Source organism: Sorangium sp. So ce590 (assembly GCF_051521365.1).
Taxonomy (GTDB): Bacteria; Myxococcota_A; Polyangia; order Polyangiales; family Polyangiaceae; genus Sorangium.
Window position 1 is genome coordinate 6,579,671 of the sequence record NZ_CP150346.1, and the last position, 57,671, is coordinate 6,637,341.

The window sequence follows — 57,671 nt, forward strand, 5'->3', positions numbered from 1 at the left end:
CCTCGAAGCTCGTAGCGCGCTCGTAGGGGGAGATCTTGCTGGCTCGCTCCGCGCCCAAGAAGCAGCGCCCATGCTGCTGCATCTCCGCATGAGCTCGCGCTTCTTGTCGCTCGATCTCGGCGGCCACCTCTTGGAGAAAGCCCTCCGCGCTGTCCTGCTCGATAGCCGGTGGCAGCGAGAGCGGAAGCGTCACTTCATCGGGCCACAGAGGGTTTTCCGGGTCGAGGTACACAGAGGGGCGTGCCGCGCGCAGCACGCCGCGACCGAGCTCGCCCACATCGACCTTGGCGCCCGGCCACTCACGCGCATGTCGGACGAGGCCAGCAGCCACGGGATTCGCCAGGACGTAGGCGATCTTCTCCGCCATCGCTGCGCGCGTCAGCAGCCGGACCACGCTCGGGGCCTCGTGGTCCCACACCGGTCCTTCCCATGTGCGGAGCACCTTCGTGCCGAGCGCGACGATGCGATGGAAGAACTGCAGGAAGCGCGGCAAGACGCCCGTCACGTCGGTCACGATCAAGTGAAGATGCGTTGACATCGCGCAGAGGGCGTGGACCTGGAGGCCGTAACGGCGCGCGGCGACCACGAGGGCATAAATCAGGAGCTGGGTGATGGCGGCGTCGGGGCGTAAGAGCAGGTGCCGACGCAGGACGCGACGGGTGATCATATACGTGGCGCCGTGAGCGATCTCGCGGGGGTGGCTCATGGCCGGCGCACACAACAAATGTCGTGCCGGGGTTGTGGTGAATTATCTCAAGGAGTTGCCACCCTTCCTGGGGGTGGCGGCCGCGTTCCGTGGGTGGCGGCCGCCAGCTGGGGTCGTCCGCCCCCCGGTTGCTACTGGGTCAGGTCTTCGGGTCTCGGTCGATCTGGCGCGGTCTGGCGCAACCCGGGTCGGTCTCGCGCAACCCGGTCGCGTCTGGGTCCAACCCGGGTCGGTCTCGCGCAACCCGGTCGCGTCTGGGTCCAACCCGGGTCGGGTCTGAACCCGGGTCGGTCTCGCGCAACCCGGTCGCGTCTGGGTCCAACCCGGGTCGGGTCTGAACCCGGGTCGGGTCTGTTCGGGTCTGTTTGCTCACTCCCGACTGGAGCCGTTACCATGCTGGACGCATGTCGCAGCAACCGCCGCCCGAGCCGCCGCCCCCCCCACCCAAGCAACCGTTCTCCCTCGCGGACGCCGGCATCGCCGCCCTCGTCGCCACCGGCTACGGCATTCCGGTGCCCTCGGCGCTGCTCTTCGGCGCGGCCACCGTCGCGCCGTTCGACGGAGCGCTCTTCATCGCCGTGGCGCTCTGCCTGGCGGGGTGGCTCGGTCTGACCGTATGGACGTACCGCGCGATCCGGCGCCGCGGGCGCGCCCCCTTCCAGGTCGCGTCCGAGGTGCTCGCGCTCCTCATCCTGCCCGCATGGGGCATGGCGTACAGCCACGAGGCGAACGACACGTGCGCTGTCCAGGCCTGCGACGCCGGCACCACGGCGTTCCGGCCGCTCGCCGAGCCCGAAGTCTACGGCCTGCTCGCGCTGCACGTCCTCACCGCCCTCGCGTACGTCGTGTCACGGCGCCGGCCAGAAGCGCTCCTCGGCCCCGCCGAGCTCCTCGTCCACGCAGCCTTGCTCCTCGCGATCGCCCTCCACGCCCTCCTGGCCGTCCACTTCGGCCTCTGGGCCCTCGGCGGCCTGCTCGTGCCGCCGCTGCTCCTGCCCTGCGTCGCGCCGGTGCTCACGGTCGCCTTCTATTCCGTCGAGCTGCGCGCGCGCCTCGTGCGGCGGGGCGTCGAGACCGCCGCGCCCACCCCGCTCGCCGCCGCGCCCGCCCCGCTCGCCGCTGCGGAGGCCGCCTATCGCGCGGGGCCGCCCCAGCCCCAGGCCCCGCTCCCGCCGCCGCCCGCGATCCACCGGCCGACGCTCTGGCGCGCCCTCGCGGTTTCCCCGCTGCTCCTCGGGATTCACGCCGTCGTTCACGCGGCCTGGCTGGGACATCCGGCGGCCGCGCTCCAGGTCTTCACCCGCACCTGCGGATATACCCTGTCGCAGCTCCCGATCGTCACGCTCCCCGGCGACTGCCATTACCTGTGCACCGTCGCGACGCGCGGCCACGCCTGGCTGGTGCGCCCGCTCCGGCTCGGTCGGCGCGGCGGCACGCCGATCCTCGTCAATCGCCAGCTCGCGATCGCGAACGCCTTCGAGGAGCTCCTGCACGAGCGCTGGCCGCGCTTCGGCCGCGCGGCGCGCCGCCTCTACGATCGGCTCGGGCTGCCCGTGAGCCGGTACATCGGCGCCGCCTGGGCCGCCGATCTCGTCTATCTCGCGATGAAGCCCCTGGAGTGGGCGTTCTACCTGGCGCTCCTGCTGCTCGACCCGCGCGCCCCCGAAGCGCGGATCGACCGCATGTACCGGTGATCACCGGGCCGCTGCTACCAGGTCACGACCGACCCTCTGTGCCGCCTCGACGATGCCGGCGACTGGAGTCGCGCACCGGTTCGGCGGCGAGCTCAACGCCGTCGAGCTCGTGCTTCCCTCGAGCCTCACCTGCGTCGACCTGCTGAACGGCGCCGGGTGCGCCGCGACCGACGCCGACTGGCTCTGCCTCCTCGACGCGTTCGAGGGGCACGTGCCGCTCGGAGGAGAGCGCACCGTCGAGCGGTCTGCGGCGCTCAGCGCCGACGGGCAGCGGGTGGTCACCGCCTCGGACGAGATGGCGCGGGTGTGGGCCCTCTCTGCCCACGCTCGTCGGCAGGCCCTTCGCGCCGCCACCACCGACTGCATCGTCCATGCATTGCGCCGAACCTACCTCGACGAGAGCGACGAAGACGCCCGGCCGGGCGACGAGCCCTGCGAGCGCGCGCACGGCCGGACGCCGTTCACCCCGGACGCCGCAGCGCCGTGAACGACGCCCGCCCTGCTGCAGCGCGGGTCAGGCACGGCGCAGCCGTCCGCGATAGGGACACTTCCCACGACGTCTTCGACCGGTGCATGCCGCCCTGTCACGGCGTGCTGGCAGGATCCGCGGGATCGCTGCACGCATCCTCCTCGTCGCCGTCGAGGAAGCCGTCGGCGTCGCGGTCGATCGCGATGCGATCCCCTGAGCCCGGCGGCGCGCAGGTATAGGTCAGGCGGGCGGCGGCGCCCGTGACGCGCGCCCGGAGCGCGGCGCCGGATACGGTCGGGCTCGCTTGACGATCGGCCATGAGCTCGTCCGCGCCAACATAGAGATAGCTGACCGCTCGACCGGCGATCTGCCCCTTCACCACGAGATCGCACTCGCCGGCGTCGGCGCGCGACATCAGCAGATGAATGCGCGGCCCGGCCACCGCGGCGTTGGTTTGGGTCAGCGTGACCTGCTGGCCGACGATCGGCGCCAGGTTGCTGTCGAAGGCCAGCACGAAGGCCTCGAGGTTGCGCCGGATCACCTCCCCCCCCGGCGGGTCCGGGATCCCCCCGGGCGGAAACTGCGTCGAGAACCCGAGCGCGTGGAGGAATCGAAAGATGGTGTCCACGCTCCCGTCATGGATGAAGCCGAAGCCGCGGATCTGATCTCCGGTGAAGCCGTTGTCGCCGGGGATGAACCCGAACGCCGCCGGGAAGCCGAACTTCCCCACCTTCTGGTAGGCATTGCGGAGCTGAGGCACCTTGAAGAGCTGCGTCTCCAGGGCGAAATTGGACAGCCCCGCCGTGCCGAAGAGCCCGGCCTCCGCGTCGAGCACATGGCACCCGATGCACGCCTTGCCGTTGATATCCAGCGTGGACTGAAACGCCTCGAAGCCGCTCTGCTGCTCGGCGGTCAGCGAGTTGTCCAGCGCGCGGATGGGGTTCGGCGGATACGTGATTTGCAGGACGAAGTCCGTGAACGCCTCCATGTCCGCGTCGGGGATGGGAGCGTGCCGCCCGAGGAGCTCGGTGAAGCCGCCCTGGAACTTCTCGAACGCCGCGCGCTCATCGAAGCTGCCGCTGTCCGGCTGCGCGGAGGGCGCGTCGTTGCCGCCCGTGCGGTCCCCGCGCCAGTGCATCGGGCCATGGTTCGCCATCCCTCGCAGGCTCTGGGTGGTCATCGGGCCCTTCATGGGGTGGAACGTCGGATGGGTGATGGGCTCGCCGGTGATCAGGTTGACGAGCGGATCATCAGCGAACGGCCCCGGGTGGTCGACCACGGGAGCGTCCGGGTTGCCCAGATCCCAGGCCAGGCTGTCGAGGTCGCCGAACACATGGCAGCTCGCGCAGGAAGAGTCGCCATGGCTCGACGAGAACGACGCGTCGTAGAGGAACGGGCGACCGCGGACGACGCTCTCCGGCTCGGGGTTGAACATCCAGACCTTGTTGACCTCGGCCCGCCGAGCCGTGCTGACGATGGAAATGCCATTGTCGAAGCGGGTCAGGACATACAGCTGCTGGCGGGGCTCGTCGAGCACGAGCCCCGTGGGGCCCCCGCCGGTCACGGGGATCTGGTACCTCGCGGTCGGCGCGGTCATGCTCTCGAGCGCCGCGGTCCGATAGACGCCCACCTTGCTCGAGCCGAGCGCGGCGACGTAGAGCGTCTCGCCGTTGCTGGAGACCGCCATCCCCGTGGGGCTCGCGAGGCTCGCGGCGTTCTCCTGGTTCGGGATGGCCGCGCAGCACGCGGCGTAGTCGATATGGGGATTGAGGTGTCGCGGGGTCACGCCGTTCGCGCCGATGACGGTGATCCGGCTCTCGTGGAGGTGACCTCGCACGGTCTGCCCTGCAAAGGTGCCCGGACCCTCGAAGCGGTCCAGGTTGTTCGCGTCGGTGTTGGAGACGTAGATGGCCCCGTTCACAGGGTTGACCGCCATGTTGTAGAGGACGGTGCCGACGCCCGTGAAGGACCCCGAGGGCCCCGGGCGGAGCGCGGGCCGCGTCGCCATGGCGTCGATGACGAAGACGTCCTTGTCGGGGAGCGACAGCTTCACGGCGTCATCCCAGGTGCGCCCTGCCGTGTCCACCCAGTGAGCGCCGCTCCACTTGACGATGATGCCGACCTCCGGCGCGGGCTGCTGCTCGAAATTCGTGCTCGGCGGCGAGAGGCCGCCCGGGCCGAAGCCGTCGGGGACCATCGTCTCGAAGACGCTGGTGGTGCGGTTGCCCGAGTGGAAGCCGGCCGCATAAACGTGGCTGCCGTCCGGGCTCACAGCGAGCGCGCGGGGGGTATCCGCGAACAGCGTGATGACGGCGAGCGGGTCGCCGCCCAGGGAGCGCCCGAGATCTCCGGCGTCGAACACCCAGACGTCGGCGCGGCCGACGCCCGGCGTGGTGAGCTGCGGATCGAACGGGACGTTCTGGCCGCGGTGGGCCGCGGTGATGAACGCGCGTCGTCGCCCGGGCCCTGCGAACACGATGTCGCGCGGCTCGTCGCCGACCAGCAGCGTGCGGTCCACGTGGCCGCTCGCTCCCTTGCGACCGAGCCGCACGACGCTGACGCTGTCGGAGAGGTGATTGACGACCCACACCTCGTCGTTGGTGCGCGCGGCCAGCGCGACGGGCTCGAGCCCCACAGGCACGGAGGTCAGGTGGACCAGACGGCCCTGGTGGACGCTGTACACTTCGAGGCGGTTGTCGGGTGTGTTCACGGCGAACAGCCGCCGACCGTCCGGGGAGAGCGCGAGCGGCCGGACCTGCCCGCTCTCGAAGAGAGTGAATGAAGGCGCCGTGGCGTCCGCGCGCGCGCTCACGACGAGGAGCGCCGCCACAACGCATACGGGCACGAGCATGAACACCGCACGTCGACGGGAATAACGAATTGGCATGCCACCCCCCATGGCGTCCGAAAGACCGACTCCGTTCCGGAAGGACGGAGGTCCGCTCACCCGCCGGGACGCCCGGGAAAGCCCCTCGACGGACGCGGCGCGGTTGCTCGGTCGACCCGTGCAACGCGGCACAAAGACGGATGGACGCAAGTTTCAGAGCTATCATGGAAAGGCTGGGATGGCCAGATGGCGGGAAGCATCTTGCCGAGTCCACGACATGCGCCCAGGGCGTGCCCGACGCCGAGCGGCGCGAAGAGCTCAGTCGATCTTCGTCGTACGATAAGCCACGACAGCGCCTCGATACGAAACGCCGGTGCGTACGTCGACGAGGGGACGTCCGGCGTGTCCTTGTGCGATCTCGCAGATGCCCTGTCAGGCAGGAGGCGCCCTGCGACGGCCGCCGCCCGCGCGGCTCGCCCGGGTGCTCGCCCCGAAGCTGCGCTTCATGGATCTTTGCAACCAGCATGAACAACCGCCTTGTCGGCGCGAAACCCGATAGGCTGCGATGCGTGGACTCGACGACACACAACGGCGCGGAGCGACCTCCGTCGGTCCCGCCTGCAGCCAGGTACGACCCCGAGCACGGGACGTTCGAGCTCGTGGAGACCGACGCCGACGGCCTCCCTTCCGGCGAGCGCCGCGTGTACCGCGCGAGCGACGGCTCGTTGCTCTCGCGCTGCTGCTATGCGGGCGGGGTGAAGGACGGGCCGTTCGCGATGTTCCACCCGAACGGTCAACCCGCGCAGCGCGGGCGCTACCGGGACGGCCAGCTCGACGGCGAGGTCGTGGTGTACGGCAGCGACGCCCCGAGCGAGCTCAAGCTGCGGCCGTGCTGTGTGCCGCCCGGCGCGTGGGAGCTGCGAACGCACTATCGGCAGGGGCGCCTCGTGCGCCAGGTCTTTCACGATCGCGCCGGGTACCCGATCTCCGCGGACGGCTCCCGCTGGCCCGACAGACCCGCCGGCGTCGCCGAGGAGGCGGACTACGATCAGGACTCGCAACGCTGGCTGGTCCGCGAGGAGGACGAAGCGTCGGCCGCGCTCCTCCATCGCTATTTCACGCCTGAGGGCGAGCCCTCTCAGGAGATCGAAATTCGCGCAGGAGCGCGCTATCGCGAGCGCCGGTACGGCGCGCTGGGCCGCCCTTCCGAGGAGCGGCACCTCGATCCCGAGGGGCGCTTCCACGGCCCGTCCGTCCGCTGGTTTCCCGATCCGGACACGAGCCCTTACCTCGATCCGCGCGTGCGCGAGGAGCGCGGTCAGTACGCGCACGGTCACCCCGTCGGGGCGTTCACGGGGCTCGACGCGGGCGGGGCGCCGGTCGTCCTACGCGAGCTCGGCGCGGCCCTCGACGAGGCCAGCCTCGTCGCGTCGCCCGCGCTCGCCGAAGACCTCGCGGCGTGGGACGCCGAGCGCGCCTGGGCCCTCGCGCGAGAGCTCTTGCAGGGCGGCCGCGCGCGCGAAGCCTGCTGCGCCGCAGCCCGCGCGGCGGTCCGCGGGGGCGAGCGCGAGAGGCTCGCCGCGTTCCTGCGCGCCGCGACGCTGCGGCCAAGACCCGAGGTCGCGGAGCGACGCGGGCGAGCGCTGCTCGAGACGCCCGAAGCGACCGCGCTCGGCGCCCTGGACGAGCTGCTCCTCGGCGCCGAGCCGAGCGCTGCCTACCGCACGCTCGCCGCCGCCTTGCCGTGCTCGCGGCGCGTCGCGCTCGCGCTCGTCGAGGCGGCGCTGCTGCTCGAGCCCGAGCGCCGCTCGACCTGCATCACGCGCGCGCTCCTGCGGCTCCAGGTCGGCGACACGCGCGGGGTGCTCGAGGATGCCGCCTGCGTCGAGCCCGAGGCCCCCGCCATGGCCGAGCACCTCAGGACCTTCGTGCGGCTGCTGTTCCCGGAGTTTGCTTTCTGGCCGGCGCGCCAGGTCATCGATCCGTTGCCGGCCGACGCATCGGCCACGGTCGAGCTCGACCAGCCGCTCGAGCAGGTTCGGCAGAAGATCCAGCTCTACGCCACCCGCTTGCTGCGCCTGCGCGAGGCCGTGCAGCGCAGCCTGCCGGGGACGGAGCCCTGTCCGTGGCTCCCGCCCGACCTGTCGCACGTGCTGCCGGGCGGGCCGGTCGAGCTCGCGCGGACGGCGGCGACCTTGACCGAGGAGACCGAGAACGGCGTGGAGACCGTCGAGCTCACCGTGGACGAGACGCTCGACCCAGGAGCGCTGCCGGTCTCTCTCCTGATGCGAAGGGCCCGAGCCGAGTGGGCCGCCCTCTGCTGGCTTTGCTGGTCGGCCGGCCTCGACCGCGTCGCGTTGCCGGAGCGCATCGCGCCCCGGCCCGACTTCACGGCGGCGGTCAACATGTCGCTCACCCGTTGCTTCCGCGCGCGCGATCAGCTGCAGACCGGCGGGCTCGTCAGCCGGGCGCGCGGCGTGCCGGGCTTCGTCTGGGAAGGGCACGCCATCGACCGGCTCGACCCCACGCTCGCGGTGATCGCGGCCGACGAATACTTCGAGATGCGCTGCCTCTTCGTGTGGCTCCTGTTTCCGGCGAACATCTCCCCGTTCCAGAGCGACATCCGCGCCGTCTGAGCCGATTCAGGGCGGCAGAGCGGAGCGCGCCGGTGAAGAGAACGATCGGAGTGGACGTGCATGCCACCAGCGCGACGTTCGGCGAGCGCGGCGAGGGGCGCGGGCGCGTCGTGCTACGATCCCCCTCGTGCCGAAGGAGAAGGCCAGGCCGGGCGAGACGCTCATCGCGCGCAACAAGCGCGCGGGCTTCGATTACGACCTCGGCGACCGGTTCGAGGCGGGGATCGTCCTCAAGGGGAGCGAGGTGAAGATGCTTCGCGCCGGCAAGGCCGACTTGACCGACTCGTTCTGCACGGTCTCTCGGGGCGAGGTGTTCTTGCAAGGTGTGAGCATCGCCGCGATGGCCAGCGCCGCCTTCGGCCACTTGCCGAAGGGCGCGCGCAAGCTCCTCCTCCATCGGCGCGAGATCGAGCGCATCGACCATTCGATCGCCCGCGAGGGGATGACCGCTGTCGCTACCCGGCTCTACTTCAAGAGCGGTCTGGCCAAGGTCGAGATCGCGCTGGCGAGGGGGAAGAAGATCTACGACAAGCGCGAGGCCATCAAGACGCAAGATGCCGAGCGCGAGACGCGAGCCATGGTGGTGCACGGACAACGACGGTACGGACGCGCGTGACGCAGGGTCCGCGCCGCGGTCGAGCGGCGGTCGCGGGCGGCGGCCTCCTGCTTCTGGCGTGTGATGGACGCCGCCCCGACCTGGGCCGCGACCCCGACCTGGATCGGGTCGCGGCTGGTTGCGGCTGGTTGCAGCTGGTTGCGCTGAAGCACACGCGCAGGCCAGCGCGCGCCCCGTCGTCCTGACGGGGCGGCGTGCGCCACCGCGGCGACGTGGCGCTCGAAGCTGCCCACGACCGCGCGAGGGCCGCCTGCGACAGGCGCCGACCGCGAGGTGCGCGGGGAACGGCGGTGTTGCACCCGGTTGCACCCGGTTGCACTCAGGCCGGCCCGTCGGCGTGGGACCTCCACGAGCAGGGCGGCCACGAGACAGTGCGCCGGACGAGGCCAGGGGCGAGCGGCGCGTCCCGGTATCCCTGCGGCGTCGCGCCCGCCGAAGGCGACGGGAGGCGGCCGCCCCTGCGCCCCTGCGCTCTCGCAGCGCGCTCGGCGCACCGCGGGGAAACAGCCGATCTCTCGCCTGGCACGGCCCTTGCGAAACGGCTTTGCGTCGCGACGACACGATGAACAGGGGCGCTGAAGAGCGCTCGATGCCGTCGCGCTGACCATCAAACTCTTTTTCTTCTCTACGAGGAGCAAACTATGTTGATCCGTAATATGTGTGCGGTCGTTGTGGCTTCGCTGTTCGGGTTCGGGTGCGCCGTCGACGCGGGAGACACGGGCGACCTTGACGAGGATCGCGAGGAGCTCGCCGGCGCCGGCGACGAGGAGGCCGTCGCGAGCGACGCCGAGGCGCTCGCCGTCGGCGCGCCGCGGCGGCATGCGAGCTTCAGCCGTCATTACGGCGGGAACATCGTGGAAGAGGACCATTACCCGGAGTTCGGCGGGATGTGCTCCCCGGGGTACGAGAGGGTGAGGGTCGACGTGAGCTGGAACGGGAACGGAGCCTGCGAGTTCGCCGGCTGGGTCAACCCGGGCAATCCGACCGATTGCCGCGCGAAGCTCCATGTGCACACGAACGCGTTCTGGGGCGGCGGAGAGTGCATGGCCACGAGCTTCGAGGCGCGCAGCAACCTCTACACCTGCGGCGACAGGCTCCGGAATTATTGCGGCGGAGCCGGCCCTCAGCCGAACGGTGCAGCCCCGGTGTGCTTCTGCGACAACTCTTGCACCGTGTACGGGGACTGCTGCCCCGACTACCATCTGGTGTGCAATTGAACCACGCACGTCACCCGCGCACGTGAACGCGCTCCCATGCGCAGGTGAACGCTGCCCTTCCTCACGCATCCTGCCCGTTCACGGAGGTGGGTTGCCACCCGATCTCCCCGACGAGACGGCGTGTCAGCTCCTGGCGCTTCGATGCCGGCGACGGAACGTCAACAGCGCAAGGCCCACGGCGACGGCCGCGGCGTAGGAGCTCCTCGGCTTCGCATGGCCGACGACACAGGCGCATCCGCCGGATTCAGATGCGGGAGCTGGGTCCGCGCCGGGGTCGGCGCCGCCGGCGGTGCCGCCTGGGGCGCTGCCGCCCGCGGCGCCGACCCCGGCGCTCCCGCCGTCACCCGCGGAGCCACCGCTCCCCGCTGCGGGTCCGGCGCCGCCGGCGTTCTGAGCCCCCCCGGCGCCGCCGCCCGAGCCGCCCGCGCCGCCCGAGCCGCCCGCGCCGCCCGCGCCACCGCTGCCGCCAGAGCCCGAACAGTCGGTCTCTGGATCGACACCACCGGCCTCGTCGAGACCGAAGAACGCGAGGATGGCGTCGTGCTCGTACGCCATGGAATGCGCGCCGTCTTTCCCTGACCAGGCCTCGAACACCGTGGTACCACACTCGTTGCTCCAGAACTTGCGCTCATAGGTGGTCCCGTTCGCGGTGGTCGTGCTGTCGGTCGAGGTCGGGGTCTCGCTCAGCTCCAGGACGTTCGTCCATTCCTTGATCGCCTCGCCCTGGTTGTTGTAGTTGATCGTCGCGTCTGCCGTGCCGTGGAAGATCTGAAGGCGCGGTCGATGTCCCGTATAGCCAGGATACATGGCACGAACCTGGTCTCCCCATTGCTGGGCCGTCTTGCTCGTTCTGCCCCCCGCGCAGTTGCCGCTCCACTGGTTGCTCGGGTCGAAGCCGTCCGCCCAGCACCCAGCTGGCACCCCCGCCCTCGCCGCGCCAGCCCTGAAGATGTCCGGGTACACCGCCAGCATGGCTTGCGTCATCATCGCTCCGGATGAGCCACCCATCACGTAGACGCGCTCCGGGTCGCCGTCGTACTTCTCGAGCGTGTACTTCACCATCTGAGCGACGGCCTGCGTGTCGCCGCCACCGTCGTGGGTCAGGGATTTCATCGTGCCCACATCCCAGCAGTTGCGGCCCGTGGCCTCCGGAAGGATGATGATGAAGCCGTTCTTGTCGGCCCCCGCGCGGATCCCCGAGATGTTGCTGAAGAACCCGCTCACCGGCGTGCTACAAGAGTGGCAGGCCACCACGATGGGTGGATTCTCCGCCAGCTGGTCCGGGACGTAGATGTGCATGTTGACGTAGTCCGGTACGCCGCTCGCTCCCCACGTTGCCCGGTTCACCGGCACCACGGACGCCGCGTGCGCTGGCTCGGCCGCGAGCAGCCCCAGAGAGATCGACGCGAGCACGAGAACGTGATTCTGAAATCGACGCATGTCCGAACACCTCTTGAGCTGGCGTCGCCGACGATGGCGCGCTTGGCACGTTGATCCTAATCGACACAAGAACTTCGGCGCAAGCCGCTTCGAGTTCTTCCATTCCGGAAAAATTGAACCAAGCGCTCCCGCGCCGCAGAACGTCACCGCGTTGCAGACGGCCGTGAGCCCGCGGCCGCGCGGCGCTCCGCCGGCCAGGAGCGTGGCTATCTCCGGAACCGCTCCGCGTCGATCCCATACCGCTTCAGCCAGCGCTGGATCTGCATCCGCGCCTTGCCCATCTCGCTCGCCACGGCGGAGATATTCCCTCTGTGCACGCCGAGCAACCGGACGAGCTCCTCCCGCCGCGCGGCATCCCCTGCGTCCCCCCCTTCCAGCGCGCGTTGCACCGCAGGGGAAAGATGCTCCAGCCCCACCTGCCCCTCCTCCCCCGCGAGCACGACCGCTGTCTCGAGGCACTTCTCCAGCTCTCGCACGTTCCCCGGCCAATCATGACGGAGCATCGCCCTCGCCGCGCGCGGGTGGATCCGGACCCGCGCGGCGCGCTCCGGCGGGAGGCGGGCGAGGAGCGCGCCGATGAGCAGGCCGAGGTCCTCGCGGCGCGCGCGGAGCGGGGGAAGCTCGACCTTGTGGCCGGCGAGGCGGTTCCAGAGATCGCCACGAAACGCGCCGTCTTCGACCATCCGCTCGAGGGATCGGTGGGTCGCCGCGATCACCCGGAGATCGACCGCGACCGAGCGTGTGCCGCCGATCGGGCGGACCTCGCGCTCCTGCAGGGTCCGGAGCAAGGCCGCCTGCGCCGGCGCCGGCAGATCGCCGATCTCGTCGAGGAACAGCGTACCCCGGTCGGCGCTGCGGACGAGGCCGAGGCGATCCTCCGTCGAGCCCGAGAAAGCTCCCCTCTTGTGGCCAAAGAGCTCGGCCTCCACGAGATCTTTCGGGAGCGCGCCGCAATTGACGGCAACGAAATCGCCGGTCCGCCGCGAGAGCGCGTGGAGGGCGCGCGCCATCACCTCCTTGCCGGTGCCGGTCTCGCCTTCGAGGATCACCGAGACCGTCGAGCGCGCGATGGGGATGAGCCTCGCGAACATGCGATGGAGCTGAGGGAGCACGGTCGCGAGGCCCGGGGCCTCCGGACGCAAGGCAGCCCAGTCGAGCACGGGAGGATCGTTCGGATCGCAGGCAATGGCTTCCCGGTAGATGAAAAAACTCTGCCCGAGCTCGATCCGATCGCCGTCCTCGAGCTCGGCTCGAGTCGTTCGAACACCGTCGATCAGCGTGCCGTTCTTGGATCCGAGGTCGTCGAGGACCCAGCGCTGGAGCAGCTTGCCGAGGCGCGCGTGGGTCGAGGACATGTGGCGATCGTCGGTGCGAACCGTGAGCCGGCGAGCGCCGACCACCGCCTCGACCTCGCGGGCGGCCCCGCGGCCAAGGATGAGCTCGTCGAGCTTCGCGAGCGAGAACCGCATGGGAGGGGCGAGCGGGCGGTGCGCCTCGAGGACGAGGAACAGGTGGGGGCGGTGATGGACGTCGCCGATCTCCTTGGGCTCCTCGGTGGAGGAGAGCGTTCTGTTCTCCGGACCGTCGATCATCGCATTTTCTGCATACACCATCTCCGGACGGGCGTCGCCGAGGCGCAGCCGGGCACTGGACGCAACAGGGGGTGCAACCCTGCAACCTGCGCCTCGCAGACCGAGAGCCCGGAGGGGCGTTCGACGGGGGCGGGCATGGGTCTTGTAAGGGTGCTGGGCATGAGCTTTCGACGCACCCTTGCCGCGCTCGCCCTCGTGCCCGCCTTCGTCACCATGGGGTGTACGGCCGGAAACATGATGGAAGACGAAGTTACCGCCTCGACGCGGCAGGCCCTGAGGGGCCCGGCTTTCGAGATGCCACAGAATGGGCTCGACCCCAGAGCGCTCCCCCGGAACGCCTCGCTGCTGGAGGCGCTGAGATACCACAAGCTCGATACCCAGGGGCTCGACGCGATCCTGTCGGCGAACCCTCACATGGCCGAGCGATTCATCGACGCAGCCGCTGGCAACGCGAACGAGCTCATGGAGGTGATCGTGTCGTGCGCGCTCGGTCCCGATGAGCAAGTGAAGGCCACGATCCACGCCGAGACATTCATCTGGCGGGGCAAGCTCGGCCTTTGCGGCAAGGAGTCCCCGCTGGGTAGCTGGGGGGATCTACCCACGAAAGAGTGCCTCGAGGTGGTCTCGAGCTGTGTCCTTGCGCGGCTGAACGCCCTGGATAGGCAGGTCCCCATCTCGATCCGCGGCCAGGATGCGAGCCTCTTCGTGCTCCGGGACAAGGTTCGGGTGGAGCGCGAGCTCCGCGACCGGGCGCCGATCGCGAGCTTCGAGGCATGCACGCCCTACCACACCGAAGGCGAGAACAGGCGCGACTGCGGCTGGCAGGCGGCCTACGTGGGCAGGTGCGAGCCCAAGGCCTCGGTGACATTGCAGCGCGAGCGCTGGTCCGTGGTTCAGCCCATGGTGCGCGTGTGCAGAGGCATTCACGGTTGCAATCATGATCAACCGGACGTCGCGAGCTCCCGGGATCTGCCTGGTTATGCGGGCTTCGTGGCAGACTTCGCCGAGGAAGAGGAGATCTCGTTCCCTTGCCCGCCTGGCGACCTGTTCAGCGTCATGCTCGCGTCGCCGGACCCCAAGGAGCAGTTGCCGCCGGAGCTCGACGTGGTCCCCTCTCCCGGCACCCCTGCCAAATATCCCGCCAGGGAGGAGGACGTCTTCACGTATCGCGAGGGCTCGTTCTTCGGCGACATCTTCAATGGGCCGAAGAATAGATACGCATGCTACAGCGACATCTGGAGCGCCGGGAAGGCACACCTCGCCGACCGACTCTGCGGAGGCCCCAGTGACGAGGATTGTCTCCTGCAGGAGCCCTTGCCTTGTCGAGCCGCGCCAAGCAGCGACGAGCGCACGGCGCCTGCTTACACGCAGCTCTGCTTCGGTGAAAGCAAGGCCCCCAGCTCGGCGTACCTCGACTGCGAAGGGGAGCAACGTGTCCGTCGTCCGTGGCAGCACGGGATCACCGTCTTTCTCAGCGACCCTTGCGCCCTCTCCAGCGACATCAAGGGCTGCTTGCTGGCGAACAAGTGTATCCACAGCGAATGCACCACGGGGGCCGCACTCGACGATGGATGCAGCCCCGTCGTGACGAGCATCTGCGCCGCGGATGCCTACTGCTGCAACGCCGCCTGGGACAGCATTTGCGTCACCGAGGTAAAGACCGTGGCGAAGAGCGCGCAGTGCGTCGAAGGCACCTGCGGCCACACGCTCTCCACCGCGGGCGATGAGCTCACCCCCGGCTGCGACGTGCCGTCCCTCTCCTCGCCCGGTTGCGTGGCCAGGATCTGCAAGACGGATCCCTACTGCTGCAGCATCGCCTGGGACAGCATTTGCGTTGACGAATTTCAGCGCGAGTGCGCGCTCACCGAGTGTTCCCACGACGAATGCACGACCGGCGCAGCGCTCTTCGGCGACTGTAGCTCGCTCGCGATGAGCATCTGCAGCGTGGATCCCTTCTGCTGCACCACCGCCTGGGACAGCGTCTGCGTCAGGGAAGTCCAGACCGTGGGCGGCCAAGCCTGCGACTGAGCCACGAGCAAAGCTCCGCTCACCGCGCCGGCGCCTCGACAAGCCGCCGCATCTCCGCCACCGCGGGCACCGTCTCATCCGCCACCGACCACGCGTCCAGCACCTGCTGCGCGAGCTCCCGCGCCCGGTCGCCTTCCCCCCGCCGCGCCGCGCGGCGCGCGGCGCGCACCACCGCGAGGCTCGCCCCGTTGAGCTCCGAGGAGCGATCGGCGAGCGCCGCCTCCAGCCGCGCGACGAGCTCGCTCTCCCCCGTGCGCTCGAACGTCTCCACCATCGGCTCGGCGAGCACCTCGACGAACGGCCCCGGCGTCCTGAGCAGAGGCCGGAACGCTCGCGCCGCGCCCGCAAAATCTCGCTTCGCATAGCGCTCGGCGCCCTCGGTGAAGGCGTCCGCGTCCGGGAGGGCGCTGTACGACAGGCGCTGTCGGAGCTCCCGGAATCGGGTGAAGCAGCGGCGGGATACCGCGGGCGAGGCGTGCGCGCAGATTGCAGGGAGCCGGAGCGGGACGTCGAGGTATGCGCCGTCGAGCGGCGGAGGCTCGGGATCGAGGAATCGCTCCACGAGGAGATCGGCGATCTCCTGCGCGCGGCCGAGGACGAGCGCGATCTGCAGCGCGCGCCAGGCAATCTCGAGGCGCTGCACGCGCAGCCATCCGGCGTCGTCCGCCGCGACGACCATGGCGCGTCTGGCACGCTCGAGCGCGGCGCCGAATCGCGCCTCGCTCGCCTCGAACCGCACGAGGAGCAGGTCGCTCGCCACGCGGTGGACGGGATACCCCCCCGTCGCGAGCGCGACCGCGATGCCCCGCGCCTCCTCGTGCGCGCCGGAGGCGAGCAGCTTGTCCGCGAGGGTGCCGGCCACGGACGTGTCGAGCGGCGAGAGGACATAGGCGCGCCGGGCAGCCGCGAGCGCAATGGCCCTGTCGCCCGGGCGCTTCGCCTGAAACAGCCAGCCATAGCTGTTCCAGGGCACCCAGGCCTGCATCGCGCGCAGCGTCGCCCCTGCGCTCGTGGTGCCATACGTCACCGAGAGGAGCTGGAGCCAGGGCGCGCAGCCCTCACCGATCGGGTTCCTCGGCTCCGCCTGGACCGCGAGCAGGGCCATCTCCGCGGCCCGCTTCGGGTCGGGCGACTGAAGGAGGCACGAGAGGGTCGTGGCGAGCGTCGAGCGCCCGAGCGGCGTGGCCTCGCGCGCGAAGCGGCCCTCGAGCTCGGCGATCGTGGCCGGATCGTCCTTGCGCAGGGCGACGTGCTCGACGCGGCCACGCGCGGCGAGCTCGCCCGAGGAGGCAGGCTCGCCGCGCGGAGGCAGCTCCACCTCCGGCAGCGGAAGGCCGAGCGTGTAGGCGCAATGGCGGCCCTCGGCGCGCCCCAGCTCCGCGAGATCGGCGCTCCTCGCCGCGACGCGGGAGCACTCGTCCGGGAGCCCACCCGCGTTGTTGCTCATGGCCGCGGCGAGGTCGAACAGCACGAGGGCGCCGCCGATGTCGCGCGCGCGCGAGAACTCCGCCATGGTGGGATCGAGAGAAGGCGCCACCGGGAGCGCTCCCCGCTCGGCGAGAGGATTCATCGCGTCCCGCACGGCTTCGTAGAGGGCACGCCCGGCGCCCACGGAGCGGTCGATCTCGGCCCCGTCGGGGCCGCGGAGGGTGACCGTGATCCGGAAGCCGGAGCCCTCCCGGACGACCTCGCCGTCGACGTAGGCGGCCGCTCGCCTGTGCGCTTCCTCGACCGCTCTGGCGCGTGCTCCGGGCGCGGCGTAGGGATCCTCGGGGAACCGGTCCACGGGCTGCGCCGGGAGCGCCAGGAGCTCGGCGGGGATGAGCGTCCGCCCGGAGGCCCCCCCCAGCGCGAAGCGCGCTCGTTCGCAGAAGAGGGACGCCGCTGCAGCGCCCAACCACCCCGCAGGCGCGTCGACGCCCGACGCATCGAAGGGCGGGCACGCCAGCACCGAAGACGGCGAATGCAGGGGCGAGACGGGAGCGGGCACGGCCGAGGCGGAAGGAGGCACGGCTCGTGCGGACATCTGCCGATAGAGGACCGATGCGCCGGCGACCGCGACGAGCGCACCGCCCGCCAGAGCCAGCAGCCCGATTCCCGCCCTTCGAGGTCGACCGGGCGGCGACGACGCGCGCAGCGATGGCACCGGGTCTTCAGGCGCCGCCTCTCCTCCCGCGCCGACGGGAGCTGAAGACTCGATCTCCGACACCGAACGTGTCGTCGTCGAGCCCTCGGGGAACGCCGACTCGGTCTCTTCCGACGCGGTCCCCGTGGCTCCGGGTCGCGCCCCGCCCTCCTCGTGGACGCCGCCCCCTTCCGCGGCCGCCACCGTCTCCGCAACGGATCCCTCCACGCTGCCGGGGGCCGGACGAGGCAGGTCGAGGGGAGCCACGTCGGCGATCCCGAGCGCGTCGCCGAGCGCGCGCACCGCCGCGGTCGCCGTGGCGAATCGCCGGTCCGGATCGACGGCGGTCGCCTGCGCGAACCATGCATCGAAGCCGCCGGGCAGGAAGACGCCTTTCATGGCCGCGCGTGCGCTCGCCGGCTCCACCGGGCCGTACGCCGCGCTGAGCGCGAAGGCGACGAGGTTGTCTTCTTCCTTTTTTTCATCGACCCAGTACGCCTCGCCGACGAGGAACGTATAGGCCATCATCCCGAGCGCGTAGATGTCCGTCGCCGCCGAGACGCGCCGGCCCCGGAACTGCTCGGGCGCCATGTAGAGCGGCGTCCCCACGGTCTGGGTCGCGCCTCCGCCGGCGGTGCTCTCGGCGATGATTTTTGCCACGCCGAAATCGAGGATCTTGATGCGCCGCTCGCCGTCCGCGCGCACGCTGAGAAAGACGTTTGCCGGCTTGAGGTCGCGATGGACGATCCCCGCCCGGTGCGTCTTGTCGAGCGCGAGCGCCATCTGGTGCAGGCACGCGAGCGTCTCCTCGGGCGAGAACCGCCCCACGCGCCGCAGACATCGGCCGAGCTCCTCACCGCGGAGCAGCTCCATGACGAGGAACGGCACCCCGGTGGCGTCGTCGACCCCGGCGTCGAAGACCTCCACGATGAACGGACTCTCGATGTGCGCGGTCACCCGCGCCTCGATCTCGAACCGCCTGCGGAGCTCGGGGCGCTCGATGATATGGGAGAGCATCACCTTGAGCGCCCACCGGCGATCGGTCCCGAGGTGACGCGCCTCGTACACCGCGCCCATGGCGCCGGCGGCGAGGCGGCGAACCAGCCGATAACGGCCGGCGAAGATTGTCCCCTCGACCACCTCGATGGATACCACGCGAGCCCTCGTGGAGAAGGATATACCTTGGCGCTCCAGCCACGGTCCACGTTTTCACGCCGCGATGTCCCCTCCGTTCACCGTCCGCAGGCCTCACAGGATGACTGCGCCTCAGCGACTCTCGCGGCTACGCGCAGGCGGCGGCCCCGACGGCTGCCAGCAGGGCACGACGAGTCGGATGGTCCGGCGTACCCATCGATCTATCGCGATCCGTAAACGGCACAGCCCGACGCGCGAGGCGCTGCTCGCCGCGACCGTCGAGGAGCACCTGCCCGCGCTCGCTGGACACCGCGGACTACGCGGGCGATCCGGCGCCTGCCGCCGGCCGAGACGGCGCCACGGCGTCTGCGGGCAGCGGCGCTCAGCGCCCGGGCGCGCTCAGGCCGCGCTGGCGTCAGGGCTCACCGGCGCGGAGCGACACCGCGCTCCGGCCGGGCGGGCTCACGGCGCGTCGAACCGGTACGTGGTCGCCTGGGCCGCGGCGCGCTGGCCGAACTCGCCGCAGAAGGCCGTCAAAGCGCGATAGCCGCTCGTCGGCAGCATCTTCCGGAACTCGAGGTGCGTGACGAGACAGAACGTGCAGACCTCCAGGTAGCTGAGATCGCGATCCTGGGACAGCCCCGCGCGCGCCGCCTGGAGGTTGTCGTCGAGCCAGGCCAGCATGTTGAGCAGGCTCTTCTGCAGCTTCGTGAGCTGCGCGTCGTCCTCCGGCGTCCCCGCGAGCTGGCCCATGATCAGCGTGACCTCGGTGGCCATGGCCTGCACGACGAGCTCCTGCGCGTTCGCGGTCAGCGCCTCGGTGAGGTGCTCGGGCCAGACCACGCGCCGCTGCACCGGCGCCCGACGCGCGAGCTCTCGGCAGATGTTGAGCGAGCCGAGCCACGTGGTCGCCCCCGTCCGCAGGATCGGCAGGCGCAGCGCGGGATTGCCCGCGTAGTCCGCGGTGTCCAGCGAGCGCAGGTCGGGTACGACCTCGAAGGCGCAGGCGACCCCGAGCTCGGCGGCGAAGATGCGCGTGACGCGCGTGAAATGGGAGCTCGAGCGACCGACGAGCGTGGGAACACGGCCAGGATCATGCGCGGGCTCGGTCACCCGCACGGACTACCACATGCGCCAGCCCGGGGGCCAGACGGTCACCGGGGCGGCCGGCGCGGCCGATCGGCCGGCCCTGCTGCTCCCGCCCATCACGGGACAGGCCCGATCAGAGGCAGATCCCGAGCTCGGGGTAGCCGAAATCGGTGCAGAGCCCGCCGCTCGAGCAGGGCGTCCCGAGGCCGGAAAGCTGAAGCGCTATCCGAAACCGAGCGCAGCGTGGCAGCCGTCCCATCGTACAGCCACGCTGCACACGTTGGTGGGTCGATGACCGCCATGCAATCCGCTGTCGTGAGAAAGCGGCGCCTTATCGAGACTCACTCACGAATCGAGCTCAGGTCGCTCGCGGCGCAGAGCGAACGAGACATGTCCGACAGAGGCTGGCCCGGGATCTTGCCTGGGAACGGCCCCAGGAGAAAAAAAAAACCCGCCAAGGCGCCAAGAACGCCAGGAGAGGAGAGTATTTTTCCGGCGTCCTTGCCAGCTCGTCCCATTTCGGCGTGCGGAAGGCGCTGCCCGCTGCACACGGAACCAGGAACGAGGGAGCGCAACTCGACAGATATTTCCAACACCTCATCTTCATGCGGAGACCTCTCCGGATAAACGACAACATCGCCTGTGCGCGCACCATAGCGGGAGACCGCGGCCAACATCGAGATCCAGCGTCGTCATTGCATTGCATTGACACCATCGCATGAAACGCTCAGCTCGCCCGTCATCACGCATTGCATCGTGAGCGCCAGCGCGCTTTTTAAGATGTTCATGAATCGATCGCGCGGCGAACGTCGCGCGACCATGACCATGAAGAGGTACCTTGCTTTACTTTAACACTCCGCTTCGACTGGTCTTGTGCCTGGCCATCGGCACCTCGGCGACGGCCTGCAACCGGTTCAACATCGATCCCGTGGGTCCCTGGCGCCGGCGACACGGACGATAGCGACGCCGCCACCCCGCGGCCGCGACCTGGCGCGCGCGGACGGGACGACGCCCGGTGTCGGGCGGCTTCGACGAGGAGGCCGCGTTCAAGAGGTTCAACCCCGCGTTCATGGATCTGCTCGGGCGGCACGCCGAGCTCGATGACCCGGAGATGCAGGCCTTCACCGACCTCATCCTCCAGGTCACCTATCCGCCCAACCCGATCCGGAGCCTCGATAGCTCGCTCACCCCCTCCCAGGAGAGCGGGCGCGACGCGGGCGACGCCGGCGTTCAGCGCGATTGCAGGAAGTACCTGCGCGCCGCCTCGCAGAGCTCCGGCCAGCGCTGGGCGAGCGCGGGATCGGCGGCGAGGCGGGTTGCCCAGAAGGCGTCGAGCGCGGCGCGCGCGGCTGGAGAGGGAACGCCGTAACGCGCGTGCGTGCTCTCGACGTAGGCGGGGTACAGCTCGCACGCGACGACGAGGCCGGCGTACTGGTTGAGCGTGAGCGTGAGCGGGGGCGTCGAGCGCGCGCTGAGCGGGTCGCCGGTGCTCGCAGGCGCCGGCGCGGAGGGAGGCGGGGCGCTCGGCAGGGGGGCCGGCTGAGCGCCCGGGATGGCCGAGGGCGGGGCGCTCGGCGCGGCGGCCGGAAAGGCGCTCGGGCCGGCCACGACCGGGGGGCGCTCGAGAGGGAGCGACGGCGCCGCGGGGCCGTGGTGCGCCGCCGCCGGGGGGATCTCGTGCGGCGGTGCTCCGTTGTGGCCCGCGACGGGCTGAAAAGGAAGGGCCGCGTCAAAGCGCGCGACGGCCGACCGCGGGCGCTCCTCGGAAGCCACCGGGATGAAGGGCAGCGCCGAGTCGACGAGCCTCCCCATCTCGGGGAGCGTCTTGCTGGCGGGCCTGGTCTCCTCGTCCCACACGGGAGGCCCCGCTCGGGAAGACGGCGGCTCCGTCCGGGGAGCGGACGCCGCCACCGGCACGGACTCGGGCACAGGCACGGCCATCGGCGCGGGCGCGGCCAAGGGCGCGGACACGGCCATCGGCGCGGGCGCGAACATGGCGATCGGCGCGGACACGGCCGTCGGCGCGGCCACGAAGGGCAAGCCCGCGCCCGGCCGAGAGAGCGGCCCCGACGCCTCGACCAGCGCCGGCGCGCCCGTCGCGGCAGCGTCAACGGCTGCCGCTGCGGCTGCCTCCGCCTCGCGCCGCGCCGCGGCCCGCTTCGCCTCCGACAGCCGCTCGTCGAGCACGCGATGCACGCCCTGGAGCGCGCCCAGCGCCTCGGCGCTCTCGCCCTCCGGGCCGAGGACGCGGCCGATCGCCAGGAGCATCTCGCGCGCGGCGCGCAGCGCCGGCTCGTCCACCGCGCGGCCCGGCAGGTGCCGCCTGGCGAAGGCCGACAGGTCGCCGTCCTCGCAGCGGGCCAGGTCCGCGAGCCGGACCGCCACGCGGCGCCGCTCCGGATCGAGGCTGCTGCCCCGCAGCGGGCGCATCGCCTCGTCGAGCCGAACGAGCGCCTCGGCGAGCGGGCTCCTCTCGGGCGTGGTCGCCTCCATCACGGGTCCAGGGCGCGCGCCGCTCACGGGGAGAGCACGATGACCGTGGTGATGCTCGGCACGATCGCCATGCCGACCGCGTTCGTGCTGTTTTGCAGCGAGATGCTCGTCAGGCGCGTCATCGGCGCGCAGCCGACGATCACCGTGAAGGCCGCGGTCACGTTGCGCGACGGGCCCATCACCATCCCGGACGCGACGCCGAGCGCGACGCCCGGGTTGTCCCCCATCGTGAGCGGCGCGACGGTCAGCATGTTGTGCGCCGGCGCGCACGTGACGAGCACGTTCGGCACGAACATCACGCTCATCGGATGCAGCGAGATGTTCGGGTACGGGATCGGCACCGGGGCCGGCGTCGGGGTCAGGCACACGTCGGGGAACGCCAGGCACATCCCCCCTGCGGTCGTCTTCGCGAGCATCGATTCACCCCTCGTCCTTGCCGGCGTCCGCGGCGCCGCGCGGCACGCCCTTCAGCCGATCTTCACCTGCTCGCCGTCGAGCTTCGCGAGCGTCCGCGCGGCGACGATCGTGTTCTCCCCGCGGACGGCCGCGAGGCCCTCCGCGCGCAGGTCGAAGATGCCCGCGCGCACCTGTTCGAGCGCCTCGATGAAGCGGAACGCCTTCTTCGCGCGCTGCACGAGGCGGTCGGCGCGCACCTCCATGCGCTCGGCGACGACCACCGCCTGCTGGAGGTGCGCCTCGAGCGAGCGGCCGACGAGCCCGAGCTCCTCGATCGCGGCCGTCGCCGCCTGCGCGCGGATCTGGAGCTTGCCCGTGAACAGACCCACCTCCCGGGCCGCGGCGATCTCGATCTGATCGCCCGCGCCGAGCCCGAGGCGCCCCGTCGCCTGCACCTTCAGGTCGCCCTCGGCCACGATCCGCGTCGTCGCGCCGGCCTCGCCCTCGAGCACCGCGAGGACGAACACCTGGTCGCCGTCCGCCGCGCAGAGCACGCGATCCCCCGCGTCCGGCGCGACGAGGCAGCTCTTCGCGCGCCGCGCGACGACGAGGCCGCCGCCGAGCTCGACCAGGAGCCCCGACGCCGTGCCCCGGACGACGCCCGTCTCGAGCGACGGCGCACGCCGCGGCGACGCCTCCATCGACGGCAGATCCACCGCGGCCAGGAGATCGTCCTGCGCGCTGTCGTCGTGTGCCACCGTCAGGGGCTCGCGGGCCGCCGTGCTCTGCATCTCGGGTCTCCTCGGCCTGGCTCCGCCCGTTCGGGACGTGCGCGCAGCATCGCTACTTTCGGGGAGTTTTCGGACAGAAGCAACGGCATCCTCGCGCTTCACCGAAGCTTCACGGGCGCTGGGCGTCGCGCTCGCCGCCGCGCTTCGGCTTCCAGTCCTCGAGCGCGGCGAGCTTCTCGTCGTCGCCGAGCCACCCTGCCCCGGCCGGCAGCCGCGCGCCGTCGCGGCGGGCGCGGTGCAGCTTCGCGCGGAACATCCCCGCCTGCGTGAAGTCCGCGCCCGAGAGATCGCAGTGCGAGAGGTCGGCGTACGCGAGCTTCGCGCCGACGAAGCGCGCGCCGGGGCACGAGGCGAAGGCGAGGTACGCCTCGACGAGCTCCGCGCCCGAGAAATCGGCCTCCGCGAGCGTGGCCCGCTCGAAGATCGCCTGCTGGAGCCTCGCCCGCGAGAACCGCGCCCGCGCCGCCTTCGCCTCGCCGAAGAGCGCCTGCGTCAGGACCGCGTCGCTGAAGTCGCAGCCCGAGACGTCGGCCCCGGTGAAGTTGCACTGCGTCGCGTCGCAGCCCGCGAAGCTCGATCCCGCGACGCTGCCGCGCATGAACTGCGTGCGGAAGAGCTTCGTCCCCTGGAACGCCCGCGCGCCGAGCTCGGACTCGAGCAGCGTCGTGAGCGTCAGGTTCGCGCCGTCGAGCAGCGCGGTGCGCAGGTCGAGCTTGTACATCGTCGCCTTCTCGAGGTTCGCGCGCGAAAAATTCGCGCCGTCGGCCGTGATCTCGATGAGGTTCGACCGGTCGAGGTTCGCCCCCTCGAGCGAGGCGCGCGTGAACGAGCACTTCGCCCAGTTCGCGACCTGCGCCTCCGCGCCCGACAGCGTCGCGCCCTCGAACGTCGTCTCGACGAAGCTCGCGCCGATGAGCCTCGACCCCGACAGCCTCGCCCCGTCGAGGCAGCTCTGGACGAAGCTCGTCAGGTGCAGGTCCGCGCCCGTCATGTCCGCGCCCGACAGATCGCACTCGGAGAACGTCGACTCCTTGATGAGCGCGCCCCGCATCGCGCGCGGCATGCGCACGCGGTCGAACACCGCGCCCGAGAGATCCGCGCCCGTCAGGTCGAGCCCGGAGAGGTCCGCGGCCTGGATGGCCTCGCCGTGGCGGATCTTGTCGAGCACCTCGTCGCGGTTCATGTCGCGCCTCCAGCGGCCGGCGCGCCCTGCCGGTCGAACCGGGTGAAGTCGACCGCCGCCTCGGCGAAGGTCGTCCGGCCGTCCCCGCGCGCGCGGCTGAAATCGGCGCGGCAGAGCTGGGCGCCGGTGAAATCCGCCCCTGCGAGGCGCGATTTCGAGAGGATCGCCTCGGTCAGGTTGCACCCGCGGAGCGAGGCGCGGTCCAGGATCGTCCGGATCAGGAGGGCGCTCTTCAGGACGGCGCGGTCGAAGATCGCGCCCGTCGCGTCCGCCTCGGAGAGATCGGTCATCGTCATCTGGGCGCGATCGAAGCGCGCGCCGCGCAGGTCCGTCGTCCGGAAGCAGGTCTTCTCGAGCACGGCGTCGCGGAAGTCGGCCTCGGGCAGGCCGCTCTTGTAGATGGCGACCCCCTCGGAGAAGCGCGCCCCCACGAAGCGCGCCCGCGCCCCCGTGCAGCTCATCAGCGTCGCCTTGTGCAGCCGGGCGCCCGAGAGGTCCGCGCCGTCGAGCGAGCACTCGAGCAGCATCGCCCGCTCGAGGTTCGCCCCGGTGAGGTTCGCCCCGGCGAAGCTCGCCTGGAGGAACGTGCAGACCGCGAGGTCCGCGCCGGAGAGATCCACGCCCTCCCAGCTCACCTGCAGGACGTCGGCGCGCTCGAGCCGCGCGCGCTGGAGCCGCGCCCCGGCGAGCTTCGCGCCCATGAGCACGGCCTCGGTCAGATCGGCGTCGTCGAGCACGGCGCGCTCGAGGTTCGCCTTGCCCAGGTTCGCGCCCCGGAGCCGCGCGCCCGTGAGGTTCGCCCCCGTGAGGTCGGCCTTCGCGAGCACCGCGCCCTCGAGCACCGCGCCGGAGAGGTCGCAGCCGCGCAGGTCGGCCCCCTCGAGCAACGCGCGCGCGAAGCTCATCCCCCGCAGGTCGACCCCGCGCAGGTCGGCGCCGGTGAGATCGCGATCGTCGAGCGGCTCGCGCGCGTCGCGCGCCGCCTCGATGACGACGCGCGCCATCAGGGCGGCCTCGGCGGTCATCGGCAGGGCCGCCGGCGTGAGGTGCGCCGAGCCGCGGTAGCCCTCGCGCGCCGCCTGCTCCAGGCGGACCAGCTGCTCGTGGAACGCCGGATCCGCGAGCATCGCCTCGAGCTCTTCGTTGGGCACGCCGCCGCGGCGCCCCGCCTCGGCCAGCTCGGCGTACTGCTGGAGCTGCGCCTGGGCCGAGAACTTCGGCGGGCCGCCGGGGGGCTCCCCCTCGGCCTCGGCGCGCCGGAGCGTCTCCTCGGACACCCCCATGTCCGCGGCCCGCGCCCGCATGCGCGCCTCGGCCTCGTCCTTCGTGCGGGCGGCCTTCACCTCTTCCTCCTCGAACTTTCGCGACGCGTCGTCCAGGTACACGACCAGCGCGTCGAGGTCGTCGACGGGCGGAGGCGCCTCCTCCTCGGGCAGCGGCGCGTCGAGGCCGTAGCGCGCCGGATCGGCGCCGTCGGCCAGGAGCTCCTCGCGGCGGCGCTCGCGGTCCCGCTCCGCGCCGCGCCGCAGGTTCTTCGCGGCCAGGTTCTCGCTCTTGATCCACTGCATCATGTCGAGCCCGGCGATGTTCGCCGCGACGCCCGACGCGCGCGGCGGCATGAGATCGCTGTCGCTGAGCCCCGCGATCGCGCCCCGGTCCTTGTCGAGCCGCCGGGCGAGCGCCTCGCGGTAGTGCTCGATCGGCCGGGGGCGACCGATCTCCTCGCAGGCCACGACGAGGTCGATGATCTCCGCCGCGTCGTCGTCGGCCACCGGCATCGAGCCGTGGAAGATCACGACGCCGAGGTTGGCCGAGGGGAGGAGCCACACCGTGTCGCAGCGGACCGGGAGCTCCACGAACGCCTCCCCGCTCGCGTCGCGGCGGGTGACGAGCACGCGCGCGCAGAGGCCGGGGAGCGCGCCCTCGATGCGCGGGCGCGCCGGGTGCATGTTCTCCACGAGGAACGCCTCGTCGCCCCGGAACGGCTCGGCGCTCCACTGATCGCTCGGCGCGACGTTGAAGAACGACGGATCGACGTCGGGCGGCAGGCCGGGCGCCCACTTCTCGGCGTAGTCCCCGCCGTACGTCCCCGCGCGGCCGCGGCGCTGGGCGAAGCTCACGTCCATCGGGAGGAAGGACGCCGGGCCCGGCCGGTCGGACGGCGAGCGGATCAGCGCGCCGTAGTGCTCCACGTTCGGGAGCGGCCGGACGCGCTGCCCGCCGCGCTCGACCTCCTCGATCCCCTTGCCGTAGGGGTTCGCCGGGTCCTTCGGCCCGCCGAGGGCGCGCGCCCAGTCGATGGGCATGTCCGAGAACGGCTCCGGCTCGGTGAAGCCGCGGCCGGTCCAGTGCCGGTCGCCCAGCACGGCCAGGCGCTTGTCGATGGAGCCGAGCCGCGCGCGCACGAACGACGCGGCGACGCGGCGGCCCTCCGGGGCGTGGCACCGGCCCGCGACGAGCAGCTCGCCGCGCGCCTTGGCGATGCCGTCGTCGAGCGCGATGTTGCCGAGCTCCGCCATCGCGGCCGGCCAGAAGGTCATCTCGTCGACGACCGCGCGCGGCGCGTCGAGCGGGAACGCGACCATGGCGCCCACGTGGAACCGGAGGCGACGCGCGACCTCGACGACGCGCGTGAGCGCCGGGACCTTGAGGGGTTTAACGACTCGCATCCGCGCTCACAGCTTCGTCACGGCGATCTGGTGCGCGAGGACCGCCCCGATGATCGCGCCAATCGCCTGCTGCTTCACGTAGGCGCCGACCTGCTTCAGCTTCACGCCGACGGCCTTCTTGTCCATCCCGACATAGTCGAGCTTGATCCCCACGAACTCGAGCTTGAGCCCGTACAGCGTCTGGTACAGCGCGGCGTGGTCGGTCTTGAGGACGCCGCTCGCGCCCTTGTAGACGTAGAGCTCGTGCTTGTTCGGCGTGATGTCGAACGTCATCCCGAGCACCTCCCACTTCAGGTCGGTGGCCGTGATCTTCGCCTTGGGCGCCTTGATCAGGAAGCTCGTGTCGCTCTCCAGGTCGACGTTCCCGCCGAAGTGGCCCTTCCAGGTGGTGGCGACCTCCGTCTTCCAGCTCTTGTAGTCGTCGAAGTTCTCGGCCGTGACCTTGTGCTTCCACGGTCCGGTCACCGTCGACGAGCCCCCCGGCTCGATCGTCTGCGTGAGCTCGCCGTGGACGTCGTGCTTCATCCCGCCGCTCGTGATGGTCAGCTCCATCCCGTCGGTGATCGTCTGCTTCATGCCCCCGGCTTCGACCGTGTCCACGCGGCCCGTCTTGATCGTGGTCGTGCGCGTCGCGTAGTACGTCTCCTCCGCCGCGCCGGTGACCTGGAGCGTGTAGAGCCCCCCGACGCCCGCCCAGAGGTTGCACACCACCATGCTGAACTTGTTGCCGCCGACGTTCTCCCAGGAGTCGCCGCCGATCCAGGACCCGCCGTCGCCCCCCGTCGTCTCGAGGTAGCTGAACGTGACGCTGACGGTGCTGCTGCCCGCGATCGCCGGGTCGGCGTTCTCGGGGGACAGGAACGTGCCGACCTGCGTCTCGCCGTCGCCCGTGTAGACCGAGGAGTGGCCGCCGCTCGGCGTGCCCATGTAGATGCCGGTGCGGTTGTTCGGCGTGTGGAGGAAGATGAACTCCTTGCCCTGCTCGTCCTCGAGCACGAGCTGGTTGCCGGCGCCGGTCCGGATGATGTTCTGGCTGTGGTTGCGCTCCGCGACGACGCTCGGCCGGTGCGCGTTGGGCACGACCCCGGCGATGAACGGCCGGTCCGGGTCGCCGCCGAGGAAGGCGATCATCACCTCGGTGCCCTTGCGCAGCGGGAAGTGGAAGCCCTCCGTGGTCCCGCCGTGGGGCTGCATCATGCGCACCCGCGTCGAGACGCGCGCGTCGGGCAGCCCGCTCGTGTCGAACTCGAAGCGCACGAGGTAGCGGCCGTCGGCGTCGATCTGGGCGTACTGGCTGTCGGCGGCGCCGCAGACGATGGCGTTCTCGAACCCGTAGATGCGCGGCCACGGCGTCGTCTGCGGCGCGCGGAACTGCGCGTCGGCCGGGATCGCGAGCAGCTTCATGCCGTAGACGTCCTTGCCCGAGAGCCGCGTCAGCCGCGCGATCTCGGGCGTGATCCCGGCGATCGACGCGGTGTGGTGCACCTCCAGCGCGAGCCACTGGTCGCCGACGTCGGCCGGCTGGTCCTCCAGCGAGAACCGGTACCCGGCGCGCGGGCCGAGCATGTCGCCGCTGCCGCGCAGGGTCACCTCGCGGCAGCCGATCGACTGCGCGCGCACCTGCGCGAGGCGCTCGGCGTCGCTCTGCAGGAAGACGCGGTAGCCGTACTCGCGGATCGCGCCCAGCCCCTTCGCGGTGATGCTGCTCTCGCCCTTCACCGACGCGGACGGGTTCGCGTAGTTGTAGTCGGCGATGGTGACGCTCTTCGGGAGCCACTGCACGTCCTGCTCGAGGTGGTGCAGGCCCGGCGGCGCGGTCACGTCGTCGCCGAAGAGGGGGATGTAGCGCACCGTGCCGCCGCCCGGGAAATCGTCGTGCAGCCCGCGGTCGTCCACGATGACGAGCACCTCGCTCGAGCCGTCCTCGGGGTGCTCGAAGAAGTAATAGAGCCCCTCGCGCTCGAGCCACCGGTGGAAGAACGCGAGGTGCGTCTCGCGGTACTGCGCGACGAACTCCTCGTTCGGGTAGTCGCCCTCGTCGATCGAGAAGCGGAACTCGCTTGTCGCGAGCCCGCCGCTCTGGAGCGTCGACGAGAGGAACTCCTTCACGGGCTGGTTCGTGAAGACGTGGCTGCGCCAGAAGTGGCGCAGGAGCCAGAGCTTCGGCACGAGCAGCGCCTGGTAGAGCGCCCGGTCCGCGTTCTGGTGCAGGAGGCGCACGCTCGCGATGACCCCGTGCAGGACGAAGGGGTCGTTCTCCTCGCCGCGGCCCGCGCGCACGGTCGCGCGCTCGCCCACCGCCTTGCGCACGTCGGTGTTCGCGGGGACGGAGAAGAAGAGCTCGAACTCGTACGGCTGCGAGACGTGCTCGGTGCCCCGGAAACCGATGAAAGCGACGCTGGCGAGCGCCGAGCACGAGAGCGTGAGACCGTCGTGGCGCATCAAGAGCCTCCCCATCCCAAGCCTGGGTGTTGAGGGCGGAATCTCGGTGCGTCGCGCCGCGGCGTCAACGCTCGCCTGCTCCCGGGCGGCGCAACGGAACAGCGGATCCAGCGGTGGGACGAGCGCGCACCTGTACGCGTCTGGCGCCGGGCAGCGCAGCCTCGCGGGCGTGCACGCACCGCGAGATCGTGCCGAACTTTCGCTCGAAGACGGATTTTTGCAGCATCATCGCACCGCGTTATCGCGCGACAGTGGATTCATGCAGCGTCATCGCACGAACGCGGCCTTGCGCGGCAGCCTCGCGCCGTGTCATCGCGCGGCGGCCGTGAGCGCGGCCACGGCGCTGCGCGTGAAGTCCCGGAGGCGCGCGACGTCCTCGGGGCGAGGGGCAAGCGAGCGCGCGTCGCAGTAGAGCCGGCGGGCGATCTCGATCTGGAGCGCGTGCACCCCCTCGTCGCGGCGCGCGTGCCGCTCGACCGCGTGGCCGCCGGGGAACGGGTCGTCCAGCGCGAGCGAGAGGCCGTGCGCGCGCGCGACGGCGGCGACCGCGTCGCGCGCCCACGCGGCCGCGCTGGCGCCGCCCCGGGTCCCGAGCACGACGTCGGCCACGCCCGGGAACATGACGTCGGGATAGCTGTGCGCCGAGACCAGGATCGCGACCCCATGACGCGCGCGCGCGCCGGCGAGGCGCGCGGCGATCTCCGCGTGGTACGGCTCGAGCACCTCGCGCACGCGGCGCTCGACCTCGGCGCGGGGCGGCGGGCTCTCGAGCCACTGCTCGCCGCTCGCGGACCGCCGCCGCACCTCCCGCAGCCCGTAGGGGAGCTTGTCCTCGTAGGGCGTGGGCACGCGCGGGGCCGTGTTGAGGTCGATGACGAAGCGGCTCAGCGTCGCGACGACGAGCGCGGCGCCCTCGAGCGCGACGTCGCCGAAGAGCGCGTCCGCCGCGATGTCCGCGTCGGCCACGAGGGCGCGCTCCGGCACGCGGGTGAAGCGCGCCGCGAGCTCGTCCACGACGAGGCCCGCGTGCGGGACCTCGACGACGACCGGCCCCGGCGTGGCGGGCTCGTGGACGCGGAAGGGAGACGGCGGCGCGGACATCCTTCCTCCGGAGGGTGGGCGCGGCCCGGGCCCCGGGCAACACCGGGTTTTTCGCACGGGCGCCCCGGTTTGCGCTCTCATGGCCGGCCATGGACCACCCGACGTGGCTGCTCGCGAGCCGCTACCACCTCGACACCTGGCTGTCGTTGCTCCTCGTGTACGTCGTCGCGACGGCCGGCCTGCTCGCCCTCGCCGCCAAGGCGCTCCGAGCGTCGGTCCGGGAGCGCCGCGCCGCCGCGCAGGCCGATGCCTCGTTCAACCCCGGCGTCGCGCTCGCGCCCGGCGAGGCCGTCGTCAAGGGCACCGTCGAGCGGGAGCAAGGCGCGGACGTGGCCGTGCGCGTCGAGGTCGAGCAGGAGGGGTCCGAGACCGAGAGCTCCGGGGTCTGGAGCCACGAGTGGTCCGAGACCGACCGCAAGGTCCGGGTCCACCCCTTCTACCTTCGCCACGCCTCCGGCGCCCGCATCCGCGTCGAGCCGGGCGAGGACGTGCAGCTCGTCGACGCGCTCGACGGCATGATCCTCGTCAATCGCCAGAGGCGCGTTCGCGTGGCCGAGCTCGTGCCCGACGAGCAGGTCTTCGCGGTCGGCGAGCTCCGGCGCGCGCCGGATCCCGAGGCGCCGACCCAGGGGTACCGCGGCGTGGCGCAGGGATACGTGCTCGTGCCCCCGCCCTGGCGGCCCATGCTCCTCTCGTCCGAGCCGCTCGGACAGCGGTTCGCGCGCAGGGCCGCGTTCCACCTGCGGTGGGCCGTCGTGGCCGCCGTCGCGGCGCTCGCGTTCAACGCCGCGTTCGCGCCCTTCCACGCGCGCCTCTGGCTGGGGGAGACGGTCGACGTCGGCGTGACGGATCTCAAGAAACGCGAGAGCGGCGACGACGAGACCCACTTCGAGGTCTCGATGCGGACCGCCGACGGCGTCGCCCTCTCGGACGAGGCGTCCCACACCGACTTCGTCCGGCTCCGCGGGGTGCAGCGGATCAAGGCGCGCCACGTCCCGTCGTGGCCCTCCGCCAGCACGCTCGGCCCCGACGTGACGGTGCATTCCGCCGCCTTCGTCGCCGTGCCGCTCCTCGGCGCCCTCGCGCTCGCGTACGTCCTCCGCGCGCACTCGTCGCGGCCCTGGTACGACAAGAAGCTCGTCGAGCAGGGGAGCGGCAAGCTGCCCGACAGCGAGCTTGCCGCGCAGAAGCCCCCGAAGCGCCCGGAAGGTCGCCGCCGGGAGACCTCCTCAGGATAGGCGCGCCTCGTCGCGGCGCCTCGTGAGCCGATGCGACGACCGGAGCGCATTGCAATGACCCGGAGCGCATTGCCACGCGCCGCTCCTTTCTTCACCCCGTCGCGCGCGTCGGCCTCGTATAAGGGACCTGCACCATGAAGATCTCCGAGTACACCGCCTTCGATGCCCTGGGCCTCGCGGAGCTGGTCCGCCGGCGCGAGGTCACCCCTGCCGAGCTCATGGACGTGGCGTCGGCCGCCGTCGAGCAGGTGAACCCGGCGCTCAACGCGGTGATCTCCTCGCTGCGCGACGACGCCGAGCGGGCGATCCGCGCGGGGCTCCCGGAGGGGCCGTTCACCGGCGTGCCGTACCTTGTGAAGGACCTCGGCCTCCTCGTCGCGGGCACGCCGACCGGCATGGGCTCTCGCCTCTTCCAGGGCCTCGTGTCGCCCGCGGACGACGAGCTCATGACGCGCTTCCGGCGCGCGGGGCTCGTGTCGCTGGGCAAGACGAACACCCCGGAGCTCGGCCTCAACGTGGTCACCGAGCCGGCCGCGCACGGGCCGACGCGCAACCCGTGGCGCCCGGATCGCACGCCCGGCGGCTCGAGCGGCGGCGCGGCGGCCGCGGTGGCGGCGCGGATGGTGCCCATGGCCCACGGCAACGACGTCGCCGGGTCGATCCGCGTCCCGGCGTCGTGCTGCAACCTCTTCGGGCTGAAGCCCACGCGCGGCCGCGTCCCGACCGGCCCGATCGAGGGCGAGGTCCTGATGGGCTTCGCCACCGACCACGTGCTGACGCGCTCGGTGCGGGACAGCGCGGCGCTGCTCGACGCGATCGCCGGGCCCGATCCGGGCGCGCCGTACTTCGCGCCGCCGGGGCCGCGGTCGTTCCTGGAGGAGGCGCGCATGCCGCCCGGGCGGCTGCGGATCGCGTTCAGCGACGCCGCCTGGAGCGGGGTGCCGGTGCACGACGAATGCAAGCTGGCGGTGCGCCGGGCCGCGGCGCTGTGCGAGCAGCTGGGGCACGAGGTCGTGCCCGCGCGGCCGGAGATCGACTGGGAGCGGGTGCGGATCGCCTTCAGGATGCTGCTGTCGTACCAGGCCCACCTGCTCGATCGCGTCTGCCCGCTGTTCGGGCTCGCGCCGGGGCCCGACACGCTCGAGGCGGCCACGCTGACCATGGCCGAGGCCGGCCGGAGGATGAGCGCCGTGGATGTGCACGACGTGCTCGTCGCGCGCGATCAGCTCTCGCGGGAGCTCGGGCAGTTCTTCACGCAGTTCGACGTCCTGCTCACGCCGACGCTGGCCACGCTCCCGATCCCGCCCGGCACGCTCGACGCGAGCGATCCGGCCGTGGGGGCCGAGGCCTGGCTGGACCGGCTCTTCGAGTTCGCAGCGTTCACGCCCCTGTTCAACGTGAACGGGAGCCCGGCCATGTCGGTGCCGCTCCACGTGACCGCCGACGGCCTGCCGGTCGGGGTGCAGTTCGCGGGCCGGTACGCGGACGACGCCACCTTGCTGCGGCTCGCCGGCCAGCTCGAGCAGGCCGCGCCGTGGGACCGGCGCCGGCCGGGGCTCTGCGCGAAGTAAGCGGCCCCGGGAGCCGCCGCCGGGAGGTGGCCCCGGGAGCGGCTCGCCCTCCGCCCGGTTGACGACGGCGAGCACGTCGAAATTTACAGCGTCGGTGACACCGCACAGGCAGGAAACGGCCGGGTCGGTGTGCGCGCGGTGAGGATCGATGATCAGAACCGAACGCTTCGGGAATGTGACTTTGCGGAAAGCGCGCGCCGCGCTCTGCGCCAGGACGATGCCCCCAGAGAGAAGCGATCCGCGAACGCGACGAGACCGAGCTGCGCGGGTCGCCGAGGCAGGGGCAGGCGGCTCGCCCCCCACGGAGGGACCGCCGACGCCTGAACCTGTGTTGATCACCTCCAGCCCAGACGCCTACTGGAAAGAGGGGACGGTGACCGAGGTCACGGGCGAGACCGCCGATGTGACCGTCAACGACGGCTCCACGGCGCAGGACTGGGCCGGCTTCGGCGGAACCTTCAATGAGAAGGGCTGGGAAGCCCTCGCCGCGCTCGGCCCCGAAGATCGAGACAGGGCGATCAAGCTCCTGTTCGACGCGGCGGACGGCGCCAAATTCATCTATGGCAGGATCCCGATCGGGGCGAGCGACTATGCCACGAGCCGCCACACGCTGAACGACAAGGCCAACGACACGTCGATGGAAAGCTTCTCCATCGCGCGGGACAGGGAGAAGCTGATCCCCTTCATCAAGGCGGCGATGGCGGTCAATCCTGACATCCACTTCTGGGGCAGCCCCTGGACGCCTCCCCCGTGGATGAAGGACAACAACGCGTACGATCGCGGGAACATGAAGGACAACGCCGCGAACCTGGACGCGTATGCCCTCTATTTCGCCAGGTTCGTGGAGGAGTACGGCAAGGAAGGCATCACGATCGAGGCGGTCCACCCGCAGAACGAGCCAGGCTTCCCTCAGGACTATCCGTCCTGTCTCTGGACGGGAGCGCTGATGGCCAAGTTCATCGGGAGCCATCTGGGGCCGACGTTCGAGGAGCGGGGCATCAGCGCCGACATCTTCGTGGGCACCATGTCCAACACCCAGACGGACGGCGACATCGTGACCACCGTCATGGACAACGCCGCCGCCAGGTCCTACGTCAAAGGCTACGGCTTCCAGTGGGGCATGCTGGACACCTTCACCGGCCTGCGGTTGGACAAGGGCTTGGCCATCTGGCAGACCGAGCACAAGTGCGGCAATTACCCCTGGCAGAGCGGGACCGACCAGAGCAAGGCCCCGAACGACCATGCGTATGCCGTGGAGAGCTGGGGCCTCATCAGGGACTGGATCAAGAAAGGCGTGAACGCCTACTCCGCCTGGAACATGGTGCTGGACACGGTGGGCAGGAGCCTGGATACGGTGCGGCCCTGGGCGCAGAACGCGCTGCTGGCGGTGGACGTTCCGGGGAAGAAGCTGAACATCACCCCGGCCTATTACGTCTTCCGCCACGTCTCCCAGTACGTCGATCCAGGCGCCAAGGTCGTCGCGACGAGCGGCGGTGATGCGCTGGCCTTCAAGAACCCTGACGGCACCCTCGTCGCGGTCATGTACAACGCTGGAGCCGCGAAGCAGGCGGTCGTCGCCGTGGGCGGCAAGAAGCTGCAGTTCGAGCTGCCTGCCAGGGGATGGGCCACCATCAACTGGAAGTGATCCCCGCCTGAGCCACGGGCGCCGCGCACCTCTTGCAGGGTTCCTCATTCACGCCGCCAGACAGCATTCTCCGGAGGCATTTCCAATTCTGCTGCACAGGAGAGCGCGTACCTGCTGAGCATATCTCCGCAATGCCATCGACAACAGGTCGCGCGCCGCTCCGGGAAATGTACCGCCCAATTGCGGATATTTGTCGTGAAGTAAACGAATGACACATTCCTGCCGGAGCGCGGATGTGGCATCATCCGCCAATGCATATCCTCACGAACAGGTTCATTCGTAGCGTTCGATGCCTCGTCCTCGTAGGCCTGCCGCTCGCCGTGCTCAACTGCTCCAGCAGTGACCCCGATCCGTCGGGGGACGGCGGCGGCGGCGCCGCGACGAGCGGTGGAGCCACCACCAGCACTGGCACCGATAGCACGAGCTCGTCCAGCAGCTCTGCCTCGTCGGCGACCTCAGGGAGCGGCGGGGCGGGTGGCGCGGGAGACGGCGGCGGCGGCGGCGGCGTGGGTGGAGAGGCCGGCGGCGGCGGCGAGCCCTCCGGTGCATTCACGCTCACGAGCCCCAATCACGCGGAAGGCGCCGAGTTCGCCGACAAGTACACCTGCGCGGCCGCCGGCTTCCAGAACAGCCTCCTGCCGGAGCTCAACTGGACCGCAGGGCCTCCGGGCACGAAGAGCTACGCCATCACCTTCATCGATGTCACCCTGGCGACCCAGACGCCGCCCGTGGCTAACGGCTATCACTGGGTCATCTACAACATTCCCGCCGACGTCACCTCGCTGCCCGAGGAGTTCAAGGACGCAGCGTCGATAGGCGCCAAGCAGAACAACAACTACCTCGGGCCTTGCCCCAATTTCGCCGGCGGGAACGCCAACACCGACACCTACGAGTTCACGATCTATGCGCTCGCCGAGGCGTCGGTGACGATCGCGGGCACCGGCACGGCCGCGGCGATGGACGCGGAGAAGAAGCTCGAGATGAACCATCTGGCGAAGGCGAAGCTCACCGGCACGTCCGATGCCTCCCAGCCTCGGTGAGCGGTAGCGGGCGTCGACGCTCGCCGGGGGGGTGACCGTGATGGCGGGGTGGGCGGCGAGCGTGAGCGGAGGCCTGTCGCCGCTCGCCGGGGCAGGCCATCCTTCACCGATGCAGCTGTGGCTCGCCTTCACCTCCCCCGTCGCCCGCAAGATCGCCGGGCGTCCGCGACCGCGCGCGGATCAGTACTGGGTGTTGTTGGACGTGGTGATCTTCGAGGAGCTCACGCCCATGAAGAGCTCCTTGCCGATGTCTCTGTAGCGGGTGTTCGTCATCGTCACGCTGCTGCTGCTGCTGTCCGTCCTGAAGATGGACTCCTTCATCTTCGAGATGTCGCAGCGGTCGATGAAGACGTCGACCTTGAAGTCGGTGCCGCCGTTCTGCCGGATGAACTTGCCCGCGTTCTCCGCCTTGAAATTCGAGACCCTGAACGTGCTGGCCGCGTTGATCTGGAAGACCTTGTCGTCGCCGTTCTTCGCGGAGCCGCCGTTCAGGACCACGGTGCCGGACTTCTTGACCGTCAGGGCATCTTCGCCGATGTCCTCCCAGACGATGTTCTCGAGCGTGACGTTGCCGTACGTGTGAATGCCGTCGGCGGCCGGAGCGCCGAGGACGACGTTCTTCAGCCTCGCGCCGTCCTCGAGCTTGAACACCGGCTTCTGCCCCTCTTTCTGGCTGCCGTCGCCGAGCGTGTTCTTGTCGGCGATGAACCGCTTGCCGCCGCCGTCGAACGTCTCGCCGGCCTTCACGACGATCGTCGAGCTGACGACGCCGCCGCCCCCCGTCGTCGTGGAGCCGCCGCCCGAGTCGCCGCCGCCCGAGTCGCCGCCGCCCACCGGGACGAGCTCGATATAGTCGATCTTGAGGTCGTAGCCGGACGCGGAGGAGTTCTTGCCCGTGACCTTGAAGGTGAACTCGACGTTCCCGGAGAGCGACTTCTCCGCGAGCTTCGCCGTCGTCCAGCTGTCGCCCGTGGCGGAGGTATAGGCGTCGAAGGACTTGACCGAGGAGCCGTTCGCGCTCAGCTCGTACTTGCCGTACACGTTCCGCTTGGCATACCGGAGGACGATCTCGTACTTGCCGGACGCGACCGACCTGGAGAACTTGAAGGTATCGCCGCTCTGGTTGGCGCGGAGCTTCACGTTGTCCGCGTTGTCCTCGATCCTGTCGCCGGAGGAGATGGACCAGGACTGATCCTCCGCCTGGATCTTGACGACGCTGAGCGCATCGCTCGTCGCATCCATGTCCACCTCGCCCTCGTCGGCCGCGATGCAGCCGACAAGAGCGAGCGACAGCAGCGACCCCAAAGCACCGACCCATTTCAAGCTCATGATATCATCCCTCGTTGGTTGCACTCCGCGCGACCGAGCTCGTCGCCAAGCCTGTCAGAAGATCTCAACCTGCTCGACGGTCCAGGGCTCTGCGCCCCTCGCCTCGATGCAGCGCCCCGCCGCGCGTCTCGACAGGTCTCCGTCTCCAAAGCAACGCTCGGGCCACGAAGCGACTTTGCCCGAGATCGTCCAAATACACGCTATTGTTGCATTTTTCCGGCCGAAGAACCGCGGTTCGAGCGTTCCGGCTTCAAGGCATGCTCGCCGCTGTCGCGCGGGGCCGTCAACCACGTCAACGCGAGGTTGACAGGCGAAGCCCGCCGTCGACTCGACACCTCACGCCCGACACAGGGCCACACGGTGGGAGCGCGTGGCCCAGAGCGCTCCTAAGGCGGCACCTGGGCCGAGCTGTCCACATGGCTCCCTGGGCGCCGCGAGCGACCGGCGCTGCGGAGAGCTTGCGCCTCCGGTGTTACAGCCAACCGCTCTCACGGCCCATCGGCCGATCCCCCGCAGCGGCCCCGCCCTACCGGCTCGCCTCTGCGGTGGAGAGCGGGAGCTCCCGCTCTCCACCGCAGAGGCGAGACGGCAGGCGTCAGGCGGGAACGGTATACGGAATACGGGCACGGTACACCGGGACGCTCTTACAGCGGCGGCCGGGAGCTCCATGCGGCGCCCTCGTCGGGCGTCGCCGCTGCGATCGTGCTCCGCGGGCTTCTCACCACGCATCGGTCTACCGATGCCGTCGGAGGTTTGGTAGTATCGCCCACTCAATGCCCGGCGACAGAAGTTCATCGACGAAGAGCCTCAGCACCACGGCATCGATGCAGATTTACGTGCCGACCTTCCGGCACGCGAGCTCGGGGGCCGGGATCGTGCTGCTCTATGCCCCCAACTACGAGCAGTTTCGCCCGGCGTACCCCCTGTCCGAGTCAGGCTCAATCCTCGGCCGCGACCCGAGCGCGGACATCTACATACCGACCCGCACAGCATCGCGCCAACACGCTCGCATCGAGCTGCGCGGGGGCGTCTGGCAGCTCTCCGATCTCGGCGGTCGCAACGGCACGATCCATAACGGGGAGTTCGTGACCGAGGCCGTCCTCGCGCACCTCGACGAGATCCGGATCGGCGACGCCATCTTCAAGTTCGTCGAGAGCGACGCCGAGGCCTACGCGCACTACCGCATCGACGGCGCGTATTTCGACGATCCGGACGCGCCGGAGGAGGCCCGGCCGCGCTTCTCGACGAGCCGGATCGTCGGCGGCTACCAGAGCCAGCGCCTCGCCGGGCGCGTGCGCGAGATCGCGCGCAGCGAGCTGTCGGTGCTGATCCTCGGCGAGAGCGGGACGGGAAAGGAGATCTTCGCCGAGCAGCTCCACGACTGGAGCGGCAGGCGCGGGCCGCTCCAGGCCGTCAACTGCGCGGCCATCCCCGCCACGCTCGTCGAGGGGGAGCTCTTCGGACACCGGCGCGGCGCGTTCTCGGGCGCCGACCGCGACCGGATGGGCATCCTCCGCGCGGCGCACCAGGGCACGCTCCTCCTCGATGAGATCGGGGATATGCCCGTGGAGGCCCAGGCGAAGCTCCTCCGCGTGATCCAGTCCAAGGAGATCACGCCGCTCGGCGCGGCGCAACCCGAGCAGGTCGACGTGCGGATCGTCGCCGCCACCCACCGCGATCTCGACGCGCTCCAGCAGGCCGGCGCCTTCCGCGCCGACCTGTTCGCTCGCCTGAACGAATTCAGCATCACCCTGCCCCCCCTGCGCGAGCGCAAGGAAGACATGTTCTCGCTCTGCGTCGCGCTCGCGAGACGCCACGACCGGCCCGAGGTGCGCCCCAGCATGGCCTTCATGGCGAGCCTGCTCCACCACGATTTTCCCTACAACGTGCGAGAGCTCGAGACGCTCATCAAGCGCTGGGCCGCCACGGCTCGCGGCCCCGAGCTCGATCTCCAGGACGTCAGCGACGAGATCCGGAACCGGATGAGGACCTACGGAGCCCGGAGCTCGGCGCCTCCGCTCCCGCCCACGGACGATGCCCGCGCCACGCTGATCCCGGAGGACGGGGCGGCGCTCTCGGCGCACGAGGGAGCGTACGCGCCGAAGGGGGCGCTGCCGCCGCGGACCTCCCCGGACGAGAAGGCGCTGCGGGAGCTCCTTGTGCAGCAGCGGGGAAACGTCGCCGCGGTGGCGCGCGAGCTCGGAAGAGATCGCGCGCAGGTGCACCGGTGGATCCGGCGGTACAACATGAACGTCGACGAGTTCCGCTGACCGCGCGGTTGTGCTGTCATTTGCCCAGAGAGGTTTCACATGAAGTCGGGAAGTCAGGAAGATCCTCAGGGTCTTCTTCCCCCCTTCCCGCCTTCATCTTCAAATGACTGCACCCCCCTCGAGCGCGGCTACTCGAGGCGCTGAGGCATGAGCGGGTCGCTCGTGTCCACGCGGGCAGGCGCCGCGTTCGCCGTCGCTGCGGGCCGAGGCTTCCCGCCCTTCAGGGCCGCAGGCGCCCTGTCGATCTCGACCGAGGGCTGCTCGACGACGGCCTCTAGCCCGATCCGGTGCGCGAAGGCGGATGGCTCGGGCGCCGGCGAGGGCGCCGGGCGCTGGACGGAGGGCGCCTCCAGCGCGCCGCGGATCGCACGCTGCACACCGGAGGACGCCGTCCTGGGCGCGTCGGCCGGCCGGAGCACCGCGGCCCAGCCGAGGCTCGCGACGAGCAACGCGAGGGCCGAGAGCGGCAATCTCCTCAGGCCTCGGCGCGGCGGCGGCGCGGGCTCGCTCGGCGGTCGCTCGTGGACGCGGTAGTCCTCACTGAGCGTCGTCTCGTGCGGGAGCGCCGTCATGCTGCCCTCGGGGAGGTCCTTCCACCGCTCCGCGCCGGCCGCATGGATCCTGGACCGCCGGGGCACGCGCGCCCTCACCCGGGGCTCGAACCGCGGGGCGAGGGCGAGGCGCTCGGATGGCTTCAGGGGGACAAGCATGCTCTCGTCCAGCGACAGCGGGTCGTCGCCGAGCAGCGGCAGGATCGCGTCGAGCATCGCCGAGGCGCTCGGATACCGGTCGGCCGGCTGGTACTGGAGCGCGCCGTCGATGACGGCGGCGACCTCGGGCGAGACCCACGGCGCGAACTCCTGGACCGGCGCGGGCAGGTCGACGACCAGGGCGGCGATGAGATCGCCGACGGCCTTCACGTCCTCGGTCGGCGTTCGCCCGGCCAGCGCGCGGTAAAGCACGACCCCGAGCGACCAGACGTCGGTCCGATGACCGATGTCCTTGATGGCCCGCGCCTGCTCGGGGGACATGTAGCGCGGCGTCCCGAGCATGTACCCGGACCGCGTCAATCCCGTGGTCTCTCGGCGAGGATCGTGGCTTGGCCGGATCTTGGCGACGCCGAAGTCGAGCAGCTTGACGACGAGCCCGCCGTCCTCCTCGCGCCGCGCGAGGAACAGGTTCGCCGGCTTGATGTCCCGGTGCAGGACCCCGGCTTCGTGCGCCTTCTGCAGGCCGATGCACGCCTGGGCCACGATCCGGAGCGCGAGCCCGGGAGGCAGCGGGCCGAGGCGGTCGAGGACCTGCGCGAGATCCTCGCCGCGGAGGAGCTCCATCACCAGGAAGGGCGAGCCCGTCTCCTGGTCCACGCCGGCGTCGAGCACGCGGACGATGTGCTCGGTCCGGATGGCGCTCGCCGCCCTCGCCTCGCGCTCGAACCGGCCCAGGGCAGACCGGCCATGGGCAAGCTCCGGCGAGAGGATCTTCACGGCGACGCGGCGCTCAAGCGCGACATCGTCGGCCTCGTAAACGGCCCCCATTCCCCCCTTGCCGAGCAATCGGCCAAGGGTGTACCTGCCGTTCAGCGTCGTCCCGTCCACGAGCGGCATTTACCCTACGATGGCTGAGGTCGTGGCACAACCCGGCTCTGCGGGACGCTGCGTGCATCCCCGATGCCGGGTGGATGCGGGCCGACCGCCGGGTCGTGACGCTTCGGTGCGCGGCGCTCGAGCGGCATTCCTCCTGCATATTGCGGGAGCCCTGCGGGAGGAGCGCTTTCGCGCGTTGGATTCTTGCTCTCCCGCAGACGGGGAGCCGGGCAGGGAGCCCGCCCGCCGCGGTCCTTCACCCCGCCCTCGACAGCGCGAACCCCTCGCAATGCTGGGCCGCTATCTCCTCGCACCTCTTCCTGTAGGGGACGCCGGTCGAGCCCGTGCCGAGGACGCCGACGCGCTTGCCGGTGAAGTCAACGCCCTCCTGCGGCCAGCGGCTCGTGTGGTGCCGCTCGCCCTGGAAGCGCTCGATCCCCTCGATATCGGGCGTCTTCGCGACGGACAGGCAGCCCGTCGCCAGGACCAGGAACCTGGCGGACACGCTCTCGCCCTGACCCGTCCCGAGCGCCCACCGATCCGCGCCCTCGTCGAAGAGAGCCGCGGTCACGCGCGTCCTCAGCTGGATGTCCCGGCGGAGATCGAACCTGTCCACGACGTGGTCGAGATAGCGCAGGATCTCCGGCTGGGTGGCGTATCGCTCGGTCCACTGCCATTCCTGCTGGAGCTCTGAGGCCGCCGCGCTCGAGCCGCAGCAGCTCCCGCTCGCGCCCGCAAAACCGGCGGATGCGGCGCGGGTCGGGGGAGCCGTCGACCGTCTCGGCGCAATCGCCCGAGCGATAGCGGCTCAGCGGCATCCAGGGGTTGCGGACGCTCGACACGATGAGGCTGTAGATCGTGCTGCCCTCCAGGACCGGGATCAAGCGAGGCAGAAGGTCGCAGAAGCGACGACCTCCCGCCTCGCCCGCCGACCGGGTGGCCCTGTCAGCTGATGCAGCCGGCCTTCTCCGAGATGCAGCCCTCCTTCTTCGAGATGCAGCCCTCCTTCTTCGAGATGCAGCCCTCCTTCTTCGAGATGTAGCCGGCTTCGAGCGTCGATTCATCGACCGAGTTGGCCGCGACCCACTGGTTCCAGAGACGGTCCTGGGCGATCTTCCGAATCAGGTGATCCATTCGAACCTCCGACATCGTGATGGTGGATGATGGGTGAACGGCGCGCACGTCCACAACCCGCGCGCCGCTGCGGTCGTGTGCTCGATGGCCTGGCAGACACGCAGCGTGTGCAGCCCAACGGTCTCGCTGACTATATGAGTCCAGCAAGGAGGGTCAAGGAGCGCAGCGCGGGGGTCGATCCCGCCGCCCGGCCATCTGCAACAGGCATGCTCCAGGCGCAGCGGGGCGAGCACACCACGGGGCCGGCACACGACGATCTCAGCGTGGACGCCTGGGAGCACACACCGGGATGGCGGTGCAGCCGATCGCCTCGACCGGGCCGTGCAGCGTGCTTCGGCAGGTCCTCCGGGCTGAGGACCTACGCCCAGCCGGCGCTCTCCGGGTCCGGCCCGCCCGGTTCAGCCTGAGCTGGCTGCCGGGCGAACGGCACGGAATCCGCTCTTCACGTGGTTCATGTAGAAATGGCGACCCGAGCCCCTGACAGGCTCGCGGCGCGCCTCCCCGGCGGGCTCGCGCGAGCCGCTCGGGCCAGGCCGAGCCGACCGGCTACGCTTACGGGAGGATGGCCGGCGACGGGTCGCCCGTGTAGACCTGCGAGCAGCGGGGCTTCTTCACGTCGCTTGGGCAGCGGAGCCCCTGGTAGAAGCTCAGCGAGTTCGCCGGGGCGGCGTAGCCGCTCGGGATCGGGAGCTTCGACACCTGGCCGAAGTAGGCGAGGCACGCGTCGCGCCACCAGCGCGCCTCGTAGTGCTGGATCTTCAGGAACTCGGTCACGTTGCCGAAGCGCTTCTCGTCGATACGCCCCTTGACCGACTCCCATGCTTCTCGCATGAGCCCCACCTCATCGACGCCGCTGCTGTACTGATGGACGAGCTCCTCCCAGACCGTCCTCCCCGAGCTCAGCTCGTCCTTCCAGCCGACGCGGTGGAAGAAGAGCAGGAGATCCTCGGGCACCGTCTCCCGGCTCCCGAACTGCTGTCGCACCGGCCCGAAGTACTGGGCGACAGCGTTGCTGCCCGACGATGACCGGTCGAAGCCGATGCCGCTCTCGTTCGCCTTGTGATAGTAGACCGGGTTCCACTCCGCGCGACTCAGGGTGTTCGACCATGGGGCCGGCCCGTAGTGATGGTCGTTGCCCATGATGTGGACCAGGCCGAGAGGCGTCATGTAGTCGGCGAGCGCATCGCGGGATTTCATCATCATATCGACGACCGGCTCGCGGACGACGGGGTCGCTCGAGAAGGTCTGGCGGACCCACTCGTCGGCGATGGCCTCCGAGGAGAGGTCTGGATTCCATGCCAGCCGTCCGAACACGTACCAGTTCGCCTGGTTCATGTGGGACCCGGTCCAGTTCGCGTCGTCACCGACGTTGGCGACGCCCGCGATCGCGGTGGTCGCATAGTCATGGAGGGTGCCGTCGATGACCCGCGCCACGGTCGAGCCCGCGCCGTCCGCGTGGGTGTCCGCCTTGAGGACCTCCTCGAACATCGGCCCGAGATAGGCGAGGTGCGTATCTTCGCCGAGATACTCCTTCGTGATCTGGAGCTCGAGGACCAGGGGCGTCTTGGGCATGGCGCCAAACAGCGGATGGAACGGCTCTCGAGGCTGGAAATCGAGGGGACCGTTCTTGGCTTGCACGAGGACGTTGCCCTTGAACCTGCCGTCCAGAGGCTTGAACTCCTCGTACGCCTCCTTGATGCGGTCCGGGGGGCTGTCGTCCGAATAGACGAAGGCGCGCCACATCACGATGCCCTTGTGAGGCGCGAGGGCGTCGGCGAGCATGTTGGCGCCGTCGGCGTGGTTCCGCCCGTAGTCCTGCGGCCCCGGCTGCCCCTCGGAGTTCGCCTTCACCAGGAAGCCCCCGAAATCGGGGATCTGCCGGTAGATCTCGTCCACCTTGTTCGCCCACCATTGCTTGACGCTGGCGTTGGTCGGATCGGCCGTGTTCAGATTGCCGATCTCGATCGGGGCGCTGAAGCGGGCCGTGAGGTAGACCTTGATGCCATAAGGACGGAAGACATCGGCGAGCGCCTTGACCTTCGTGAGGTACGAGGCCGTCAGGACCTGTGCGTTGGCGTTGACGTTCGTGAGAACGGTTCCATTGATGCCGATGGATGCGTTGGCTCTCGCATAGTCCTTGTAGCGGGGAGAGAGCGTGCCCGGCAGCGCATTCCAGTCCCAGATGGAGCGGCCCGCGTAGCCGCGCTCCACGGAGCGATCGAGGTTATCCCAGTGGTTCAGGATGCGGTTCTCGACCTTGGGAGAGCCGGAGAGCGACAGCTTCGAGAGAGAGCTGTGACTCTGGGCGTGCCGGAGCAGCGCGAAGGTGCCATAGAGCACGCCCACCTCCGTGTTGCCGGCCACGGCGATCACCGATTGGCCGCCCACGTCGGCGGTCTCGATGAGGTAGCCCTCGGGGCCCAGCGCTGCGAGGCGCGCGGCGAGCGGCAGGTCTTTGATGATGTCGGCGGTGGCCGTCCCGATCACCACGGCGCCCGGGCCCTCGACAGCCGCGCCGGCCTCGACCGTCGCGCCGGTCAGACCGCTCAGGCCTTTGACGAGCTCGGCCTCGGCGATGTCAAGGCTCGCGCCGCTCCCCGATTTGACCACGCGCTTGAAAGCCGCCTGATACTCCCCGAGGCGCCCCGGAATCGGGACTTGCGGGTACCTGAGCCAGAGGTCTGCACCGGTCTCGTCCGGCAGGGAGTCCGGCACGGGATACACCTCGTCGGAGCCCGACTCTCCACCTGTGGTCCCGGTCGAGCCTGCCGCGCCCGCGCCCGTGCCCGTGCCGCCTCCGCTCCCAGGGATGACGCCGCCCGAGCCCCCGACGCCATCGTCGCCGCCACCGCCGCTCAGGCCGGCGCCACCGCCGCCGGTCGTCCCGTTCGACCCATTGGCGCCGCTCGAGGAGCAGGCGCTCGTGAGCGCGACGCCCAGGAGCCCGACCAGCAGGAGCGGCACCCTCAGGATCGTCATCGAATGGGACCGCCTTGGGGGCGGTCGGCGTGAGCAACTTGAAATCTGATTTTCCGAAGGAGGCGTCATCTGCATCAGCCTTTCCAGTGGAGGTGGCCCAGGGCGAAGGAAAGGCATACCGATCGCGGAAGTCAAGGGTGAACCGCGACGCTCGTCTCGGGCTGACATTCGGAGATCGGGGCCACCTTCGCTGCCCTCCAACCCAGATCTCGATATGACAGAAGATTTCTTGCGCGATCCGCCATCCCTGGAAAACGACAGGAACAACTCCCGGCCTCTCGTGGCCGGGACAGCACCACTGCCGCGCCCGGACTACGGATCTTCCGTGACGCGCGCATGGCACAGGCTCGCGCTCGGCGATCGCGGCTCGAACCACCCCGCGCCGTCGGATAGGCTCCGGCGGCGTACCGCCGGTGCCTCCTGCTGCGGTCCCGACATCCTGAGCCCAGGAGGCGGAGGTGACCTGAATGGGTCGTGACATCGATCACCTGCACCACGTCGGCCACGTCGTGAACGACATGAAGGAAGGGCTCGAGCCTCGCCCGCTTCCAGGGCCTGCACATCCTCGTCTTCAAGACCCCTGACGCAGACGCCGTGGCCGGCAGGCTGAGCTCCGAGTGCATCCGCCACGGGGGCGTCAGCGCGGTTCGACGGCCGGTGGACACCGCAAAGGGACCTCGGATGGAGCCGCTCCGCTTCATCGAGCTCGACAGCGACGCTCCGGAGGACGCCGGGGCAGGACGCGCGCCCGAGGGGAGGCTCGCGATGGCGGAGGACCCGGCGGCGGAGCTGCTCGAGGCGCAGCTCGCCATGGATCATCCGAACGGCGCGGTGGACCTCGTCGACGCCGTGCTCTGCGTCGCCCGGGCGGCGCTGCGCGATGTCGAGCGCCGCTACGAGATCTACCTCGGCCGCCCGGCGCGCGCCGAGGGTCCGGCGCGCGTCGGGCGACCTCTTCGTTCCCGCCGCGGCGGCGCTCGGGGCCGCGATCGTCTTCCGGAGCGCCGGGGGCGTGAAAGCGGGCTGAGCCGTGCGACCCTCCCGGAGCGCGGGATCGGCCGAGACGCAGGACGGGACCGCGGCGCGCAACGCCCTGCTCGCGGCGCTCGCATTTAGTTTGAGCACAAACTATTTTGCGATCTCCAGTCGGAGCGCAAATGTCAAGCGTGAACCGGGGTGCGACGCCGGGCGCTCGCTCGTGCCATAGCAGCAGAAAGGAAGCACCGACTCCACCCGACGCTGCATCGCGCAATGCGCGTCATTCGTCAGCGGAGCTCCCTTGGAGTCCGCCGAGAACGGGTTGTCGTGGCGATGTGCCCGAGTGGACGAGGGTGAAGTAATTTTCGCCTAGAGGTGCGAAGGGCGCCCGGGCTACCCTGGAGCAGGGTCGTCCGACTTCCTGCCCGAGCGCATCCGCTCCTGTTCGTCGAGGTGTGTCGTGAGTTTGAGAACGTCTTATCTGGCTTTGGCGGTGGGATTGATGCAAGTAGCTGCCGCCTGCGGAGGGGACGCGCCCTCCACGGGCAACCCCGGCGCAGGCGGCTCGGGGAGCGGCACGAACTCCGGTGGTTCCGGCGGCGAGGCCGGGAGCGGCGGCATCGACTTCGCCGGGAGCGTCGGCTCGGGCGGCAGCGGCGGAGAGACGCCGGATCCCTGCGCCGGCGACGACCCGCCCCCCGAGTGCAACCTGCCTCAACAGCCCGCCTGCGGCGACGGCAAGATCAACCAGGCCAGCGAGACGTGCGACGACGGCAACAGCCTGCCGGGCGACTGCTGCTCCGGCCTGTGCGAGATCGAGCCCTACTGCGAGTGTCCCACGCCCGGCGCGCCGTGCGTGCTGACCATCGCGTGCGGCGACGGCGTGGTCGATCCGGGCGAGTTCTGCGACGACGGCAACACCGTGGACGGCGACGGCTGCAGCGCCGATTGCTACTCGGTCGACCCCTCGTACGTCTGTCCGATGCCGGGCAAGCCCTGCACGCTCCTCTACGACTGCGGCGACGGCCGCGTGAACGGCTCGGAGACGTGCGACGACCGCAACAAGGTGTCCGGCGACGGCTGCAGCGCGGACTGCAAGCGCGAGGCGGGCTTCTCGTGCTCGCGGCCCGGACAGCGCTGCGAGCGCCTGCCGGTCTGCGGCAACGGGGTCAAGGAGGCCGGCGAGACGTGCGACGACGGCAACACGGCGAGCGGCGACGGCTGCTCGGGCCTCTGCCGGCAGGAGTCCTTCTACAACTGTCCGACGCCGGGGCAGCCGTGCGAGCTGCTGATCCGGTGCGGCGACGGCGCGATCGATCCCGGCGAGCTCTGCGACGACGGCAACACGACGGGCGGCGACGGCTGCAGCGCCGACTGCAAGGCGCTCGACCCGCTTTACGTGTGCGCCAAGCCGGGTGAGCCCTGCCTCCTCCTCTATCGCTGCGGCGACGGCCGCGTGAACAACGGCGAGCAGTGCGAGGACGGCGGCAACCCGCCCGTGTCCGGCGACGGCTGCAGCGCCGAGTGCATGCGCGAGCCGGGCTACGTCTGCCCGCGGCCCGGGCAAGCCTGCGAGCGCCTGCCCGTCTGCGGCAACGGCCGCCTGGAGAGCGGCGAGCAATGCGACGACGGCAACACGGCGGGCGGCGACGGCTGCTCCACCCTGTGCCGGCAGGAGGCGTTCTATGCCTGTCCGACCCCGGGGCAGCCGTGCGAGCTGCTGATCTGGTGCGGCGACGGCGATATCAATCCGGGCGAGGTCTGCGACGACGGCAACAACGTGAGCGGCGACGGCTGCGCCGCCGACTGCAGCGCGGTGGAGCCGATCTACTCGTGCCCCACGCCGGGCGTGCCCTGCACCCTCCTCTACTGGTGCGGCGACGGCCGCGTGAACGGCTCCGAGCAATGCGAGGACGGCGGCAACCCGCCCGTGTCCGGCGACGGCTGCAGCGCCGACTGCATGCGCGAGGAGGGATATCAGTGCAGCCGGCCCGGCCAGCCGTGCACGCAGCTGCCCGTCTGCGGCAACGGCCGCAGGGAGGCCGGCGAGGTGTGCGACGACGGCAACACCGCGGGCGGCGACGGCTGCTCGAGCCTGTGCCGGCAGGAGTCCTTCTACAACTGCCCGACCCCGGGGCAGCCGTGCGAGCTGCTGATCCGGTGCGGCGACGGCGCGGTGGATCCCGGCGAGATCTGCGACGACGGCAACACCGCGGGCGGCGACGGCTGCAGCGCCGACTGCAAGACGGTGGACCCGGCGTACGTGTGCCCCGAGCCGGGTGAGCCGTGCATCCTCGTCTACCGGTGCGGCGACGGCCGCGTGAACGGCGGCGAGCAGTGCGACGACGGCCAGAGCCCGCCCGTGTCCGGCGACGGCTGCACGTCGGATTGCCGGCTCGAGGAGGGCTGGATCTGCCGGCCGGGCCAGCCCTGCACCGAGAGGACCTATTGCGGCGACGGCGTGGTGCAGCTCGGCGAGCAGTGCGACGACGGCGGCGAGGCGAGCCCTGTCGGCGGCGACGGCTGCACCTCGCAGTGCAAGATCGAGGTGGGCTGGACGTGCCCGCCGGCCGGCGGCTTCTGCAACCCGCCCCCGCCGCCCGTGTGCGGCGACGGCCGCGTGAACGGGAGCGAGCAGTGCGACGACGGCGGGGAGCCCCCGGCCGGCGGCGACGGCTGCAGCGCCGACTGCCAGATCATCGAGGATGGCTGGGATTGCTCGCGCGTCGGGTTCCCGTGCAAGACCGTCTGCGGCGACGGGATCAAGGTCGGCGCCGAGCAGTGCGACGACGGGAATCTCTTCCCGGGCGACGGCTGCGACGAGACCTGCCGCATCGAGGCCGGCAGCGTGTGCGACGACGGCGAACCCCAGGACTGCACGGGCTTCTCCGTCTGCGGCGACGGCCTCCGCGAGGGCACCGAGGCGTGCGACGACGGCAACGGCGACTGGCGCGACGGCTGCACGCCGGACTGCAAGCGCGAGCCGACCTGCCCCGGCGGCGAGTGCACCTCGGCGTGCGGCGACGGCATCCTCCTGCCCGGCGATCCCACCGAGCAGTGCGACGACGGCAACACCGAGAGCGGCGATGGCTGCTCCGCCGAGTGCACCGTCGAGCCGGGCTACCTCTGCACCGTGACGCCCACCGAGATGCGGCTGCCGATGGTCATCCGCGACTTCATCGGCTGGTGTCCGACCGACTACAACCGCAACGTCAGCAACACCGAGTGCGATGCCAACCTGACGGACAACATCATCGGGCACTTCGACTTCGAGATCGAGCCCTCGGGCAGCGGGCAGCTCGACGGCACCGTCTTGACGACGCTCGACGGCGACGGCAAGCCCGTGAACGCCTACGGGAACCCTTTCACCACGCCGCGCGCCGCGACCGGCTGGACCTCGGGGCAAAACAACTTCCAGTGGTGGTACCGGGACAACCCGAACTTCAACAGGAGGCTCTCCACCACGATCGAGCTGATCGAGACGCCCCCCGGCTCCGGCCGGTTCGTGTACGAGCGGAGCCCGTTCTGGCCGGTGGATCGGAGCCCGCCCAACGGCGATCCCGTGCTCGACAGCTTCGTGGCCGACGGGCGGGAGAGGACGCGCACCGACGGGCACAACTTCTACTTCACGAGCGAGGTCCGGTACTGGTTCCAGTTCATGCCGAACGGCGCCGAGGCCGATCCGGTGCTCACCTTCTTCGGTGACGACGACGTCTGGGTGTTCATCAAGAACACGCTGACCGCGGACATCGGCGGCATCCACGGGCAGGCCCAGGAGAGCGTGACCATCCTCGACAACGGCAACGCCCGCGTGACCCCCTGCAGCACCGCCGAAGGCTGCCCGAACCGCAACCCCTACGTCGTCAACCTCAACCTCGAGCCGGGCAAGGTCTACGAGATCGCTGTGTTCCAGGCCGAGCGCCACATCACCGGGTCGAACTACCAGCTCACGCTGTCGGGCTTCAGCGCCGGCACGTCGGTGTGCACGCCGCAGTGCGGCGTCGAGGATCCGGTGGTGACGCCGGGCGAGGAGTGCGACGACGGCCCCGAGAACGGGACGGGCTATGGCCAGTGCAACAACTGCCAGCTCGGCGCCTACTGCGGCGACGGCGTGAGGAACGGCCCCGAGGCCTGCGACAACGGCGCCAACAACAGCACGTACGCCAACGCGTCCGGCGCCTGCGCGCCGGGGTGCGTGGCCCCGCCCCGCTGCGGCGACGGCGCGGTCAACGCGCCGTACGAGGCGTGCGATCTCGGCTCCGGCAACACCGCGAGCGGCTACGGCGGCTGCACGACGTCGTGCGAGATCGGGCCGTTCTGCGGCGACGGCGTCGTCAACGGCACCGAGGGGTGCGACGACGGCGTGAACGACGGCTTCTACGGCACCTGCAACCCGAACTGCACGCCGGCCCCGCAGTGCGGTGACAACAACGTCGACGCGGACTGGGGCGAGGAGTGCGACAGGGCGGGCGACACGACCTGCGTGAGCTGCCAGCTCGGGGAGCACTGCGGCGACGGCGTGCTGCAGCCGGAGTTCGGCGAAGAGTGCGACGACGGCATCAACGACGGCGGGTACGGCCGCTGCGCGCCCTCGTGCCTGTACGGGCCGCGCTGCGGCGACGGCATCGTCCAGCCGGAGGAGGAGCGCTGCGATCTCGGCGAGGGGATGAACACCGGCGCGTACGGCGGGTGCAATGCCACCTGCAACTACGGGCCGTACTGCGGCGACGGCGTGCGCAACGGCGCCGAGGCGTGCGACGACGGCGTGAACGACGGCGCCTACGGCACCTGCGCCACGGGCTGCACGCCGGCGCCGAGGTGCGGTGACAACAACGTCGACGCGGAGTGGGGCGAGGAGTGCGACAGGGCGGGCGACTCGACCTGCGTGAACTGCCGGCTCGCCTCGCAATGCGGCAACGGGGTCACGCAGCCGCAGCTCGGCGAGCAGTGCGACGACGGCGTGAACGACGGCGGGTACGAGCAGTGCGGCCCTGCGTGCCTGTACGGTCCGCGCTGCGGCGACGGCATCGTCCAGCCGTCGGAGGAGGACTGCGATCTCGGCGATGGGCTGAACAACGGCGCTTACGGCGGGTGCGATGCCTCCTGCAACTACGCGCCGTACTGCGGCGACGGCGTGCGCAACGGCGCCGAGGCGTGCGACGACGGCGTGAACGACGGCACCTACGGCACCTGCGCCCCGGGCTGCACGCCGGCGCCGAGGTGCGGTGACAACAACGTCGACGCGGACTGGGGCGAGGAGTGCGACAGCGCGGACGACACGGGCTGCGTGAGCTGCCGGCTCGGCGCGCACTGCGGCGACGGGGTGACGCAGCCGCAGTACGGCGAGGAGTGCGACGACGGCTTCAACGACGGTGGGTATGGCGAGTGCGGCCCCGCGTGCGTCTACGGCCCGCGCTGCGGCGACGGCATCGTCCAGCCGTCGGAGGAGGACTGCGATCTCGGCGATGACGAGAACGGCGGCGAGTACGGCGGGTGCACCGGGCTCTGCCAGTACGGGCCGTACTGCGGCGACGGCGTCGTCAACGGCACGGAGACCTGCGACGACGGCGTGAACGACGGCTTCTACGGCAGCTGCCTCCCTGACTGCACGCCGGCGGCCAAGTGCGGTGACGACGTTGTCGACGAGGCGTGGGGCGAGCAGTGCGATCCGCCGAACGAGGCCACGGGCTGCAGCAACAACTGCCGCCTCGGCGCCCAGTGCGGCGACAAGGTCGTCCAGGCCGGCGAGCAGTGCGACGACGGCGAGAACGACGGCGGCTACGGCGAGTGCGGCCCGCGCTGCCAGCTCGGCCCGCGCTGCGGCGACGGCATCCGCAACGGCACCGAGCAGTGCGACGACGGCGACGGCAACAACACCGGCGGCTACGGCAAGTGCGCGCCGGGCTGCGTCTACGGTCCGTACTGCGGAGACGGCAAGGTGCAGAGCCTCTACGAGGCGTGCGACGACGGCAACCGCGTGAACGGCGACGGCTGCAGCCTGACCTGCCAGCACGACGGCATCCCGAACTAGCCCGTCGCGAGCGGGCTCGCGGGGCGCAGGCGTCGACCGAGGCCTGCCCCCGCGAACCCGGCCGGCCCCGCCCCGAGGGGCGCGGGGAGCGAGAGCCGCTGCTCATCGCCTTCCTGAATCACCTGATCGAGCTCGACGAGGCGCACCGGATCGTCTCGATCGAGCGACCGCCCCGGCGACTACGATGTCACCGGAATGATCCTCTGTCCGCTCATCGTCCTTCTTCCTCGACCTTCCCGCCGAACGCTGGGCCAGCTGCATCTCAAGTGACATCGTGGTCGGGGTGAGCGCCGCGCGTGGACCGGTCGGCGCTCGCCCCCGGCGGCAAGTTCGCCCTCGCCGTCTTGCCCGGCGGTCGCAGCCCGTCGGGCCATGACGCCGGACCCGCGGGTCAGGCGGCCGTGGACCGGGCGGACACCTGCCCCGCCGACGGCGCGCGCCGCGCTCGCTGCGTGAGCCCGCGCAGCGCCAGCGCCGCGAGCAGCGCGGCCAGCCACGCGAGGCCGTAGGCGCTCGCCGTCGGCATCCGCCCGAGCGCCGCGTGCAGCGCGACGAAGAACGCCGCGAATCCAAACAGGCCGCGCACGAAGCCCGCGAGCAAGGCCGCCGTGGCGGCGGCGCCGTGCCTGGGCAGGGTGAAACACGGAAGGATGTTGCCGGTGATCGGGATGGCGAGCAGCAGGCCGCTGAGGCCTGCGGGCGCGACGCCGGCGCTGCGCATGATGCACCAGGCCATGGCCATCGCGGCCACCACGCGGCAGGCGAGCTCGGCGCGCGGAATGTCCGCCGCAGCGGGCGCCTCACAGCGGCGCGGCAAGGCCAGCGTGCCCAGGGCGGGCGACAGCAGCGCCACGGCGCAGGCCCAGGGCGGGGGCAATCGCAGCGCGAGCAGCGCCGCCCCCAGCGACAGGAAGGCCACGTTGGCCGCGAGCAGCGCCACGCCCCAGCGAAAGCGCGTCGCGCACCACGCAAAAGCGAGCACATGAACGATCGTCGCCGGCAGGCACACAAGCGTCGCGAGCGCGATCGCGCTCGCCTGGGCGGGCGTCTCCTGCAGCAGCACGAAGCCCATGATCGGGCCCACGATCATCGGCAGCCCGGCGATCGCGCCGCCCACCCCATGGCCGAAGCGGCGCGCCGCCAGCGTGGACAGCAGCACCGATGCGCCCACCAGTGTGAGCTTCAGCAGCACGCTGGCCCGGGCATCCATCGATCGCGTTGCAGAACGCACATCGCTCGCCGGATCCCTATAGGGCAATGTTCCAGGGGAGACGTCGAGATCCGCGACGATCGCGCTCAGCTCCGCTGGCCATGAACGGCGCCGCGCGACGCCGGTCGCGCCGCCAGGCAGCCGCTCGGCCCAAGGCCGGGCGCCATGGTGCGGACCGTGGATCCTCGTGTAACCTCGCGCCCGAAGCCGAGGGCGCATGGAGCAGCAAGAGCCGAGATCCAGGGTGCTCGTCGTCGATGACAACGAGCAGAACCGCGCCCTGGCCCAGGCCACGCTCGAGGACGACGGCTACGAGGTCGTGCTCGCCGTCACGGGCGAGGAGGGGATCCAGCAGTTCGAGCGCCACAAACCGGATTGCGTGCTGCTCGACGTGCGGATGCCGGGGATGGACGGGTTCGCCGTGTGCGCCCGGATCCGCAGCCTGCCCGGGGGCGAGAGCGCGCCGATCGTGTTCCTGACGGCGCTCCGCGACGTCGAGACGTTCGACAGCGCGCTGCGCGCCGGCGGCGACGACTTCCTGACGAAGCCGGTCCGCCCGTCGGAGCTCCTCGCGCGGGTGCAGGCCGCGCTACGGCTGCGCCGGCTCGGCGCGGAGCTGCGCGAGCACGTCGAGCTCGTCCGGCAGCAGCGGGACGCGCTCATGCGCCTCCAGCTCCAGAAGGAGCAGCTCACGGCCTTCGTCGTGCACGATCTGAAGAACCCCGTGAGCAGCATGGACCTGCACGCGCAGTTCCTGCTCCGGGACCGCTCGCTCCCGGAACAGGCGCGCGACTCCGTGCGGCACGTCCGCGATCAGGCGCGCTCCCTGCTGCGGCTCATCTATAACCTGCTCGACATCAGCAAGAGCGAGGAAGGGAGGCTCGCCCCCGAGCGCGCGCGCGTCGATCTCCGCGCGCTCGTCCTCGAGACGTTCGCCGCGCTCGACCTGCGCGCGAGCTCCCGGTCGCTCGCGCTGCGCGAGGCCGTCGAGGTGCCCGCCGTCCAGGCCGACCCGGACCTGCTGCGCCGCACGCTCGAGAACCTCCTCGAGAACGCCGTCCACCACGCCCCGGCCGGGACCGCGGTGACCGTGAGCGCCGTGAAGGACGGCGCCGCGGTGGAGATCCGCGTGGCGGACCAGGGGCCGGGCATCCCCGCCGAGATGCGCGCGAGGGTGTTCGATCGCTTCGTTCAGCTCGGCGGCGAGGATCCGGTCGTCCACCGCGCCGGCCGCGGCCTCGGGCTCGCGTTCTGCAGGATGGCCGTCGAGGCGCACGGCGGCACCCTCCGGATCGAGGACAACGCGCCCGGCGCCATCTTCTGCGTGAGGCTCCCCGATGACCCGTGAACACGCCTCCATCGACCGCCTGTCTCCATCCGACCAGGCGCCCCACGGGCCCGGAGCTCCGCCGCTCGACGACGGCACGTTCCGCCTGCTCATCGACGCGGCGCCCGACGCCATGGTGGTCGTCGACGAGCAGGGACGCATCGTGTTCGTCAACGTCCAGACCGAGCGGATGTTCGGCTACGCGCGCGGCGAGCTCCTCGGGCAGGCCATCGAGCTCCTCCTGCCGGAGCGCTTCCAGCGGGCGCACGTCGCGAACCGGTCGGCGTTCATCGCCGTGCCCAAGGCGCGCCCGATGGGGTCGGGGGTGGAGCTGTTCGGCCGCCGGAAGGACGGCGGCGAGTTCCCGGTCGAGATCAGCCTCAGCCCGCTGACGACCGACCGGGGCACGCTCGTCTCGAGCGCCATCCGCGACATCAGCGACCGCAAGCGGGTCGACCTCGCGATGCGGCGGCTGGCCGCGATCGTCGACTCCTCCGAGGACGCCGTCATCGGCGAGGCGCTCGACGGGCGCATCGCCAGCTGGAACCGGGGCGCACAGGCGATCTTCGGCTACAGCGCCGAGGAGATGATCGGCAAGCCCCTCACCGCGCTCGCCCCGCCGGGGCGGGAGGACGAGGTGCCGCGGATGCTCGCTCGGCTCAGGCGCGGCGAGCACATGGAGCACTTCGAGACGGTGCGCAGGCGCAAGGACGGAAGGGACATCGACGTCTCGATCACCCTCTCTCCGATCCACGACGCGATGGGCAAGGTCGTCGGCACCTCGAAGGTGGCCCGCGACATCAGCGAGCGAAGGCGCCTGGAGGCCGAGACGAAGCGCACGACCGATCTCCTGCGGAGCGCGGTGGAGAGCATCCAGGGCGCGTTCGCCGTGTTCGACGCGCAGGATCGGCTCGCGCTCTGCAACAGCGTGTACCGGCACTGGCTCGGCGCGCGGGTGAGCGGACCCATCGTCGGACGGCGCTATGATGAGCTCATCGACGAGGGCATCGCCGCGGGGCTGTTCGCCCTCGGCGGCGAGCCCCAGGCCGACTTCCGCGGGAGGCTGCTCGCCTACCACGCCGAGCCGAGCGGCACGCTCGATCTCGGCACGAGCGACGGGCGCAGCCTGCGCGCGACCGAGCGCCGCACGGCCGAGGGCGGGACCGTGTGCACCCTCTGGGACATGACCGGCGACGTGCAGCGCGCCGAGGAGCTCCGCAAGGCGCGGGCCCTCGCCGAGGCCGCCAGCTCCGCGAAGAGCGAGTTCCTCGCCTCGATGAGCCACGAGCTCCGCACGCCGCTCAACGCGATCCTCGGCTTCGCGCAGCTGCTCCAGCGCGACCGGAAGACGCCGCTCACCGACCGCCAGAAGGAGCGGATAGAGCACGTCCTGAAGGGCGGCGAGCACCTGCTCAAGCTCATCGACGACATCCTGGACCTCTCGCGCATCGAGGCCGGCCGCGTGACGGTCTCGATCGAGCCGGTGAACGTCCCCGAGGTGCTGGACGAGGTGAAGACCACGCTCGACCCGATGGCCCAGCGCGCCGGGATCGAGATCGCCCTCGCGCCCCTGCCCCCGGAGCTCCCGAAGATCACCGCGGATCGCACGCGCTTCGCGCAGATCCTCATGAACTACGGCTCGAACGCGATCAAGTACGGCCGGAGGGGAGGTCGCGCAACGATCGCTGTGTCGATGCCGGAGGACGGCGTGGTGAGGATCTGCGTGGCGGACAACGGCATCGGCATCCCGCGAGAGCAGCACGCGAAGCTCTTCCAGCCCTTCCAGCGCGCCGGCCAGGAGACAGGGCCGATCGAGGGGACCGGGATCGGCCTCACGATCAGCAAGCGGCTCGCGGAGCTCATGGGCGGCGGCGTCGGCTTCAACAGCGTGCCGGGCGAAGGGTCCGAGTTCTGGATCGAGCTCCCGGCGCACGAGGAGCCGCCGGAGGTCGCCGCCCCGGAGCAGGCCGACCCGCGCGCCGAGGGGTCGCCGCTCGCCGGGCCCGGCGGCGTCCGGCATTCGGTCCTCTACGTCGAGGACAACCCGTCGAACATCGCGTTCATGGAGGAGCTCATCTCCGAGCTCGAGCGCGTCCACCTGATCACCGCGCCGAACGCCGAGATCGGCATCGAGCTCGCGCGGTCGCGGCGGCCCGAGGTCGTCATCATGGACATCAACCTCCCCGGGATGAGCGGCTACGAGGCCCTGCGCAAGCTCGAGGAGTGGCCGGAGACGCGCGACATCCCCGTGATCGCGCTCAGCGCGGCGGCGATGGCCCGGGATACCCGCCGCGCCGAGCAGGCCGGGTTCTACCGCTACCTGACCAAGCCGGTGAGGGTCGACGAGCTGACCGCCGTCCTCGAGGAGCTCCTCGTCCAGGCGGCGCGCTGATGGCGGCAGGCGCCTACCGCGCCGCCCAGACGGCGAGGAGCGCGTACGCGATCGCCACGGCCTGGATGACCGCGAAGCTCAGGAGGCCGGTCGGCAGGAAATCGAAGAAGCCGAACCGGATGGGCCTGCCGTCGACGTCCCGCAGGTCGGCCCGCTCGGTGAGCGCCTGCGCGAGCGGTCCCGACGTCGCGGCGGTCAGGAAGAGCGAGCTGCCCGCGCAGACCGACAGGGCGAGGCCGACATAGACGGCGGGCCCGGGCAGCCGCTGGGCGAGCGACTCGGCCACGTCGAGC

37 protein-coding genes and 3 pseudogenes (2 of these 40 running past the window's edge) are annotated in these 57,671 nt (G+C 70.8%); 16 read left to right on the plus strand and 24 right to left on the minus strand.

Features of this window, described 5'->3' with window-relative positions; translation table 11 throughout:
• On the minus strand, positions 1-706 hold the 5' portion of the coding sequence (locus tag WMF28_RS24480; RefSeq protein WP_437595715.1) for a transposase. Its footprint begins 215 nt before the window's first position; the window shows 706 of its 921 coding nt (coding positions 1-706); the start codon lies at positions 704-706; the stop codon falls past the left edge of the window.
• Between the two features lie 404 nt (positions 707-1,110).
• Here WMF28_RS24480 and WMF28_RS24485 point away from each other — a divergent pair, with 404 nt between their 5' ends.
• Both WMF28_RS24485 and WMF28_RS24490 read left to right on the plus strand, forming a co-directional pair.
• Complete coding sequence (locus WMF28_RS24485; RefSeq protein ID WP_437595716.1) at positions 1,111-2,400, plus strand: DUF6688 family protein; 1,290 nt, start codon at positions 1,111-1,113, stop codon at positions 2,398-2,400.
• Between the two features lie 52 nt (positions 2,401-2,452).
• On the plus strand, positions 2,453-2,887 hold the full coding sequence (locus tag WMF28_RS24490; RefSeq protein WP_437595717.1) for a hypothetical protein: 435 nt from the start codon (positions 2,453-2,455) through the stop codon (positions 2,885-2,887).
• 97 nt (positions 2,888-2,984) lie between these two features.
• Here WMF28_RS24490 and WMF28_RS24495 read toward each other — a convergent pair whose 3' ends face one another.
• Positions 2,985-5,720, minus strand: coding sequence for a YncE family protein (locus WMF28_RS24495; protein WP_437595718.1), 2,736 nt, complete (start codon positions 5,718-5,720; stop codon positions 2,985-2,987).
• Between the two features lie 545 nt (positions 5,721-6,265).
• On the opposite strand from WMF28_RS24495, the gene WMF28_RS24500 reads away from it, so the two are divergent.
• The 3 genes from WMF28_RS24500 to WMF28_RS24510 all read left to right on the plus strand — a co-directional run bounded on the left by WMF28_RS24500 (position 6,266) and on the right by WMF28_RS24510 (position 10,165).
• Positions 6,266-8,332 carry a toxin-antitoxin system YwqK family antitoxin gene (locus tag WMF28_RS24500; protein ID WP_437595719.1) on the plus strand — a complete coding sequence of 689 codons (2,067 nt, stop codon included), beginning with the start codon at positions 6,266-6,268 and terminating at the stop codon, positions 8,330-8,332.
• A gap of 127 nt (positions 8,333-8,459) precedes the next feature.
• Complete coding sequence (gene smpB / locus WMF28_RS24505) at positions 8,460-8,948, plus strand: SsrA-binding protein SmpB (RefSeq protein WP_437595720.1); 489 nt, start codon at positions 8,460-8,462, stop codon at positions 8,946-8,948.
• A gap of 641 nt (positions 8,949-9,589) precedes the next feature.
• Positions 9,590-10,165, plus strand: coding sequence for a hypothetical protein (locus tag WMF28_RS24510; RefSeq protein WP_437595721.1), 576 nt, complete (start codon positions 9,590-9,592; stop codon positions 10,163-10,165).
• 123 nt (positions 10,166-10,288) lie between these two features.
• Here WMF28_RS24510 and WMF28_RS24515 read toward each other — a convergent pair whose 3' ends face one another.
• Positions 10,289-11,605: an extracellular catalytic domain type 1 short-chain-length polyhydroxyalkanoate depolymerase gene (locus WMF28_RS24515; RefSeq protein ID WP_437595722.1), complete on the minus strand. Its 1,317-nt coding sequence runs from the start codon at positions 11,603-11,605 to the stop codon at positions 10,289-10,291.
• 206 nt (positions 11,606-11,811) lie between these two features.
• Positions 11,812-13,197 (minus strand): sigma 54-interacting transcriptional regulator, encoded by a 1,386-nt coding sequence (locus WMF28_RS24520; RefSeq protein ID WP_437595723.1) that lies wholly within the window; start codon positions 13,195-13,197, stop codon positions 11,812-11,814.
• Between the two features lie 159 nt (positions 13,198-13,356).
• On the opposite strand from WMF28_RS24520, the gene WMF28_RS24525 reads away from it, so the two are divergent.
• Positions 13,357-15,225: a hypothetical protein gene (locus WMF28_RS24525; RefSeq protein ID WP_437595724.1), complete on the plus strand. Its 1,869-nt coding sequence runs from the start codon at positions 13,357-13,359 to the stop codon at positions 15,223-15,225.
• Between the two features lie 19 nt (positions 15,226-15,244).
• Here the strand turns inward: WMF28_RS24525 and WMF28_RS24530 are convergent, their stop codons facing one another.
• From WMF28_RS24530 to WMF28_RS24540, 3 genes are all read right to left on the minus strand, one after another.
• On the minus strand, positions 15,245-18,505 hold the full coding sequence (locus WMF28_RS24530) for a protein kinase domain-containing protein (RefSeq protein ID WP_437595725.1): 3,261 nt from the start codon (positions 18,503-18,505) through the stop codon (positions 15,245-15,247).
• A 441-nt stretch (positions 18,506-18,946) separates the two neighbouring features.
• Positions 18,947-19,603 (minus strand): glutathione S-transferase family protein, encoded by a 657-nt coding sequence (locus WMF28_RS24535; RefSeq protein WP_437595726.1) that lies wholly within the window; start codon positions 19,601-19,603, stop codon positions 18,947-18,949.
• A gap of 662 nt (positions 19,604-20,265) precedes the next feature.
• Positions 20,266-20,400, minus strand: a complete 135-nt coding sequence (locus WMF28_RS24540; RefSeq protein WP_437595727.1) for a hypothetical protein — start codon at positions 20,398-20,400, stop codon at positions 20,266-20,268.
• 161 nt (positions 20,401-20,561) lie between these two features.
• Between WMF28_RS24540 and WMF28_RS24545 the strand changes: the two are divergent.
• Positions 20,562-20,786: pseudogene (locus WMF28_RS24545) on the plus strand (hypothetical protein); the annotation flags it as partial.
• A gap of 17 nt (positions 20,787-20,803) precedes the next feature.
• Here the strand turns inward: WMF28_RS24545 and WMF28_RS24550 are convergent.
• From WMF28_RS24550 to WMF28_RS24580, 7 genes are all read right to left on the minus strand, one after another.
• The gene (locus WMF28_RS24550) at positions 20,804-22,066 is read right to left on the minus strand and encodes a hypothetical protein (RefSeq protein WP_437595728.1); all 1,263 of its coding nucleotides are present in this window, start codon (positions 22,064-22,066) and stop codon (positions 20,804-20,806) included.
• A gap of 23 nt (positions 22,067-22,089) precedes the next feature.
• Positions 22,090-22,482 (minus strand): DUF4150 domain-containing protein, encoded by a 393-nt coding sequence (locus WMF28_RS24555; RefSeq protein WP_437476167.1) that lies wholly within the window; start codon positions 22,480-22,482, stop codon positions 22,090-22,092.
• Positions 22,483-22,533: 51 nt separating this feature from the next.
• Positions 22,534-23,253, minus strand: a complete 720-nt coding sequence (locus WMF28_RS24560; RefSeq protein ID WP_437595729.1) for a DUF3540 domain-containing protein — start codon at positions 23,251-23,253, stop codon at positions 22,534-22,536.
• Positions 23,254-23,362: 109 nt separating this feature from the next.
• Positions 23,363-24,436 carry a pentapeptide repeat-containing protein gene (locus WMF28_RS24565; RefSeq protein ID WP_437595730.1) on the minus strand — a complete coding sequence of 358 codons (1,074 nt, stop codon included), beginning with the start codon at positions 24,434-24,436 and terminating at the stop codon, positions 23,363-23,365.
• The gene (locus WMF28_RS24570) at positions 24,433-27,105 is read right to left on the minus strand and encodes a DUF2169 family type VI secretion system accessory protein (RefSeq protein WP_437595731.1); all 2,673 of its coding nucleotides are present in this window, start codon (positions 27,103-27,105) and stop codon (positions 24,433-24,435) included. The genes WMF28_RS24565 and WMF28_RS24570 overlap by 4 nt, the downstream gene beginning before the upstream one ends.
• A 6-nt stretch (positions 27,106-27,111) precedes the next feature.
• Complete coding sequence (locus WMF28_RS24575; RefSeq protein WP_437595732.1) at positions 27,112-29,547, minus strand: type VI secretion system Vgr family protein; 2,436 nt, start codon at positions 29,545-29,547, stop codon at positions 27,112-27,114.
• Positions 29,548-29,856: 309 nt separating this feature from the next.
• Positions 29,857-30,648, minus strand: a complete 792-nt coding sequence (locus WMF28_RS24580) for an N-formylglutamate amidohydrolase (RefSeq protein WP_437595733.1) — start codon at positions 30,646-30,648, stop codon at positions 29,857-29,859.
• An 89-nt stretch (positions 30,649-30,737) separates the two neighbouring features.
• Here WMF28_RS24580 and WMF28_RS24585 point away from each other — a divergent pair, with 89 nt between their 5' ends.
• From WMF28_RS24585 to WMF28_RS24600, 4 genes are all read left to right on the plus strand, one after another.
• The gene (locus WMF28_RS24585) at positions 30,738-31,886 is read left to right on the plus strand and encodes a hypothetical protein (protein WP_437595734.1); all 1,149 of its coding nucleotides are present in this window, start codon (positions 30,738-30,740) and stop codon (positions 31,884-31,886) included.
• Positions 31,887-32,020: 134 nt separating this feature from the next.
• Complete coding sequence (locus WMF28_RS24590; RefSeq protein ID WP_437595735.1) at positions 32,021-33,457, plus strand: amidase; 1,437 nt, start codon at positions 32,021-32,023, stop codon at positions 33,455-33,457.
• A gap of 331 nt (positions 33,458-33,788) precedes the next feature.
• Positions 33,789-35,102, plus strand: a complete 1,314-nt coding sequence (locus WMF28_RS24595; protein ID WP_437595736.1) for a glycoside hydrolase family 30 protein — start codon at positions 33,789-33,791, stop codon at positions 35,100-35,102.
• A gap of 251 nt (positions 35,103-35,353) precedes the next feature.
• Entirely contained in the window at positions 35,354-36,142 is a 789-nt protein-coding gene (locus tag WMF28_RS24600; RefSeq protein WP_437595737.1) for a YbhB/YbcL family Raf kinase inhibitor-like protein, read from the plus strand.
• Positions 36,143-36,322: 180 nt separating this feature from the next.
• On the opposite strand, the gene WMF28_RS24605 is transcribed toward WMF28_RS24600, so the two are convergent.
• The gene (locus WMF28_RS24605) at positions 36,323-36,991 is read right to left on the minus strand and encodes a pectate lyase (protein ID WP_437604305.1); all 669 of its coding nucleotides are present in this window, start codon (positions 36,989-36,991) and stop codon (positions 36,323-36,325) included.
• A pseudogene (locus WMF28_RS24610) lies at positions 36,986-37,471 on the minus strand (pectate lyase); the annotation flags it as partial. The pseudogene WMF28_RS24610 and the gene WMF28_RS24605, both read right to left, overlap by 6 nt.
• 773 nt (positions 37,472-38,244) lie before the next feature.
• On the opposite strand from WMF28_RS24610, the gene WMF28_RS24615 reads away from it, so the two are divergent.
• On the plus strand, positions 38,245-39,741 hold the full coding sequence (locus WMF28_RS24615; protein ID WP_437595738.1) for a sigma 54-interacting transcriptional regulator: 1,497 nt from the start codon (positions 38,245-38,247) through the stop codon (positions 39,739-39,741).
• Positions 39,742-39,869: 128 nt separating this feature from the next.
• On the opposite strand, the gene WMF28_RS24620 is transcribed toward WMF28_RS24615, so the two are convergent.
• The 5 genes and pseudogenes from WMF28_RS24620 to WMF28_RS24640 all read right to left on the minus strand — a co-directional run bounded on the left by WMF28_RS24620 (position 39,870) and on the right by WMF28_RS24640 (position 45,440).
• On the minus strand, positions 39,870-41,339 hold the full coding sequence (locus WMF28_RS24620; protein WP_437595739.1) for a serine/threonine-protein kinase: 1,470 nt from the start codon (positions 41,337-41,339) through the stop codon (positions 39,870-39,872).
• A gap of 244 nt (positions 41,340-41,583) precedes the next feature.
• A complete protein-coding gene (locus WMF28_RS24625) occupies positions 41,584-42,117 on the minus strand; it encodes an NAD(P)-binding domain-containing protein (RefSeq protein WP_437604306.1) in 534 nt (177 codons plus the stop codon).
• Positions 42,026-42,211: pseudogene (locus tag WMF28_RS24630) on the minus strand (hypothetical protein); the annotation flags it as partial. The pseudogene WMF28_RS24630 and the gene WMF28_RS24625, both read right to left, overlap by 92 nt.
• Before the next feature lie 61 nt (positions 42,212-42,272).
• Complete coding sequence (locus tag WMF28_RS24635) at positions 42,273-42,461, minus strand: hypothetical protein (RefSeq protein ID WP_437595741.1); 189 nt, start codon at positions 42,459-42,461, stop codon at positions 42,273-42,275.
• Positions 42,462-43,013: 552 nt separating this feature from the next.
• Positions 43,014-45,440, minus strand: coding sequence for an alpha-glucuronidase family glycosyl hydrolase (locus WMF28_RS24640; protein WP_437595742.1), 2,427 nt, complete (start codon positions 45,438-45,440; stop codon positions 43,014-43,016).
• A 681-nt stretch (positions 45,441-46,121) separates the two neighbouring features.
• On the opposite strand from WMF28_RS24640, the gene WMF28_RS24645 reads away from it, so the two are divergent.
• Together WMF28_RS24645 and WMF28_RS24650 are read left to right on the plus strand one after the other, a co-directional pair.
• A complete protein-coding gene (locus WMF28_RS24645) occupies positions 46,122-46,556 on the plus strand; it encodes a hypothetical protein (protein WP_437595743.1) in 435 nt (144 codons plus the stop codon).
• 364 nt (positions 46,557-46,920) lie between these two features.
• Entirely contained in the window at positions 46,921-52,449 is a 5,529-nt protein-coding gene (locus WMF28_RS24650; RefSeq protein ID WP_437595744.1) for a DUF4215 domain-containing protein, read from the plus strand.
• Here the strand turns inward: WMF28_RS24650 and WMF28_RS24655 are convergent.
• Both WMF28_RS24655 and WMF28_RS24660 read right to left on the minus strand, forming a co-directional pair.
• Positions 52,446-52,595, minus strand: a complete 150-nt coding sequence (locus WMF28_RS24655; RefSeq protein ID WP_437595745.1) for a hypothetical protein — start codon at positions 52,593-52,595, stop codon at positions 52,446-52,448. The two genes, WMF28_RS24650 and WMF28_RS24655, sit on opposite strands and share 4 nt — an antisense overlap.
• Before the next feature lie 245 nt (positions 52,596-52,840).
• Complete coding sequence (locus WMF28_RS24660) at positions 52,841-53,659, minus strand: hypothetical protein (protein ID WP_437595746.1); 819 nt, start codon at positions 53,657-53,659, stop codon at positions 52,841-52,843.
• 217 nt (positions 53,660-53,876) lie between these two features.
• On the opposite strand from WMF28_RS24660, the gene WMF28_RS24665 reads away from it, so the two are divergent.
• The gene (locus WMF28_RS24665; RefSeq protein WP_437595747.1) at positions 53,877-55,007 is read left to right on the plus strand and encodes a hybrid sensor histidine kinase/response regulator; all 1,131 of its coding nucleotides are present in this window, start codon (positions 53,877-53,879) and stop codon (positions 55,005-55,007) included.
• Positions 54,997-57,378: a PAS domain S-box protein gene (locus WMF28_RS24670; RefSeq protein WP_437595748.1), complete on the plus strand. Its 2,382-nt coding sequence runs from the start codon at positions 54,997-54,999 to the stop codon at positions 57,376-57,378. Before WMF28_RS24665 ends, WMF28_RS24670 begins: the two co-directional genes overlap by 11 nt.
• 13 nt (positions 57,379-57,391) lie before the next feature.
• Here WMF28_RS24670 and WMF28_RS24675 read toward each other — a convergent pair whose 3' ends face one another.
• A protein-coding gene (locus WMF28_RS24675) for an SLC13 family permease (RefSeq protein WP_437595749.1) crosses the window boundary here: on the minus strand, positions 57,392-57,671 show its 3' portion. Its footprint extends 1,058 nt past the window's final position; the window shows 280 of its 1,338 coding nt (coding positions 1,059-1,338); its start codon lies beyond the right edge, outside the window; it ends in the stop codon at positions 57,392-57,394.

What these genes read in the sequence shown, in the direction of transcription:
- WMF28_RS24485 (WP_437595716.1), top strand. Translation starts at nt 1,111, where the DNA reads ATGTCGCAGCAACCGCCGCCCGAGCCGCCGCCCCCCCCACCCAAGCAA.
- WMF28_RS24490 (WP_437595717.1), top strand. Translation starts at nt 2,453, where the DNA reads ATGCCGGCGACTGGAGTCGCGCACCGGTTCGGCGGCGAGCTCAACGCC.
- WMF28_RS24495 (WP_437595718.1), bottom strand. Translation starts at nt 5,720, where the DNA reads ATGCTCGTGCCCGTATGCGTTGTGGCGGCGCTCCTCGTCGTGAGCGCG.
- WMF28_RS24510 (WP_437595721.1), top strand. Translation starts at nt 9,590, where the DNA reads ATGTTGATCCGTAATATGTGTGCGGTCGTTGTGGCTTCGCTGTTCGGG.
- WMF28_RS24515 (WP_437595722.1), bottom strand. Translation starts at nt 11,605, where the DNA reads ATGCGTCGATTTCAGAATCACGTTCTCGTGCTCGCGTCGATCTCTCTG.
- WMF28_RS24520 (WP_437595723.1), bottom strand. Translation starts at nt 13,197, where the DNA reads ATGATCGACGGTCCGGAGAACAGAACGCTCTCCTCCACCGAGGAGCCC.
- WMF28_RS24525 (WP_437595724.1), top strand. Translation starts at nt 13,357, where the DNA reads ATGAGCTTTCGACGCACCCTTGCCGCGCTCGCCCTCGTGCCCGCCTTC.
- WMF28_RS24540 (WP_437595727.1), bottom strand. Translation starts at nt 20,400, where the DNA reads ATGGTCATGGTCGCGCGACGTTCGCCGCGCGATCGATTCATGAACATC.
- WMF28_RS24550 (WP_437595728.1), bottom strand. Translation starts at nt 22,066, where the DNA reads ATGGAGGCGACCACGCCCGAGAGGAGCCCGCTCGCCGAGGCGCTCGTT.
- WMF28_RS24555 (WP_437476167.1), bottom strand. Translation starts at nt 22,482, where the DNA reads ATGCTCGCGAAGACGACCGCAGGGGGGATGTGCCTGGCGTTCCCCGAC.
- WMF28_RS24560 (WP_437595729.1), bottom strand. Translation starts at nt 23,253, where the DNA reads ATGCAGAGCACGGCGGCCCGCGAGCCCCTGACGGTGGCACACGACGAC.
- WMF28_RS24565 (WP_437595730.1), bottom strand. Translation starts at nt 24,436, where the DNA reads ATGAACCGCGACGAGGTGCTCGACAAGATCCGCCACGGCGAGGCCATC.
- WMF28_RS24570 (WP_437595731.1), bottom strand. Translation starts at nt 27,105, where the DNA reads ATGCGAGTCGTTAAACCCCTCAAGGTCCCGGCGCTCACGCGCGTCGTC.
- WMF28_RS24575 (WP_437595732.1), bottom strand. Translation starts at nt 29,547, where the DNA reads ATGCGCCACGACGGTCTCACGCTCTCGTGCTCGGCGCTCGCCAGCGTC.
- WMF28_RS24580 (WP_437595733.1), bottom strand. Translation starts at nt 30,648, where the DNA reads ATGTCCGCGCCGCCGTCTCCCTTCCGCGTCCACGAGCCCGCCACGCCG.
- WMF28_RS24585 (WP_437595734.1), top strand. Translation starts at nt 30,738, where the DNA reads ATGGACCACCCGACGTGGCTGCTCGCGAGCCGCTACCACCTCGACACC.
- WMF28_RS24590 (WP_437595735.1), top strand. Translation starts at nt 32,021, where the DNA reads ATGAAGATCTCCGAGTACACCGCCTTCGATGCCCTGGGCCTCGCGGAG.
- WMF28_RS24600 (WP_437595737.1), top strand. Translation starts at nt 35,354, where the DNA reads ATGCATATCCTCACGAACAGGTTCATTCGTAGCGTTCGATGCCTCGTC.
- WMF28_RS24615 (WP_437595738.1), top strand. Translation starts at nt 38,245, where the DNA reads ATGCCCGGCGACAGAAGTTCATCGACGAAGAGCCTCAGCACCACGGCA.
- WMF28_RS24635 (WP_437595741.1), bottom strand. Translation starts at nt 42,461, where the DNA reads ATGGATCACCTGATTCGGAAGATCGCCCAGGACCGTCTCTGGAACCAG.
- WMF28_RS24640 (WP_437595742.1), bottom strand. Translation starts at nt 45,440, where the DNA reads ATGACGATCCTGAGGGTGCCGCTCCTGCTGGTCGGGCTCCTGGGCGTC.
- WMF28_RS24645 (WP_437595743.1), top strand. Translation starts at nt 46,122, where the DNA reads ATGGAGCCGCTCCGCTTCATCGAGCTCGACAGCGACGCTCCGGAGGAC.
- WMF28_RS24650 (WP_437595744.1), top strand. Translation starts at nt 46,921, where the DNA reads ATGCAAGTAGCTGCCGCCTGCGGAGGGGACGCGCCCTCCACGGGCAAC.
- WMF28_RS24660 (WP_437595746.1), bottom strand. Translation starts at nt 53,659, where the DNA reads ATGGATGCCCGGGCCAGCGTGCTGCTGAAGCTCACACTGGTGGGCGCA.
- WMF28_RS24665 (WP_437595747.1), top strand. Translation starts at nt 53,877, where the DNA reads ATGGAGCAGCAAGAGCCGAGATCCAGGGTGCTCGTCGTCGATGACAAC.
- WMF28_RS24670 (WP_437595748.1), top strand. Translation starts at nt 54,997, where the DNA reads ATGACCCGTGAACACGCCTCCATCGACCGCCTGTCTCCATCCGACCAG.